Here is a 55444-nt window from a genome sequence, read left to right as displayed (position 1 = left end):
TCGGCGGCCAGTCGACCGGCGATCCGCTCTATCAGGCGGTCAGCGACGGACGGCGGCAGGCGGGCATGGACCATTGGTTGCCGCTGTTCGAGGAACGGCTCGCGACGCTGTTCGACCATATCGACCCCGCGACCCCGGTGCTGCGCGGCCACCGCACCGAAGCGACCGCCGAGACGCGCTTCGCCGCGATCGCCGATTACCATGCGAACCGCGTCGCCGCCGAACGCGAGTCGCCCGGCAGCTATCGTCCGCTCGCGCCCGAAACGCTCTATCTGACCGAAGAAGAATGGGCGGGAGCGACCAAAACGCGCCCGATCCATATCGTCACCCCGTTCGATGTCCCGCCCGCCGCGACGGTCGTCGATCTCGAAACCTTCGCCGCGCGCGACTTCACCCCAGAACGCACCGCCGACCTCAACGTATACGACAAGGTCGCCGACCACCTGAGCGATGAGCGGCGCAAGGGACGGCGCACGATCATCGCCAGCTATTCGGGCGGCGCGCGCGATCGCCTGTCGGGACTGCTGCGCGACCATGGGGTAACCTCGCTTGCCCCCGCCGACAGCTGGCAGGATGCGCTCGGCACCGCATCGGCCGAAAGCGGCGGCGCGACCGCGATGGTCGTCCTCCCGCTCGATCATGGCTTCGCGAGCGACGCGATCAGCCTGCTCACCGAACAGGACATCCTCGGCGAGCGCCTCGTCCGGCGCCAGAAGCGCCGCAAGAGCGCCGACGCCTTCCTCGCCGAACTCGCGACGCTCAGCGTCGGCGACCTCGTCGTCCATCTCGACCACGGCATCGGCCGTTACGAGGGGCTGACCCAGATCCCGGTCGGGAGCAGCCCGCACGATTGCGTCGCGCTCACCTATTCGGGCGGCGACAAGCTCTATGTCCCCGTCGAGAATCTCGACGTCCTCTCGCGCTACGGCGGCGAAAGCGAGGGCGTCGGCCTCGACAAGCTCGGCGGCGAAGCCTGGCAGCGCCGCAAGGCGCGGATGAAGGAGCGTATCCGCGAGATCGCGGGCGAACTGCTCGCGACCGCGGCGCAGCGCGCGCTGCGCTCGGGCGAGTTGCTGGCGCAGGACGCCGCCTACCCCGCCTTCGCCGACCGCTTCCCCTATCAGGAAACCGACGACCAGGATCGCGCGATCGGCGATGTGCTCGCCGACCTCGCCTCGGGCCGCCCGATGGACCGGCTGGTGTGCGGCGACGTGGGTTTCGGGAAGACCGAGGTCGCGCTGCGCGCCGCCTTTGTCGCGGCGATGGCGGGGGTGCAGGTCGCGGTGGTGGTGCCGACGACGCTGCTCGCGCGCCAGCATTACACCAACTTTGTCGAGCGCTTCAAAGGCTTCCCGATCAACATCGGCCGCCTGTCGCGGCTCGTCCCCGCGAGCGAGGCGCAAAAGACGCGCGACGGCCTGTCGAACGGGCAGATCGACATTGTCGTCGGCACCCATGCGGTGATCGCCAAATCGGTCGAGTTCAAGAATCTCGGCCTCGTCATCGTCGACGAGGAGCAGCGCTTCGGCGTCGTCCACAAGGAACGGTTGAAGCAGCTCAAGACCGACGTTCACGTCCTGACCCTGACCGCCACCCCGATCCCCCGCACACTGCAGATGGCGATGTCGGGCCTCCGCGAACTCAGCGTGATCCAGACGCCGCCGGTCGACCGCCTCGCGGTGCGGACTTACGTGGCGCCGTGGGATCCGGTTGTCATCCGCGAGGCGCTGCTGCGCGAGCATGACCGCGGCGGGCAGAGCTTCTTCGTCACGCCGCGGATCAAGGACCTTCCCGATATCGAGGAATTCCTGCGCACGCGCGTGCCCGAAATCAAATATGTCGTCGCGCACGGCCAGATGGCGCCGGGTGAGGTCGAGGAGCGGATGAGCGCCTTCTATGACCGCAAATATGACGTCCTCGTCTCGACCACCATCGTCGAAAGCGGGCTCGATATCCCGAACGCGAACACGCTGATCGTCCACCGCGCCGACCGCTTCGGCCTTGCGCAGCTCTACCAGCTACGCGGTCGCGTCGGCCGGTCGAAGACGCGCGCTTATGCCTATCTTACCACGCTCGAGGGCGGCGCGATTACCGACACGGCGGAGAAGCGGCTCAAGCTGCTCGGTGATCTCGATACGCTGGGTGCCGGCTTCCAGCTCGCGAGCCACGACCTCGACATTCGCGGCGCGGGCAATCTCGTCGGCGACGAGCAGTCGGGGCATATCCGCGAGGTCGGCTTCGAACTTTACCAGTCGATGCTCGAAGAGGCGATCCTCGTCGCCAAGGCCGAAGGCGCCGGAAAGCTGCCGCCGCGCGAAGCCTTGTCGCCGGTGATCACCGTCGACGCGCCGATCCTGATCCCCGAGGATTATGTCCCCGACCTGCCGCTGCGCATGGCGCTCTACCGCCGCCTCAACGATGCGCAGGATCGCCCGGCGCTCGACGCCTTCGCCGCCGAGATGATCGACCGTTTCGGCCCGCTGCCGCCCGAGACGGCCAACCTCGTCCAGCTGATGGAGATCAAGGCGAATGCCAAGCTCGCGGGCATTGCGAAGCTCGACGTCGGCACCAAGGGCGCGCTTGTCAGCTTCCACGGCGACCAGTTCGCGAACGTCCCCGGCCTGATCGCCTATGTCGAACGGCTGAAAGGCCGCGCGCGCATCCGTCCCGACAACAAGCTGTCGATCAGCGGCGACTGGATGAGCACCGGCGCGCGCCTCAACGGTGCGCTGCAATTGTCGAAGGGATTGGGCAAACTGGCGAAGCAGGCCGGCTAGCTGCCGCGCTCTCCACGTCCTGCGCGCGGCGGACCTCCGAGACTTGCCCCATCCCCTCCCCGTCCCTAAATCCCCTTGTATGACCACCCCGCCGATCACCGAACTCACCACGCGCGCGCGCGATGTGTTCCGGCTGGTCGTCGACGCCTATCTCGAGACCGGACAGCCGGTGGGTTCGCGCACGCTGTCGAAGCTCGCGGCGCTCAACCTCTCACCCGCGTCGATCCGCAACGTGATGCAGGACCTTGAGGAATATGGCCTGCTGGCGAGCCCGCACACCAGCGCAGGGCGGCTGCCGACCGAACAGGGGCTCCGCCTCTTCGTCGATGGCATGATGCAGGTTGCCGAACCTTCGGCCGAGGACCGTGCGCAGATCGAGGCGAGCCTATCCGACGCCGGGCCGATCGAAAGCGCGCTCGCGCAGGCGACCTCGGCGCTGTCGGGGCTGTCGGCATGCGCAGGCCTGGTCCTCGTCCCCAAGCATGAGCGCGTATTAAAGCAGCTCGCTTTCGTCCCGCTGTCGGCGAACCAGTCGCTCGTCGTGCTCGTCGCGGGCGACGGCGCGGTCGAGAATCGCGTCATCGACATTCCGCCGGGGCTCAACCCTTCGGCGCTCGTCGAGGCGGGCAATTACATCAGCGCGACGCTCAGCGGCCTGACGTTGACCGAAGCGATGGCGCGCGTGCGGCGCGAGATCGAGGCCGAGCGCATCGCGATCGACCGCGCCGCGCAGGATCTGGTGTCGCGCGGGCTCGCCATCTGGTCGTCGGACGGCGCCGACCGCCCGGTGCTGATCGTGCGCGGTCAGGCGAACCTGCTCGACGAGAGCGCGGTCGGCGATCTCGACCGCGTGCGGCAATTGCTCGACGAACTCGAAACCAAACAGGAAATTGCCGGGCTGCTCGACAGCGCGCGCGAGGGCGCCGCGACGCGGATTTTCATCGGGTCGGAGAATAAATTATTCTCGCTTTCGGGCTCGTCCGTGATAGCGGCTCCGTATCGCGGATCGGACGGGCGCGTGGTGGGCGTGGTCGGGGTCATCGGCCCCACACGCTTGAACTATGCCCGCATCGTTCCCATGGTGGATTTCACCGCACAATCGCTCTCCAGACTGATACGATAGGTTTATGACGAACATTGAAAACGACACGCCGGTCGACGACGGCGCGAACCCCGAAGTTGAAGCCGCCGAGGCCGCAGCACTCGGCGAGAATGAAGAGCTGGCACAGCTCGCCGAACAGGTCGCCGCGCTCCAGCAGGATCTTCTCTATGCGCGCGCCGAGACGCAGAATGTCACGCGCCGCAAGGACAAGGAAATCGCCGACGCGCACGCCTATGCCGCGACCAAGTTCGCGCGGGACATCTTGTCGGTCGCCGACAACCTTGGCCGGGCGCTCGCCGCACTCAGCGACGAACAGCGCGCCGACGAAGGCATCAAGCCGCTGATCACCGGCCTCGAGGCGACCGAACGCGAATTGCTCAGCGTTTTCGAACGCAACGGCATCACGCGCATCGCCGCAATCGGCCTGCCGCTTGACCCGAACCAGCATCAGGCGATGCTCGAAATCCCGAGCGACAAGACGCCGGGCACGATCGTGCAGGAAATGCAGGCGGGCTATATGCTCAAGGACCGGCTGCTGCGCCCCGCGATGGTGGGCGTCGCCAAGGCGGGGTAACCGCCGCAGCGATATCGCAGACAAAAAGAAACCCCGGTGAAAGCCGGGGTTTCTTTTGTCGCTTGTCCGTCGGTCAGGCCGCCTTGCGCAGCTTTGCGAGCTTCTTCAGCACCATCTCGCGCTTCAGCCGCGACAGATGGTCGATGAAGAGGATGCCCTCCAGATGGTCGTGCTCGTGCTGGATGCACGTCGCCATCAGCCCGGTCATGCGTTCCTGATGATGCTTGCCGTCCTCGTCCTGCCAGTCGACGGTGACCTCGGCGGGGCGCGTCACATCGGCATATTGTTCGGGGACCGACAGGCAGCCTTCCTGATAGACGCTATGCTCCTCGCTCTCGTCCGAGAAGACGGGGTTGATGAAGACGCGAGGCTCGCGGATCACCTTCTTGCCCTCTTCGTCGTCGGGATCGGGTTCCTGCAGGTCGATGACGAGGATGCGCTTCGGCACGCCGACCTGGATCGCCGCCAGCCCGATACCGGGAGCGTCATACATCGTCTCGAACATGTCGGCGACCAGCGTCTTGAGCTCGGCGTCGAACTTTTCGACGGGCTTCGAAATCACGCGCAGCCGGGGGTCCGGGGTCTCTATGATAGGGAGTAAGGCCATGGCGTGCAGGTATGAACTCGAATGCCCGACGTCAACCCACCGGTCGCCGTGCCCGCAGCGCCTGCGCCAGCGTCCCTTCGTCGAGATAATCGAGCTCGCCGCCGACGGGCAGGCCATGCGCCAGCTGAGTCAGCCGCACCGGATAGCTCTCCAGCCGCTCGGCCAGATAATGCGCGGTCGTCTGCCCTTCGAGGGTCGCGTTCATCGCGAGCACGACCTCGTCGATCCCGCCCGCAGCGACACGCGCCACGAGGGCCTCGATGCTGAGATCCTGCGGGCGAATTCCTTCAAGCGCCGACAGCCGCCCGCCGAGCACATGATATTTTCCCGGAAACAGTCGCGACTTGTCGAGCGCCCAGAGGTCGGACACCTCCTCGACGACGCACAGGCTCCGCGCGTCGCGGCGCGGGTCGGCGCAGATCGCGCACGGATCCTGCGTGTCGACATTGCCGCAGATGCTGCAGGTGACCAGCCGTTCGGACACGGTCTGAAGCGCCGCAAGCAAGGGCGCAAAGCTGCTCTCGCGCTTCTTCATCAGGTGCAGCACAGCGCGCCGTGCCGAGCGCGGGCCGAGGCCCGGCAGGCGGGCGAGTTGCTGGACGAGCGCTTCAATCTCTTGCGATGCCATGACGGATCGTCTTAAGCGGCGCGCGAGAAATGACAATGCGCATCGCCTTTATGGGAACGCCGCCCTTTGCGGTACCGACGCTCGCCGCGCTCCACGCGGCGGGGCACGAAATCGTGGCCGTCTATACGCAGCCGCCGCGCCCGGCGCAGCGCGGCAAGAAATTGCAGAAGAGCCCGGTACAGGTATGGGCCGAGGAACATGGCCTTCCCGTGCGCACGCCGAAGAGCCTGCGGAACGAAGAGGCGCAGGCCGAGTTCGCGGCGCTCGACGTCGATATCGCGGTGGTCGCGGCCTATGGCCTGATCCTGCCGCAAGCGATCCTCGATGCCCCCCGCGAAGGATGCCTCAACGTCCATGGCTCGATTCTGCCGCGCTGGCGCGGCGCCGCGCCGGTGCAGCGCGCGATCCTCGCGGGCGATGGCGAAACGGGCGTGACGATCATGCAGATGGACGCGGGGCTCGATACCGGCGCGATGCGGCTAATCGAAACGACGCCCGCCGCGCGCAAGAGTGCGGGCGTGCTGACCCACGAACTCGCCGAAATGGGCGCATTAATGATGCGGCGCGTGCTGAGCGACCTCCACGCCTTTCCGCCCATGCCGCAGCCCGATGAAGGCGTCACCTATGCCGCCAAGATCGACAAGAGCGAAGCGCGGCTCGACTTCCTGACCAGCGCGGTGCAGGTCGAGCGGCAAATACGCGCGTTCAACCCGGTGCCGGGCGCCTTCTTCGAACTCGAAGGCGAGCGTTACAAGATCCTCGCCGCCGACGTCGTCCATCCGTCGGATACGGTCGCGGGCGCCGCGCCGGGTGTCACGCTCGACGATAGCTTGGCGATCGCCTGCAACCCCGCTGCGATCCGCGCAACGCGCGTCCAGCGAGCCGGGAAGCCGCCGATGGACGCCGCCGAACTCCTCCGCGGGCGGGCGATTCCGGCGGGCACGCGGCTCGCATGACCCGTTTCGCGCTCACGATCGAATATGACGGCCGCCCGTTCATGGGCTGGCAGCGGCAGGCGCACGGCCCCAGCGTCCAGCAGGCGATCGAGGAAGCGATCCATCGTTTCACCGCCGAGGAAGTGCAGGTATTCAGCGCCGGACGCACCGACGCGGGCGTTCATGCGATCGCGATGCGCGCGCATGTCGATATCGAAAAGCCGCTGACCCCGTTCAAGCTGACCGAGGCGCTCAACGCCCAGCTTCGTCCCGCGCCGGTCGCGGTGGTCGCGTGCGAGATCGTCCCCGACGACTGGCATGCGCGTTTTGCCTGTATCGGCCGGTCGTACGAATATCGCATCGTCAACCGCCGCGCGCCGCTGACGTGGGATAAGGGCCTGTCCTGGCAGGTCGCCCGCCCGCTCGATGCCGATGCGATGCATGCAGCGGCGCAGCAGTTGATCGGGCTGCACGATTTCACAACCTTCCGCTCGGCGCATTGCCAGTCGCAAAGCCCGGTGAAGACACTCGATAAATTGTCAGTCAGCCGCCACGGCGAGGAGTTAATCGTCGAAGCCGCGGCGCGCAGTTTCCTCCACCATCAGGTGCGCTCGATGGTCGGCTGTCTCGCGCTGGTGGGTTATGGCAAATGGTCGGCGCGCGACCTAAAGGCTGCGCTCGATGCCGCCGACCGCAATGCGCTGGGGCTGAACGCACCGCCCGACGGGCTCTATTTCGTGAGCGCGACCTATCCCTGAATCGAAAAGGGCGGCCCTACCAGACCGCCCTTTCCTTCATCGCAGTGGACGCGATTACACCTTTTCGGCGTAGTAAAGCGGCGCATGCTCGTTGAGGATCTGGAGGATCTTCGCTTGCGCCGTCTTTTCGTCGCTTTCTTCCATCGCGCCGAGTTCGCGCGCGAGGCGGCTCGACGCCGCTTCGAAGATCTGGCGCTCCGAATAGCTCTGCTCGGGCTGGTCGTCGGCGCGGAACAGGTCGCGGGTCACTTCGGCGATCGACACGAGGTCACCCGAGTTGATCTTCGCTTCATATTCCTGCGCGCGGCGCGACCACATGGTGCGCTTCACTTTGGGCTTGGTGGTCAGGACCTGCAGCGCTTCCTTCAGCGTCTTGTCCGACGACAGCTTGCGCATGCCCACGCCTTCGGCCTTGTTCGTCGGCACGCGAAGCGTCATTTTTTCCTTTTCGAAGCGCAGGACATACAGTTCGAGCTGCATTCCGGCGATCTCCGACCGCTGCAACTCGATGACGCGCCCCACGCCATGTTTGGGATAAACGACATAATCACCGACTTCGAACAAGAGCGTGTTCACGGACATGCAAATTCCTTTTCTTGTGCCTTGACCCCGATCTGAAAGTGCGACAACACCGGCGCATCCCGCCCTCTCGCGGAGGGGGATTTGCATTCGGGCGGCGCTAGCCAGTCAGAGTGACAAGGGATATGGCTCCATCGGAACGCCGGAAAGCGCCCCAGCCCAGTGACGGGAAGAGGCAGAGTGTCGGCGCGTTGATATTTATTATAACAGATTCGCAACAAAATTGCCACCCCTGCGCGGAAATCCGCGGCTGGGCGCCTTGACGCGTTCCAAACGACGTTTCACGCTGGGACAAAAGCAAGATGGGGATGACGATATGAAGGATCAAGTCTGGTGGATTACCGGAGCTTCGTCGGGAATCGGCGCGGCATTGGCGCGGGCGCTGGCCGCACGCGGGGCGAAGCTGGTCCTCTCGGGCCGCAACGTCGCGGCGCTCGAAGCCGTCGCAGCCGACTGCGCCACCGAGACGCTTATCCTGCCGTTCGAGGCGACCGATTATGATGCCCTCCCCGCGATTGCCGATCGGGCATGGGGCTGGCAGGGGCGTATCGACGGGCTCGTCAACAACGCCGGCATCTCGCAGCGCAGCCTTGCGATCGAAACCGATTTCGCAGTTTATCAACAAATCATCGCGGTAGACCTGCTCGCCCCGATCGCGCTTACACAGGCGTTGCTGCCGCGCATGGTAGGTGCGGGCGGCGGCCAGATTATCGCCATATCGAGCGTTGCGGGCATCGCCGGCGTGCCGCTGCGCAGCGCCTATTCGGCGGCGAAGCACGGCATCATCGGCTATCACGACGCGGTGCGCGCCGAAAATGAGCATCTCGGACTGAAAGTGCTCGTCGTCGCGCCCGGATCGGTGCGCACCAATGTCAGCCGCAACGCGCTGAACGCCGACGGCAGCGTGCGCGGGGAAAGCGACGCTGCGATCGACAATGGCCTGTCGCCCGACGACGCGGCGGCGCAGATGCTCGCCGCGGTCGATGCCGGGACACGCGAACTCGTGGTCGCAGAGGGTGCCGAAGCGGCGATCGCCACGCTACGCCGCAACGACCCCGACGCCCTGTTCGACCGGATGAGCGCGATGGTGCAGGCAGGCTATGCACAGCAGATGAAGGTGTCGGCGGCATGACCTGACCCCGTCGGTCTGCGCTATTTCACCTCCGCAGTCACCACGACCGGCAGCGCCTTGTCGGGATCGCTCGCGATGTAGGCAGGGTTGAAGCGCTCGAGCCATTTCTCGGACTCGACCAGCCACTCGATGTGCAATTCCTCGTACGGCAGGTTGTGCGTCCCCTTGGGCTGTTCGACGTAACGGAAGTCGGTCCCTTCCTTCTTGCCAGCGCCCTTCAGCCGCGACACCAGCGCCCGTGACTGTTCGATCGGAATACGCTCGTCTCGCACCCCCGCAACGATCAGGATCGGCGACCATGGGGTATCGGTATGGCGCGCCGAGGATATTGCCGATAGGTCGTCGGCAGTCGCCTGGTAACTGGCGCCGAAACTGCCGAAGGTGCTGATGTCGAACTGCTTCATCATCGGAAAATCATAGACCCCGGCCCCGGCGATGGCGCATTTCCACACCCCGGGATCGCGCTGCGCCCCGCGCGCGCTGGCATAGCCGCCATAGGACCACCCCATGACGCAGGCGCGATTCTTGTCGACCAGCCCCTGCCCCGCAAACCAGCTCACCGCGTCGTTCAGATCGGCCTGCATCCGATTGCCATAGCCGTTGGGTTTGCGCCCTTCGAGGACAAAATCCTTTCCATATCCGCCCGAGCCGCGATAATTGGGCTGGATCACGACATAGCCCAGCTCGGCGATCGCCTGATGCCAGGGAAAAACGCCGAACTCCTCCTGATCGCGGACACCGAAGGGGCCGCCATGCGGCATGACAACGACGGGAAGTCCGGCGCGATGCTTGCGGTGGCGTGGATAGGTGACCACGGCAGGGATTTCCATGCCGTCGGACGCCTTGTAGCGGATCGTTTCGGTCGGATTCAGTTCAGCGTCGTGCAGGACGGGGTGAAACCAGCCGAGCAACCGCAAGCTCCCCGTCTCGGTATCGTACAGATAATAGCCACCGGGTGCGTTGGGCTTCGCGATGAACAGGATCAGCCGGGTGTAATCCTTGTTCGCGGAGCGAATCCGGCTGTTGCCCTCGCCGAAGTCTTCATCGAAGAATTTCTGTATCTCTGCCAGCCGGGGATCGAGCCATTTCACCCGCTCGCGCGTGTCGGTGTAATTGACGCCCAGCAGGGCATCGCCGCTCCAATTCTCGATCGGCCCATCGACATCGTGGCCCGGCACTTCGAAGATCGGTTTCCCCGCGATCTCCATCGTCTGCATATTGACCTTGTAGATTTTGCGGAACCCGTCCTTGTTGCTGCTGACGACCGCCATGTCGGGTTCTTTGAGGAAGATGTCGGGGACTATCTGGCTGCCGGTGAAGGTCGGGTCCTTTTCGTTCACGACGGTCTTCAGCGTCGCGCGGTCGTCCGGCCGGTACATGACGCGCAGCTTGCCATTGTCATCATCGCCGGTGGTGGCACGGATCGTCCCCGCCCCATCGGCAATCCATTGGCTGACAAAGACATTGGGACGCATCACCGATTTGAACTCGCCGGTACGAACCATGACATTGATGACCTCGGGCCGGAATTCGCGCTGCTGGTTCCGAAAGGCGCCGCGCTGGATCATCACCGTCTCCGCCGCATGATCGACATGCACGATGTTGCCGCCATCGACGGTCGTGCCCTCCCACGCCAGGGGCGTCAACTTGCCGCTTTCCAGATCATAGGCCACCAGGCGTCGCAACTCGGCGCGCTGTCCGAAGATATTCTCGCGCGACAGCACGGTGAACACGACGGTCCGGTTCCCCACCCAGCGCCAGCTGCCGACGGTGCGATCGCCCGTTTCCCGATACTCCTCGGCCCGGACAAAGAATGTCGGTTTGGTCCCCGGCGTACCGAGGTCGATGACGCCCAGATTGTCGACACCGTTAACGCTCATCATCACGGCAATTTTGCTGCCGTCGGGCGAGAGCTGCGGATCGCGCATGAAGGGGCGTTTACCAAAGGCTGCAGTCGCAACGCGGCCCTTCTGTACCGCCGCGACGACCTCCCCCGGTGCCGCCTGAGCCGGCGCCGAAACCAGCAGAACGCCGGACAAAATTCCACAAACCATCCAATTTCGGATCATCATCGCCTCCCCCAATCCGACGCGCCGACAAGGCGCCGAAAATGTCCCCGGTCAGGCCGATGCCTACCCGATGGACAGCCTATGGCTGCGGCAGGGCGATAGCAATATCGCGTATCCGAGGTTCGCGACGGACGGCGTCGGGACACGAAAAAGCCCCGCCGGATCGTTCCGGCGGGGCTTTCTTTCGCCCGCAGGCGGTGCGGCCTAAGCCGCGCCGTGCGCCAGAGCCGCGAGGAGCAGGATCGCCACGATGTTGGTGATCTTGATCATCGGGTTGACCGCCGGACCCGCGGTGTCCTTGTACGGGTCGCCGACGGTGTCGCCGGTCACCGCGGCCTTGTGAGCCTCGCTGCCCTTGCCGCCGTGGTTGCCGTCTTCGATATACTTCTTCGCATTGTCCCATGCGCCGCCGCCCGAGGTCATCGAGATGGCGACGAACAGCCCGCCGACGATCACGCCGAGCAGGAGCGCACCGAGCGCCTCCAACGCCGCAGCCGGACCCGCGACACCGCGGATCACGAAATAGACGACGATCGGCGCGAGCACCGGCAGCAGCGAGGGAATGATCATTTCCTTGATCGCCGCCTTGGTCACCAGATCGACCGTGCGCGCGTAATCGGGCTTCGATTCATGCGTCATGATGCCCGGGTTGTTCTTGAACTGGTCGCGAACATCCTTGACCACCTCGCCCGCCGCGCGGCCAACGGCGGTCATGCCCATCGCACCGAAAAGGTACGGCAAGAGCGCGCCGAGCAGGAGCCCGACGATGACGTAGGGCGACGACAGCGAGAAGGTCAGCGGCGCGTCGATACCGAGCTTCGCCGAATATTCGGCAATGTCGGCGGTGTAGGTGCCGAACAGCACCAGCGCTGCGAGACCCGCCGAACCGATGGCATAGCCCTTGGTCACCGCCTTGGTCGTGTTGCCCACCGCGTCGAGCAGGTCGGTCTTTTCACGAACCGAATCGTCGAGACCCGCCATTTCGGCAATGCCGCCGGCATTGTCGGTGACCGGGCCATAAGCGTCGAGCGCGACGACCATGCCCGCGAGCGCGAGCATCGCGGTGGCGCCGAATGCGATGCCGATGATGCCGGCAGTCTGGTAGGCAACGATGATGCCGACGCAGATGACGAGCGTTGGCAGTGCGGTCGATTCAAGACTGATGGCGAGGCCCTGGATCACGTTGGTGCCATGGCCCGTTTCCGATGCCTTGGCGATGCTGCGCACCGGGCGATAGTTGGTACCGGTGTAATATTCGGTGATCCAGATGATCAGCCCGGTGATGACGAGGCCGAGCAGCGAGCAGAAGAACAGGTCTTCGCCGTTGAACTCGGTACCGGTGATATTCGTGCTCATGTCGCCGAGCGCATATTGGGTCGAGAACCAGATCGCCGGGATCGAGAGGACCGCGGTGACGAGGAAGCCCTTGTACATCGCGCCCATGACATTCTTCGACGAGCCGAGGCGCACGAAATAGGTGCCGATGATCGAGGTGACGATGCACACGCCGCCCATCAGCAGCGGCAGCGTCATCAGCGGCACGAGCTGGTCGCCCGCGCCCTTGAGCAGCAGCGCGATCAGCACCATCGTGGCACCGACGGTGACGACATAGGTTTCGAACAGGTCGGCGGCCATGCCGGCGCAATCGCCGACATTATCACCGACGTTATCGGCGATAACCGCGGGGTTGCGCGGATCGTCCTCGGGGATTCCGGCCTCAACCTTACCGACAAGGTCGGCGCCCACGTCGGCGGCCTTGGTGAAGATACCGCCGCCAAGGCGCGCGAAGATCGAGATCAGCGAGGCGCCGAAGGCGAGCGCGACAAGCGCATCGACGACCGTGCGGTCCTCACCGCCGACGGTGTAGCCGCCGGGTCCGACAAGGTACCAGAAGAAGACCGAGATCGCGAGCAAAGCGAGGCCCGCCACCAGCATGCCGGTGATCGCGCCGGCGCGAAACGCCATGGTCAGGCCCGACTGCAGCCCGGTCTGCGCCGCCGCCGCGGTGCGGACGTTGGCTTTCACAGAGATGTTCATGCCGACGAATCCGGCGACGCCCGACAGGACAGCGCCGATGACGAAGCCCGTCGCCGAGATCGGGCCGAGGAACAGGCCGACAAGAATGGCGACGACGACGCCGACGATGGCAATGGTGCGATATTGGCGGCCGAGATAGGCCTTGGCGCCTTCCTGGATGGCGGCGGCAATTTCCTGCATCTTTTCGTTACCCGCCGATGCGCTGAGCACCTGCCGCGAGGTAATAAATCCATAGAGTACGGCCACCAGGCCGCACGCTATCGCGATCAAAACCGGATTCATGCGTGTTGCTTCCTTCCCCATGAGAAGGGCGACGCAGAAGATAGCAGTCGAGCACGTCCGACTTATTGATGCCGGTTCGCTCTCTCCCCTGATGCGACCGCCCCAAATTTGGACGCCGAGTTATGGGAAGAAAGAAAGCCAAGGGCAACCCCGGTTATTCGGCACTTTTCCGTGATTTCAGCGCAGCGCCGGCCGCGCCGGTTCCGGTGTCCGTGCCGCGCGCCGCCTCCAGCGCCTTTCGCGCCTCGTCGGCGGATTCGGTGTCGGGATCAAGTTCGAGGGTGCGCTCGAGCAGTTCGACGGCGCGCGCGATATCGCGGTCGATGCCCTTGCCGGTCTGATAGGCGCGTGCCAGCGAAAAGCAGCTTTCGGGCTCCCCCATCGTGCAGGCCCGGTCGAACAATTCCAGCGCCCGGCCGCGATCGCGGCGGGCGCCACGCCCGTCGTTCACCATCAGCGCAAGATTGCCGCACGCCGACTTGTCATCGGCCCGGCAACTTTGCTCGAACAGCGCAATCGCCCTTTTATAGTCGCGCGGCATGCCAAGTCCGTCGCGGTGCAGGACACCCAGATTGTAACAGGCATGTTCGTCTCCGGCTTTGCAGGACCGCTCGAACAGTTTGGCAGCGCGGCGCTGGCTCGGCGCGCGCCCCTTTCCGAGCGAATAGGATGCGCCGAGGTTCGAGCATCCCGAGACATCGCCCATATCGCAAGCCTGCCGGAACAACATGGCGGCGCGTTTGGAATCCTTGGGAACGCCCTCGCCGCCGATATGGGCAAGACCGAGGTTCGAGCAGGACGTTGCCTCGCCGCCGTGGCAGGCAAAGGCATAATAGGCAGCCGCGCGTTCGTGCGAGAGGATAACGCCGCTCCCCCGGCTATAGGCATAGCCGGTCATGGCGCACCCGGTCATATCGCCCAGCTGGCAAGCGCGCGCGAAATACGGCGTGGCAAGCGCATCGTCGCGGGGAACGCCATCGCCTTCGTGATGGAAATAGGCGAGCCGGGTACAGGCTTCCGCATTGCCCGCCTCGCAATCGGCAGCGGCAACCGCGCGATCGTCGGACGCATCATCTTCGTCGGACGCTGCGGGCGGCGCTTCGTCCGGATCGACCGTCTGCGTGCGTGCGGGCTCTACCGGCGGCCCCGGCTCCGCCCGCGCGGGACTAGCCAGACCGGCAAGTACGGCAAGGCAGATCACCACCATCGTTCGGGGAACATAGCGCCGGATCATTCGGTCGATCATCGCCGCATCTGTGCCTGCCATCCAGCAGAATATAAAGAGAATTTTCTGCCGCGCCGCCTCCGTCGGATCGGCGGAGAAAACGCCACCGCCGCAAATCTGCGATCAGTGCATGAAGCCGAGACTGGCTGGCAGCGCGATCCGCTGCGCGCGATGCGTCAACATGATCCCCTCGCCCACACCGGCATGTCCGAGCGGGGTGACGGCGATATTCAGCCCAGTCGCAATCTCGCGGATCGCCCCGGCTTTGCCCGGATCGGCGGCGAACAGCAGTTGGTAATCGTCGCCCGCAGTCGCCGCCGCGAGCCGCGTGTCGAGCACGTCGGGGCGCACCGCGAGCAACGCCGCCGACAGCGGGATCGCCTCCAGCATGATGCCCAGCTCGCACCCGCTGGCCTCCGCCATGCGCTGCGCGTCGATCAGCAGGCCGTCGGATACATCCATCATCGCATGGACATGCGGCGCGACCGCCTGGCCAAAGGTCAGCTGCGGCTGCGGCCGCTTGTAGGCGGAAAGGCAGGTCTCGTTCGGATCGACCTGTCCCAATCGCATCGCAAGACCCAGCCCCGCATTGCCGATCGTGCCCGTGACCCATAGCTGGTCGCCCGGCCGTGCGCCGCTACGCGTCGGCGCCCCGCCCGGTGGCGCGCGGCCGATCGCGGTCAGCCCGAAGCTGCGCGGCGCCCCCGCGGGCGCACGCACCGTATCGCCGCCGAGCAGGATGACGCCGAACCGCCGCAGCACAAGGTCGAGTCCCTCGGCAAAGGCGGCGTCCCATTGTTCGTCGCCGAGGCTGTAGCCGACGAGTACGCCGACCGGCGCCGCTCCCTTCGCCGCGAGGTCGGACAGGTTCACCGCGACGAGTTTCCACGCGACATCCTGCGGCGTGTCATCGGGAAGGAAATGAATGCCCTCGACGATCATGTCGTGGGTAAGGACCAGCCCCTCCCACTCCGCCGCATCGTCGGCAAGCCCGCGCGCGGCGGGGTCGGTCGCAATGCTGCGCAGACGGGCGATGAAATCGGCTTCGCTCATACGCAAATCGTAGCGAATACCGTTACGGTATAAAAGATACCGAACCGGGCGCCCCTATAATGGTGGGGGGCCAGAGCGCATTTGCGCAACGGTTGGACCTACTTCCGCACGTCCTTGCCGATCGCGTCGAGCAGGCCATTCGCGAACCCGGCCTCGCGCGCATCGAAAAACGCCTTGGCGACATCGACATATTCGCTGACCACCGCGCCAATGGGCACGTCACTGCGCGCCATCAGTTCGTAAGAACCGGCGCGCAGGATCGCCTTCATCGTGCGGTCGAGCCGGTCCATCGACCAGCCGCTCGCGAGCCGCGCGACGATCGCCGCGTCGATCTCTTCCGCGCGCGCGAGCGTGCCCTTTACAATGTCGTCGAAGAAGGCGGTGTCGGCGTCGGCATATTCCGCATCCTCGATCGTCGCGCCGATACGGTGCTGATGGAATTCGTGGATCAGCTTGGCGACGGGCGTCGCCTCCATCTCGTGCTGATAAAGCGCCTGGACGGCGGCGAGGCGGGCGGCGGAGCGGGACTGGGTGCGTTTGTTCATGACGTTTCTACTTTAGACGGTTCTGGACGCTGAGCGCGTGCGCGGGAAGCCCCTCGGCGCCGGCGAGCGCTACCGCCGCCGGACCGATGGCGGCAAGGCTCGCTTCATCGAGTGCAAGGAAGCTGGTGCGCTTCATGAAGTCGGTGACCGACAGCCCGCTCGAAAAGCGCGCGCGGCGCCCGGTGGGGAGGACGTGGTTCGGACCCGCGACATAATCGCCTATGGCTTCAGGCGTCTGGCGGCCGAGGAAAACCGAACCCGCGTGGCGCACCTTGGCGAACAGCGCGTCGGCTTCGGCCGGATCGACGGCGAGTTCGAGATGTTCGGGCGCGAGCCGGTCGCACAAGGGGATCGCGGTGGCCAGCGTCGGCACGACGATCACTGCGCCATTGTCGGCCCAGCTCGCCTGCATCGTCGGCGCGGTGCTCAGCGTCGGGATGACATGCGCCACCGCGGCGGCAACCGCATCGGCGAAATCGCCGTCGTCGGTGAACAGGATCGACTGGCTGGTCGGGTCATGTTCGGCCTGGCTCAGGAGGTCTGCGGCGATGACGTGCGGTTCGTTCTGCGCATCGGCGACGACGACGATCTCGCTCGGCCCCGCCACCATGTCGATGCCGACGACACCGTAAAGCTGGCGCTTCGCTTCGGCGACCCACGCATTGCCCGGACCGGTGACGACATCGACCGGTGCGATCCTGTCCGTACCATAGGCCAGCGCCGCGACCGCCTGCGCGCCGCCGACGCGCCAGATTTCGTCGACCCCACCGATATGCGCCGCGGCCATCACGACCGGGTTGGTCTCACCCCCCGGCGTCGGGGTCATCATCACGATGCGCTCGACCCCCGCGACCTTCGCGGGAAGGATGTTCATCAGCACGGACGAAGGATAGGCTGCGCGCCCGCCCGGCACATACACGCCCGCCGCATCGACCGCGCTCCAACGCGCCCCAAGCCGCGCGCCGGTGGCGTCGCGATAATCGCGGTTCTCGGGAAGCTGCGCCGCATGATAGGCTCGGATACGATCGGCGGCGAGGTTCAGCGCATCGCGCAGATCGGGCGCCAGCGCTTCATAGGCCGCCGCGCATTCTTCCTTCGAAATGCTCCAGCCGCTCGCGTCCAAATCGAAGCGGTCGAACTTCGCGGTATAGTCGGCGAGCGCGGCGTCGCCCTCGGCCTTCACCCGCGCGATGATCGCCGCGACGTCGGCCGATACGTCGGACGCGCTCTCGCGCCGATCATTGACCAGCGCGTCGAACTCGGCCGCAAAGCCGGGTTCGGAAGCATCAAGCCGCCGCATCGCCCACCGCCTGCCGGAATTTTTCCACGAGCGCCGGCACCTCGGCCGAGCGCAGCTTGAACGCGGCGCGGTTGACGATCAGCCGCGCCGACACCTCGCTGATGATGGTCTGCTCGGCGAGCGCATTTTCGACGAGCGTGCGCCCCGTCGAGACAAGGTCGACGATGTGCGAGGCGAGCCCGAGCTTCGGCGCAATCTCCATCGCGCCGTTGAGCTTGATGCACTCGGCCTGGATACCCTGCGCCTCGAACCAGCGGCGCGTGGTTCCGGGATATTTGGTTGCGACGCGAATGTGGCTTTCGCCGAGTCCCGGTGGCGCGCTGCCCTCCGGCCCCGCGAGCGACAGGCGGCAATGGCCGATACCGAGGTCGACGGGCGCATAAAGCTCCGAATAATCGAACTCGTCGACGACGTCCGAACCGACGATGCCGAGCTGCGCCGCGCCATGCGCGACAAAGGTCGCGACGTCGAAGGCGCGGACGCGGATCAGCGAGATATGCGGCTGATTTGTCCCAAAAACTAACGCCCTGCTTTTCTTGTCGAAAAACTCGTCGGACGGCTCTATCCCGACGCGCGCAAGCAAGGGCAGCGCCTCGTCGAGGATGCGCCCTTTCGGGATGGCAAAGATGATCGGTTCGGGCATAAGCTTGCGCGCCCATAAGCGGCGAGAGGAAAAAGGGCAATGAGCGAGCGCTACGAGTTCGTCGACATGGCCGAAACGGGTCCAAAGGCCGTTCGCACCGCCTTTGCCAATCAGGTCGCCTATTGCCGCCATAATGATGCGCGGGTCACCGCGCGCGTCGTCGCCGCACTCGCCACGCTGCTCGACAAGCCCGCAAGCGAATTTGCGCGCCGCATCGCCGCATGGGCAGGGCCCCCGCTCGCCGATGCGCTGCCGCTGCGCGCCGCCGGCGGCATCCATGCGCTGCACCTGTCGGGCGCCGCCGACGAACTTGCGCCGATCTATGCCGACGCCGAGGATATCAACGACACCGCGATCGTTGCGGGTGCTGTCCATCGCCACGAGGCGGCGCTCCTCCCTTGGCTCGACGGGCCGCCGCAGACCAACGAGGCGGGGCGCTCATCGAACTTCATCGCGGCGATGCTCTGGCTCGCCGACCAGGGTCTGCCGCCGCATTTCGATTGCCTCGAGATCGGTTCGAGCGCGGGGATCAACCTGATGATCGACCGCTATCATTATGACCTTGGCGGCGTGCATGTCGGCCCGCAGCCGGGCGCGATGGCCTTCGCGCCCGAATGGCGCGGTGACCATCCACCCATACACGATATTGGCTTTACCGGGTTGAAGGGGTGCGACGTCGCGCCCGTCGACCTGACCGACCCGGCGCAGGCGCTGCGGCTGAAAGCCTATATCTGGCCCGAACATCATATCCGCTTTGCGCGCATGGAAGCGGCGATCGCCGCGGCGACCGAGGAACCGCCGCAACTTATCCGCGCCAACGCCGCCGATTTCGTCGAGGCCGAACTTGCGCGGCCGCAGGCGGATGGGACGACGCGGGTGCTGATGCACTCGATCGTCTGGCAATATGTCCCCGCCGACCAGCAGGCGCGGGTCACCGCAGCGATGGAAGCCGCGGGCGCGCGCGCGACTGCCGAAAAACCGCTCGCATGGATCGCGCTCGAAGCCAATCGCACCGTGCACCATCACGAGCTGGTCGTGCGTTACTGGCCGGACGGCGATGCGCCGCGGATGCTGGGCCGCGCCCATGCCCATGGCGCGTGGGTCGAATGGCTGGGTTCTCAACCACAATGACGCCCGTTCGCCCAACCGGAGATCGATCGATGCGCCCCCCCATCGCCCTTTACGCAATCGCCGCATTTCTTTGCTCATCGCAGCAGGCTTCGGCGGCGCCGACCGCGCCCGACGTGCCGTGGAGCGCTCCAGCAACAACCGTCGTCATGGCCGAGGAGCGCCGGTTCACCAGTGGCGGCGCCGAGCTTTCGGGAACGCTTTACCTGCCGCGCAGCAGCAAGCCGGTGGCCGCGATCGTGGTCACGCACAGCGCATCCTCGCCGCTCGGCAGCGCGTCGCTCTACGATCATCTGAAAACGGTGCTGCCCGCGTTGGGGATTGCCGTTTTCACCTATGACCGGCGCGGCTCGGGACGGTCGGGGACAAAAGACGCGGGGGGAAATTTCACGATCCTCGCCGACGACGCGATCGCCGCGGTCCAAAGCCTGAAGGCGGATCGCCGCATCGACCCCAAGCGCATCGGCACATGGGGATTGAGCCAGGGTGGATGGATTTCGCCGCTCGCCGCGTCGCGCAGCGCCGATATCGCGTTCGTGATTTCGGTATCCGCGCCCGTCGTCACCGCCGACGTCCAGATGATCTTCTCATCGACCAATCATCTGCGGGCCAATGGCTATTCGCAGGCCGATATCGACCAGATGGTCGCAACGCGGAAGGCGGTCGACGACTATATGCGAGGCACGGCGGGCAAGGACGCGGCCCAGCGGATGATCGACGGCGCCAAGACCAAGCCCTGGTTCAAATATCTCTATATGGGCGAGACGGTGCGCGACCGGGAGGTTTCGGGATGGCGTAAGGAGATCGAGAATGATCCGCTGACCAACCTCACGGCGGTCACCGTACCGATGCTCGTCCTCTACGGTACGAACGACGCGGTCGTTCCCGTCACCAGTTCGGTCGAGCGCCTGAAAACCGTGGCCGCGCGGATGCCCAGGCTGAAGGTCCATGTCGTTACGGGCGCCGATCACGCGATGCAGATATCGGCCGACGAAAAGGTTGCGCTCGACCCGAAATATGACGGGACCGAGCAGGCCGACTCACCTGAATATCTGGCCGTACTTGCAAGCTGGCTCGGCGCCCGGGGACTGGTGACGGACTGACCGGTCCGCAGGCCGGCCGAGCGATTACAGCCGTGCCTCCAGCCGCGCGAGAAGCTGCTGCACGGGGGTGACGGCGGGCGCTTCCCACCCCGCTTCGATCTTCGCGATGCGTTCGAACAAGCGTTCGCTGGCGGCGACGATACGGCGAACCGACTCTTCGAAACCCGCGCATACATCCCAGTCAGCGGCAACCGGTGCACCGATCCGCGCCGCGCTGTCGTTCGGCCCCGCGCCGGGGTCGCCCGCGAACATCGCGCGGCGGTGGAGCAGCCAGGCGATGATGTGCATCAGCCGCGTCGTCGTCTTCAGCGATTCGCACGCGAGGCCGATCTGCGACAGCGCATCGCCGGCAAGCGCGCCGAGATCGCGCTGCGCGGCAAAGGCTGCGTGCGCCTCGTCGGCGAGCAGCATTGCCTCGACATAGAGATTTTCGACCTGTGCCCGCTGCACGGGGATGTCGATTGCCGCCATGTTTGTTCGCCCACCGACCATGAAGACGGGGATGCCATGTCCCGGGCCAGCTCGGCAATGGCAGTAACCATGAAATCTGCGGGTCTGGTCGTCCCGTTTTGATTCAGGCGCATAGCGAGGGGAAGCGGGCCGGTGCGGCCGACTTGGTCGCGTCAGGCGATGATGTCAGGGAGCAGCTGGTCCTCGCACCAGGCAATCTCGTCGCGCAGGCGCAGCTTGCGCTTTTTGAGCCGCGCGAGCTGCAGCTGGTCGGGAACCGCCGCCGTGCCAAGCGCGATGATCGCCGCGTCGAGATCGCGGTGCTCGACGCGAAGCAGTTCCAGGCGCTGGGTAATTTCCTCCGGGTTCACACGGCCTCCCTGCCACGTTCACCACTGGTCCGCAACGGGGACCGCTTGGCCGAATCGCCACGACATTGCGGCCGTTTCATGATTTACTTCGTCCTGCCCATCGAGTCGAAAAGGAGAATGCCAATGAGCACGTCGCACCTTTCCACCCTGAAGTCCCGCCACGCGGACCTCGATGTGAAAATTGCGAATGAAGAGCGTCGCCCCGCCCCCGATACCGGTGTGCTTGCCCAGCTCAAAAAGCAGAAACTGAAACTCAAGGAAGAGATGCTCGCGATCGCCTGATCGCCAGCGCTATCGCCCCGCTGATGCCACCCTGTTCAAGGACGCATCAGCGCCGGCGATAGAAGGGGCCTTTTTCGAGGCCCGTGCGCCGCAGATGCGGCGGCAAATCGGAAGGCGAAACCACCTGACGGCGAACGGCCTGCGGATCGACCGGACGGTCGAACGCGATCCCGAACTTGCCCTCGCCCGCCCAGATAACGCGGCCTGCAACCGGGCCGACATTGCGCAGGTCGATTTGGACCGCTTCGCCCTGTGCGACATTTACGCTCGCTTCGGCAAGCATCCCGCCGGGCGACAGGTTGCGCACGCGCACCGTGACCGGGTTCGCGCCGGGCAGGATCAGGCTGGCCTGCAGGAACAGGCTGTCGCGATCGGCACCGCGTGACAGTGCCGCGACTTCCTCGTCCACCGATGCCGGTCGTTGCGAATCCATTTGCGCCCCATTCCTCAAGTCATTGAGGCGGCGAATCTAGGACCCGGTCGTTGCGGAATCGTAAATAGGGCGCCGCGGCGCCACACGATCAATCTTCGCGCGAAATCCGTTCGTTGCGCTCATGACGCTCCTGCGCTTCCAGCGTCATCGTCGCGATCGGGCGCGCCTGCAGGCGTGCGAGCGAAATCGGCTCACCGGTCACCGCGCAATAGCCATATTCGCCCTCGTCGATGCGGCGGATCGCCGAATCGATCTTGGCGATCAACTTGCGCTGGCGATCGCGGGTGCGAAGTTCGATGGCCCAGTCGGTTTCACTCGACGCGCGGTCGGCGAGGTCGGGTTCGCGCAGCGGGCCGTCCTGAAGATGCGCCAGCGTCGATTCAGATTCGGAGAGGATCGATTTTTTCCAGGCGAGGAGCAGACCGCGGAAATAATCCTGCTGCCGCTCGTTCATAAACTCTTCGTCGTCGCTGGGGACGTAATCCGAATCGAGATTGGATTTGGCTTCGCGAAGCGCGTCAGCGCCAACGTCGGCAATCTTGGTCGGCATGAGGGGCTCTCGCGTCCTTTCCTGTCACCCCGCGAACCGCCATGCGGTGCGGGGAGAGGCGCGCCTATAACCAGCCGCTCGCGACGATACAAGCGCCGAAGCAGCGGATAACGACGACCCGTGAAGCGGGGATGAACCGGCGCGACCGCAAGCGCGATTCTGCAACCCGATCGCGATCGGGCGACGCGCCTCGCGGTGCGGCGATTTAGGTCCGAAGGTTAACCAATCGCATAGAATTGTTGCAGAATCCGTTCTGTTTTGGGACAGATACTGTGATTTTTGTTGATTCCGCGTCCCATTTCCCGCTCTCGGACAGGCAAACGCGGTTAACGCAATTGCCGCGTTCACAAAGCTTTGGCCTTTTCGGTTATAGCGAAGGTGAAATCGGGTGTCGGTCGGTGGCGCTTTGCACCTGCAACGGGAAAGAAAGAGAAACCTATGTCTATCCGAATGGCCCTTGCCAAGCTTTGCGCCTGCACCTGCGGCGGCGCAATCATCGGTAGCGGCGCGATGCAGATCGCCGACGTTCCGAAGGCGCGCGCGCAGACAGTCCAATCGTGCAAGCCCTGCGTCGGCAAGAAGGTCGTGCGCAAGCGCCATGCGGCGCGCAAGCCGGTCAAGCGCGTGCGCCGCGTCGTCACGACGAAGCGCGTGATTCGCACTGCGACCCCGCAGCAGCAGGTCGTCACGCAGACGATCCCCCTGCCCCCGATCCCCTACGCACCTTTCCCGCAGACGGGTTTTCAGGGCGGCAGCAGCGGCGGCGGCGTGACCGTCGTCGGCGGCGGCTTTGGCGGCGGTTTCGGCGGCGGCTTTTTTGGCGGCTTCTTTGGCGGCAGCAGCAGCGGCGGCGGTAGCGGCGGTGTCGTGATCACGACCACCACGACGACGAGCGGCGGCAGCAGCGACGGCTTCCCGCCCGCCCCGCCCACCTCGAGCGGCGACCCCGAACCCCCGGATCCGCCGCCGCCGTCGTCGAGCGGCAGCACGACGACGACCACGACCACGACATCGACGTCGTCGGGCAACGTCTCGACCACCAGTACCAGTTCGGGCAACGTCAGCACGACCTCGTCGGGCAATGTGTCGACGACCTCGACCAGCTCGGGCAATGTGAGCACCACGACCTCGACCACCAGTTCGTCGTCGAGCAGCAGCTCGTCGTCGAGCTCCTCGTCGTCCTCGTCTTCGTCGAGCTCGTCGTCGTCGGGCGGCAGCTCATCGAAGGGCAGCTCGGGATGGGGCAGCTCGTCGAAGGGCAGTTCGGGCTGGGGTGGCTCGTCGCGCGGCGGCAGTTCGAGCAGTTCGTCCTCGTCGTCGAGTTCCTCGTCTTCGTCGAGCAGCTCTTCGAGTGGCGGTACCTCGTCGGGCGCGACCGGTAGCACCAGCAGCTTCGGTTCGACCGGCAGCTCCAGCTCCTCATCCTCGTCGAGCAGCTCGTCGTCGAGTTCGTCGTCGTCATCGAGCTCGGGCGGCAGCACGAGCAGCTCATCGGGCGATCCGACCCCTGTTCCGGCACCGCCGATGATGCTATTGTTCGGCGCAGCAGCAGCCGCGCTCGTCGCGCGCCGCCGCGCGGCGAACCGCAACGACGACGACGCCAACGCGGCCTAACAGAGATCCACTGGCGGTTTGGGGGGCTAACCCGGACCACCGAACTAAGGGCCGCCTTTCGGGGCGGCCCTTTTTTACGCCGGAAGGACACGCCGAGCGCGCCAACCGGACTCTGTCGCAATGGCCAAAGCGGCACGACGGACTTGCGCGGCGCGGGCGGCAACGCCATAGCGCCGCCATGCACGATATCCGCCTGATCCGGGAAAATCCCGAAGCGTTCGACGCCGGCCTCGCGCGCCGCGGCCTCGACCCCCTGTCCGCCCGGATCGTGGCGGCCGATGCGTCGCTGCGCGCATTGCAGACCGAGATCCAGGGGTCGCTCGCGCGCCGCAACGAGGCATCGAAGCTGATCGGCCAGGCAATGGCGCAGGGCGACAAGGACAAGGCCGAGGCGCTGAAGGCCGAGGTCGCCGAGCTCAAGACCGCGCTTCCCGCCAAGGAAGACGCCGAACGCGAACAGCTTGCCGCGCTGCAAGACCTGCTTTCCGCGCTACCGAATATCCCTGCCACCGATGTTCCGGAGGGCGAGGATGAAGAGGGCAATGTCGAAATTTCACGCTGGGGCACGCCGCGCAGCTTCGACTTCGCGCCGCAGGAACATGCCGACTTCGCCCCCGCGCTCGGCCTCGATTTCGAGACCGCGGCCAAGATGTCGGGCGCGCGCTTCGCCTTCCTGAAGGGACAGATGGCGCGGCTCGAACGTGCACTCGGCCAGTTCATGATCGACAGGCAGACGATCGACGCGGGCTATACCGAGTGCGCGACGCCGCTGATGGTGCGCGACGAGGCGGCTTACGGAACGACGCAGCTCCCGAAATTCCGCGAGGATTTGTTCCAGACCACCGACGGCCGCTGGCTGATCTCGACCTCCGAGATGAGCCTGACCAACGCGGTGCGCGAGGAAATCCTGCCCGAGGCAGACCTCCCGATCCGCATGACCGCGCTCACTCCCTGCTTCCGCTCCGAAGCCGGGTCGGCGGGGCGCGACACGCGTGGCTATATCCGCCAGCACCAGTTCTGGAAGGTCGAGCTCGTCTCGATCGTCCGCCCCGAAGACAGCGACGCGGAGCTCGAAAGAAAGACGCGCGCGGCCGAAACAATCCTCGAAGCGCTCGAACTGCCGTATCGCAAGATGCTGCTGTGCAGCGGCGACATGGGCTTTGCGGCGCGCAAGACCTATGACCTCGAAGTCTGGCTGCCGGGACAAAATGCCTATCGCGAGATTTCGAGCTGTTCGAACTGCGGCGATTTCCAGGCGCGACGCATGAACACCCGCTTCCGCCGCGAGGATGTGAAGGGCAACGAGTTCGTCCACACGCTCAACGGCTCGGGCCTTGCGGTCGGGCGCACGCTCGTCGCGATCCTCGAAAATTACCAGCAGGCCGACGGCAGCGTAGATATTCCCGCGGTGCTTCTGCCCTATATGGGCGGGATCACGAAACTGGAGCCGATCGCCTGATGCGCATCCTCCTCACCAACGACGACGGCTATCACGCACCCGGCATGGCGGTGCTCGAAGCGATCGCGCGCCAGCTTTCGGACGATATCTGGGTCTGTGCGCCCGCCGAGGAGCAGTCGGGCGCCGGCCACTCACTCACCCTGTCGCGCCCGGTACGTATCCGCCAGCACGAGGAACGGCGCTGGTCGTGCAGCGGCACGCCGACCGATTCGGTGATGATGGCGATCGGCAAGCTGATGCCCGAAAAACCCGACCTGATCCTGTCGGGCGTCAACCGCGGCGCCAACCTCGGCGACGACATCACCTATTCGGGCACCGTCTCGGCGGCGATCGAGGGCGCGTTGGCCGGCATCCCCGCGATCGCACTGAGCCAAGTTTACGCCAAGGAAGGCATGGGCGACAGCGTACCGTTCGAGGCGGCCGAAGTCTGGGGCGCCAAGGTACTGCGCCCGCTGCTCGACATGGAGATGGCGCCGCGCACGCTGATCAACATCAACTTCCCCGCGATCCCCGCGGCCGAAGTCCGCGGCATCCGCGTCACCCGCCAGGGCTTCCACGATTATGGCCGCGGCTCGATCGTCGAGGGCACCGACCCGCGCGGTTACCGCTATTACTGGTTCGGCCTCCACGGCATCGAACACAGCCTCGCGCACGACAGCGACCTCGAGGCGATCGACGACAATTATATCTCGGTCACCCCGCTCCAGCTCGACCTGACCCACGACGCCTCGCTCGCCGCGCTACGCGGCGCCTATGGCGGCTAGCGTTCCGCGCGCGGCTTTGGCACAAGGGCCGCGATGAGCAAGCGGCCGAACCCCAAGCTCCATATCCAGAGCGGCTTCCACCTGCTGAAGCGCGCGAGCAAATGGCCGATCTGGGCCGACGTCATCACGCGGCTCAGCGTCGCCTTCTTCCTGATCGCGATCGTCGTGCTCGTTCACTGGATCGACCGCGCGGGGCTGAAGGACAGCCACGACGGCCACATCAGCTTCCTCGACGTCGTCTATTTCACGATGATCTCGGTCACCACGACCGGCTTTGGCGACATCGCGCCGGTGTCCGACCGCTCGCGATTGATCGAGGCGGTAATCGTCACCCCGATCCGCATCATGGTGCTCTTCATCTTTGTCGGCACCGCCTATAATTTCGTCCTCAAGCGCACATGGGAAAAATGGCGTATGGCCCGTATCCAGGCAAAGCTCACCAACCATATCGTCGTGCTCGGCTATGGCATCAGCGGCAGCGAGGCGGTCAAGGAGCTGATAGCGCGGGGCACCGACCCCTCGTGCATCGTCGTGATCGATCAGGCACGGAACCGTATCAACGCCGCTGAGGCGGCGGGTTGTAACGTTCTCGAAGGCGATGCGTCGAACGACGATACGCTGGTCGACGTCCGCATTGCCGAGGCGCAATCGGTGCTGGTCTCGGCGGGCCGCGACGATACCTCTATCCTCATGGTACTCACCGTCCGCCACCTCGCTCCGCACGTCCCGATCAGCGTCGTCATCCGTGCAAAGGACAATGAGTTGCTCGCACGGCAAGCCGGCGCCAGCAATGTCATTAACCCGGTCAGCTTCACCGGCCTGCTGCTCGCGGGGTCGGCGCAAGGCGCGCATGTCGCCGACTACATGGCCGATCTCGCCGCGGTCGGCGGCAAGGTGCAGCTACGCGAGCGTCCGGTCAGCGGCGAGGAAATCGGCAGCAGCCTCGACCGGCTGGCCAGCGGCGGGCGCGGACTGCGTATCTATCGCGGCGGCAAGCCCTACGGCTTTTGGGAGGCCGAAACGAACAAGCTCGAACCCGGCGACATGATCGTCGAGGTTATCCAGTGCGAGGCGTGCGAAGCCGACTAGCCGCGCCAGTAGAGCCAGCCGGCCCACAGCCAGCCGACGATCAATAGCATGCCGCCGATCGGCGTCACTGCGCCCAGCCAGCGCGGCCCCCCGAGCGCCATCGCATAGAGGGTAACCGCGAACAGCGCTGCGCCGGCCAGCAGCATGATCGCCGGCCCGCGGGCCGAGCCCATGATGGCGAAAGCCGCGACCGCATGAACAAGCTGGTACAGCCCGCCGGTGCGAAGCCATTCGGCCTCTTGCGGCCCCGACGCGCCATGCGCCCCGAACGCGCCCGCCGCCACCGCCATCGCCGCCGAAACCGCTGCAAACGCCCCGATCGCCATCACCTTTGTCCTTTCGTCCGAACCGCGCGCTCCATGCCCGCACGCGCCGCGCGTGACAAGCGCCGCGAAATCGACTATGGGCGCCGCCAATCATGACAGTCAAAACGCTCCCCACCCAGCCGAAGGTCGGCATGGTCTCGCTCGGCTGCCCCAAGGCGCTCGTCGATAGCGAACGGATTCTGACCAAGCTTCGTGCCGACGGCTATGGCCTGTCGCCCGACTATGCGGGCGCCGATGTCGTGCTCGTCAACACCTGCGGCTTCCTCGACTCGGCGAAGGAAGAAAGCCTCGAGGCGATCGGCGAGGCGATGGCCGAGAACGGCCGCGTGATCGTCACCGGCTGCATGGGCAACGAGGCCGAAGTCATCCGCGCGCGCTTCCCCAACGTGCTCGCAGTCACCGGTGCGCATCAGTACGAACAGGTCGTCGACGCCGTCCACGACGCCGCGCCGCCGACGCAGGGTCCGTTCATCGACCTCGTTCCCGAGGGCGGGCTGAAGCTGACGCCGCGCCACTACAGCTATCTCAAGATTTCCGAGGGTTGCAACCACAGCTGCTCCTTCTGCATCATCCCCGATCTGCGTGGTAAACTCGTCAGCCGCCGCATCGACGCAGTGCTGCGCGAGGCTGAAAAGCTTGTTGCCGCGGGCACCAAGGAACTGCTGGTGATCAGCCAGGACACCTCGGCGTACGGCGTCGATATCCGGCACGACCCGCGCCAGTGGCACGGCCGCGAGGTGCGCGCGCATATGACCGACCTCGCGCGCGAACTCGGCCAACTCCGCACCAGCGAAGGCCGCGCCCCGTGGACCCGCCTCCACTATGTCTACCCCTATCCGCACGTCGATGCGGTGATCCCGCTGATGGCCGAAGGCCTGCTGACGCCTTACCTCGACATTCCCTTCCAGCACGCGAGCCCGAGCGTCCTCAAGCGCATGAAGCGTCCCGCGAATGAAGCGAAGGTGCTCGAACGGCTGAAGAGCTGGCGCGCTATCGCCCCCGACATCTCGATCCGCTCGAGCTTCGTCGTCGGCTTCCCCGGCGAGACCGAAGAGGATTTCCAGTATCTGCTCGACTGGCTCGACGAAGCACAGCTCGACCGCGTCGGCGCCTTCCGCTTCGAACCCGTCGCGGGCGCGCAGGCGAATGCGCTCGACAATCCGGTGCCCGAAGAGGTCAAGGAAGAGCGCTACCAGCGCATCATGGACAAGACCGCCGCGATCAGCGCAGCGAAGCTGGAGGCCAAGATCGGCCGTACGCTCCCCGTCATCATCGACGAGGTCGGCGAAGCGGACGAGGACGGCAGCATCGGTGCGACCGGTCGTTCACAGGCCGACGCGCCCGAAATCGACGGCCATGTCTACCTTCGCGACGTCGCGGCGAACCTCAAAGCCGGCGATATCGTCGATGTCGCGATCGAGGACGCCGACGAGCATGACCTGTTCGGGGTGGTTGCGAGCTAAGGCATAATATTGGAACGGTATTTACTGTTCGATGTTAGGTAAAAGACATCGAACAGGGGCTGTACCATGCGCGCCAAGGCATTTGCTGCACTGCTATTGACGGGGTCGCTCGCCGCCTGCGACCGCCAGACCGACGTCGAACCGCCGCCGCGCGCGACCGACGAAGCGCCTTCGCCGACGCAGAAATCGCTGATCGCGGTTCCGATCAACGCCAACACCGCCTCGCTCAAGCAGGCGCTCGAACGCGCGGTTCCGAAAACGCTGTGGACAATCAACCGCCACGAGCGCGCGTGCGTGAAGCCGCAGCAGGTCAAAGTCTTCGGCAAGAAGGTCAAGGTCACGCCGCCGATTGCCTGCACGATCGTCGGACAGGTCACGCGCGGGCCGCTGCGGCTGCGCGGCGAAGGCGCCGAAATCGTCGTCGATGTCCCGCTGAACGCTCGGATCGCCGCGCGCGACGTCGGCGGGGTGCTGAAAGGCGAAACCGCGACCGGCGCCGCAATGGCGCACGCCCGCATCCGCATCGAACTCACGCCCGACTGGCACACGCGAGGGAAGGCGCGCATCACCTACGGCTGGACCAACGCGCCGGGGATCGACTTCCTCGGCAAACGGATCACCTTCACCGACGAGGCCGATGCGAAGCTGAAACCCATGATCGCGGGCGTCGAGCGTGAGGTGACGCGCGAGATCGCGAAACTCGACATACGAAAGCAGGCCGCCGATGTCTGGCGGCAAAGCTTTACCTCGCTCGAACTCAATCGCGAAAACCCGCCCGTATGGATGCGCGTCACGCCGCAGCGTATCCTCTATGGCGGCTATCGGATCGACGGCCAGCGGATGAACCTGAACCTCGGGCTGGAGGCAGTCACCGAAACCTTCGTTTCGGGGCGCCCGACCGATCCCGCGCCGACCCCGTTGCCGCGCCTCGTCCGGGAAATCCCCAAACCGCATCTCGACGTCCGCGTGCCGGTGATCGCCGATTATGCGCAGCTTCAGCCCGTCGTCGATCGTGCGCTTGTCAAACGGTCGAAGCGGCCGTTTGTATTGCCGAAACTCGGTCCAATGATGGTGACCTTCGGCAAATCGACCATTTATGGCGCCGAGGGCGGCCGGATCGCGATCGGGGTCGACGTCGATGCGAAGCTGGAAATGCGATCGGGCGAACCCACGCACGGCCGCATCTGGATGACCGCAATCCCTGCGAACAAGCCCGGATCGGCCGAAGTCCATTTCACCGACCTCATCATCAATGGCGATACCGACGGCGTGGGCGGTGATTTGCTCATCCTGCTAGGCCGCAGCGAAGGATTCGCCCCGCTAATCGCCGACGCGCTGACGCAGAATTTCACGAAGGATCTGGACGAACTGCAAGGCAAGATACGCCGCGCGGTCGACCAGCGGCGCGAGGGCGCCTTCGTGATCCGCACCCGTGTCGACAGTTTCGAAACGGGCGAGATCAAGGCCTATGGCAACGGCCTCTATCTCCCCGTGCGATTGGTCGGCGGAGCGAGCGTCGACTATCGGCCGGCGAAATGATCAGAACAGGCGCGTAATCCCGTAGAAAGCCGCCGCGACGACCGCGCTCGCCGGGATGGTGATGAACCACGCTGCAACGACATTGCCCGCGACGCCCCAGCGTACCGCGCTCGCGCGGCGGGCGACACCCGCGCCGATAATGCTGCCCGTGATCGTGTGCGTCGTCGACACCGGGATGCCGAGCAGGCTGGCAGTGAAGACCATGATCGAGCCGCCCGTCGAGGCCGCAAAGCCCTGGTGATGCGACAGCTTGGTGATGCGGCCGCCCATCGTCTCGATGATCTTCCACCCGCCCGACAGCGTACCAAGCGCGATGGCGACATAGCAGCTGAACGCGACCCAGTGCGGGATATGGAATTCGCCGCCGAGATAGCCGGTCGAATAGAGGAGGACGGTGATGATCCCCATCGTCTTTTGCGCATCATTCAGCCCGTGGCTGATCGAATAGGCGGCCGACGACAGGAGATGGAGGCGGCGGAAGGTCGTTTCGGCAAATTTCGCCGTCGCGCGGCGGAGCGCCCAGCTGCTGAGCAGCATCACGAGCATCGCGAGCATCATGCCGAGCAAGGGCGACAGGAAGATCGCGATGACGGTCTTGTTGAGCCCCGTCCATTCGATCCCCTCGAACCCGGCGTGCGCAACCCCCGCGCCCACGATCCCGCCGACGAGCGCATGGCTCGACGAGGAGGGAATGCCCTTCAGCCAAGTCACGACATTCCAGAACATCGCACCTACGAGTGCGCCGAACACCACCGCAGGGGTCACGAGGTCCTTGTCGATGATCCCCTTGCCGATCGTCTCCGCAACCTTGTGCAGTTCGGGAAAGATGATCGACAGGAAATAGGCCGCGAAGTTGAAGAAGGCGGCGAACAGGACTGCCTGCACCGGCCGCAGCAGCCGCGTCGCGACGACGGTCGCGATGCTGTTCGCGGCATCGTGCAGGCCGTTGAGGAAGTCGAACGCCAGCGCGAGGAGGACGAGGCCGACGAGGAGAGGGAATGCGAGTTCGTGCATGGTGGACGCCCCCGCTTATGCGTGGTCGATGACCAGGCCGTCGATTTCGTTCGCGACATCCTCGAAGCTGTCGGTGACGCGTTCGAGATGGCGGAAGAGTTCGCGCGTGATCAGGAAGCGGGTCGGGTTCGATTCGCCATGCTCGCGGAACAGACGCTTCAGGCCGGCGGCGTGGATCTCGTCGGCATGGCCCTCCATCCGCACCAGCCGCTCGGTCAGCTCGTGGAGCCGCGGGCCGTTGGCGCCGATGTTGCGGAGCAGCGGCAGCGCCTCTGCCGTCAGTCGCGCGGCGTCGACGATGATGCCGGCGATGTCGCGCATTTCGGGTTCGAATTCGGTGACATCGTACAGGTCGACCGCGCCCGCGGTCTTCTGCATCTCGTCGATCGCATCGTCCATCGAGGCGATCAGGTCGGTGATCGCGCTGCGGTCGAACGGGGTCAGGAAGGTGCGGCGGACGGTCTGGAGGACTTCGCGGGTGATCGCATCGGCGTCATGCTCGCGCTCGATGATTTCCTGGACATGGTCGGCCATGCCCTCGCCGCCCTGCAACATGCGCGACAAGGCGTTCGCCCCGGCGACGAGCGTCGCGGCGTGGCTTTCGAACAATTCAAAGAAATTTCCCTGTCGCGGCAGCAAACGCTGAAACCATGCGAACATCCAGCTAACCCCTGTCTTGTCTGCTACATTTTCGACGACCCCGCGCGGCTGGGCGACGGCGCGGAAACCGCCATCGCCGAACGAGCGGATCAACGCCTGCAAATCGGGTTCCTCGACCGCCGACGCAGCGTCGCGGAACGAGAACCATTTGCGGTCGCGTTCGTCCATTTCCTTCCAGTCTTCGAGCTCGTTCGTCACCGCGAGCGGGAAGACTTCGACATTATACATGATCGACGCGCCGTTAGCGCGGCGCTTGCGATATTCATAGCTGCCGATCGGCGTCGGGCAGACTGCACCGATCACGCCCGCCTCTTCCTCGGCTTCGACCGCGGCGGCGGCGTGGCGCGTCATGCCGGTCAACGGATTGCCCTTTGGCACTACCCAGCGCTTCGTCTCGCGCGATGTGATCAGCAGGATTTCGGTCGGCCCGTCCTGCGCGGGACCACCGAATCGATAGGGAAGGACGGCGATCTGACGCATGAGGCTTTCATCCTTTCCGCTGGATTCCGGGCGCGCGAGCCCATGGGTGACAAAGTGGTTACGCCCCTATGACAATAATGTGACAGCGACAAGGACGCTTCATCGCCGCCGCACTTTCCGTAAACGTCAATTCGATTGCAAAATGAAACGCGGTGCGTAATCTACCCATCAAACATAGTCGGGAGACAGGATGATGGCAGGCACGGCGACGATGGAACGCCCCGCAGATACGAAAGCTGCACCGGTCGATCAGGATGTGCTGATCGTCGGCGCGGGCATTTCCGGAATCGGCATGGCGGTGCATCTCCAGATGAATTGCCCCGACCGTAGCTTCGCGCTCGTCGAGCGTCGCGAACAGCTTGGCGGCACGTGGGACCTCTTCCGCTATCCCGGTATCCGGTCGGACAGCGACATGCACACGCTGGGGTTCGTGTTCGAGCCGTGGAAGCATGAAAAGTCGATCGCGGACGGGCCGTCGATCCTCGAATATCTCAACCGCATCGTCGACGAACGCCATATCCGCGAGCGCATCCGTCTCGACAGCAAGGTCGTCGGTGCCGATTGGGACAGCGCCGCTGCGCGCTGGACGGTGACGATGGAGGACAGCAAGGGCGCGACCTCGACCACGACCGCGCGCTGGCTCTATCTCGGCTCGGGCTATTATGATTACGACGAGCCCTTCGACGCGCAGTTTTCAGGTCGCGAGGATTTCCAGGGCCAGATCATCCATCCGCAATTCTGGCCGAAGGATCTCGACTACAAGGACAAGAAGGTCGTCGTGATCGGATCGGGCGCAACTGCGGTGACGATCGTCCCGTCGATGAAGGAAGCCGCGCACGTCACGATGCTGCAGCGCACGCCGACCTGGTATTTCATCCGTCCGGCGAAGGATGGCTTCGCGAATTTCCTGCGCAAATTCCTGCCCGAAGAGCTTGCTTACAAGATTACGCGCTTCAAGAATGTCCGGCTGCAGGACCTCGCCTTCCGCCGTGCACGCGAGAAGCCCGAGAAGGTCAAGGAATTCCTGACCAAGAAGCTGCAGGCGAGCCTTGGCGACCGCTACGACGCCGAAGCCTTCACCCCGCCCTATAATCCGTGGGATCAGCGCCTGTGCCTCGTCCCCGACGCCGATTTTTTCGAAGCGATGAAGGCCGACAAGGCGGCGGTGGTGACCGATCATATCGAGAAGTTCGACGCGACGGGCATCCAGCTCAAATCGGGCAAGCACCTCGACGCCGACATCATCGTCACCGCAACGGGCCTGAAGCTCGCGGTCGCGGGCAAGATCCCGGTGCGCGTCGACGGCGCGCCCGTCGATTGGCACGATCATTTCTATTACAAGGCGTGCATGTTCTCGAACGTGCCGAACTTCTCGGCGGTGTTCGGTTATCTCAACGCGAGCTGGACGCTGCGCGCCGACATCGTGTCCGAATATGTCTGCCGCGTGCTGAACCATATGCGCGATAGCGGAACGACGGTCGCCACCCCCGTTCTCGCCGATCCGTCGAGCCTCGAAGAGGAAAATGTCTTCGACTTCTCGTCGGGTTATATCCAGCGTTCGCTGCACATCATGCCGAAGAGCACGGTCGCGCTGCCCTGGCGGCTCAGCCAGAATTATGTCCAGGACCGGGTCGACATGCGCACCGGCGCGATCGCCGACGGGGTGCTGACCTTTACCAATGCGCAAGCGAAAGCGGCAGCGGCTCCGGCGGAGCTCGAAGCCGCGGAGTAAACCTCAATCAACGTGTTCGGGCTTGCCCTTGGTCGAGCCCTTGGCGAAATCTTCGAGCTGCTTTTCGGTCATGCTCTCGGCCATCTCTTTCGATGCGCCTTTGAGTTTCGACTTGGGCGTATCGCCGCGCTTGGCGCTGAGTGCGGCGCCGGCGGCTTTCTGCTGGGCTTTCGATTTGGCTGGCATGGCGTTTCTCCTTGCCCGCCCCGCTAGCCATTAACGATCGTACCGCCGTTGGGATGCAGCACCTGACCCGACATATAGCTGCTATCGTCGCACGCGAGGAACAGGAAGCAGGGCGCGACCTCATTGGGTTCGCCCGGCCGCTTCATCGGGGTGCTTTCGCCGAAGGTCGCGACCTTTTTCGCCGGTGCACCGCCGCGCGGATTGAGCGGGGTCCAGATCGGCCCCGGCGCCACCGCGTTCACGCGGACGCCCTTGCTCACCAGATTTTCGCTGAGCGAGCGAGTGAATGCCGTGATCGCGCCCTTGGTGGCGCTGTAATCGAGCAGGCCCTTTGACCCCTGATACATGGTGACGCTGGTGCAATTGACGATCGCCGCGCCCTTTTTCAGATGCGGCAGCGCCGCCTGAACCAGGTAGAACATGCCGAAAATGTTGGTCGCGAAAGTCTGCTGCAGCTGTTCTGCGCTGATATCGCGAATATCCTCCGCCGGATGTTGTTCGCCGGCATTGTTCACGAGGATGTCGAGGCGGCCAAACTTTCCGACGGTTTGCGCAACGATCTTTTCCCCCGCCTTCGCCTTGCCGACATCGGCCTTGATCGCGATCGCACGCCGTCCCTCGGCCTCGACGATCGCGGCGGTTTCGACGGCGTCGGCGCGGTTCTCGAGATAGACGATCGCGATATCGGCGCCTTCGCGCGCGAACAGCGCGCACACCGCACGGCCGATCCCGCTGTCGCCGCCGGTGACGATCGCAACCTTGCCGTCGAGGCGTCCCGACCCCGGATAATGCGGCTGCCATTTGGGGGCGCGGTCGAGATCGGCTTCGCAGTCGGATGGCGGATCCGCGATCGTCTTGCTCGACCCCACGGCGCGGCGGAGCTTCGCCGCAGCGTTCCGCTTGCCCTTCTTTTCCTTCGCGGTTTCGCCGACCTTGCCGGCTTTAGGCTGCTTCGCCATGACCTTATCCTTGCGCTTAGTTGATCGGGAGGAAGTCGCGCGCATATTCGTCCTTCAATGCGCGGACGAGCGCGCCGGTCACGGGCACGTTGATCTTGTAGCTGCCCTCGGCAAAGGCGCCGACTTCATAAGGCGCGATCGCAATCGTCATCCGATCGAGATAGCGCCCGTCGGTGGACCCGAGCCAAACCGTCTGCGCCGAAGCGGGCGGGCATTTGGCGAAGACACTGTCGGACGCCTCGTCGGCGACGATGCCTTTGGCCGCCTTTGCGCGCTTGATGCCGGCGCAGAAGTTATCCTTGATCGCGGCGTCGAACGCCTCCCCGCTCGTGAACAGGTCGAGCGGTTTGAGCTGCTTGCGCCGGTTGCGATCCCATAGCAGCGTGTCGAAGGTCGTCATGCCGTGCGCGCCGCCCGTATAGGTTCCGATCTCCGCCGACAGGCTGAGAAAGCGCGGTGTACTCGTCACCCGTTGCCACGCCTGCAAATGGCTATGCGCACGATAGGGAAATCCGCCCTTCTCTGCCGCCGCCTTGTCGCGCTGCGCCGCGGCGATCAGCGCGTCGCGTTTCGTCGCGCGATCGCCGTCGAGCCATGCCGCCAGTTCGGGAATCGCCGCCGCGTCGCGCGGATAGGAGTAGGCGAACTCGATCAGCTCATTGCTTTCCTTGACGTTGGAAGCGGGAGCATTTTTCGAGGCGATGTCGGCGGGTCCGTCCGGCGGTGCGCCCGGGACGGCGGCCGCTGCGGCTTTCTCCGCCGGCGTCGGCTTGTCTTCGGAACAGCCCGCCAACAGCAAGGCGGCGGCAAAGATCGGAATGGCGGTGCGCCGGGAATTTGAAGTCGTCATGCAGGCATAACGCCGGGAATCGACAAAATATCCCAAGCGGCCTAGCACGGCCGCATGACCGACTATTCCGACCTGATCCAGCCCGACAAGGGACAGGATGCGCGCACGATCCATCTCGTCGACAAGCAGGGCTATGACGCTTGGCTGAAGGGCCGCAGCGCACGCGAACGCGCGCACCTCGCCGCGGTCGGCTTCAAACCCGATGCGTTCGTCCACGCGATCCTGCCCGGCGACGATCCCGAAAAATGGGCCGTCGTCACGACGGTCGCCAAGGTTGACAGCCTGTCGGCCTGGTGCCTCGCCAAGCTGGGCCAGATCCTGCCCGAAGGCCGCTACCGCCTCGAAGGCCAGCAGCCCGGCAAGGCATTGTTCGGCTGGATGAGCGCGCAATATCGTTTCGACACCTATAAATCGAACCCGCCGACCAAAGGCCCGCGCGTCCTCTTGACCAGCGACGTCGGCGCGATCGCGCCATTGGTCGCCGAAATGCGTGCGGTCGCGCTCGTCCGCGACCTCGTCAACACGCCCGCCGCCGACATGGGACCTGCAGCGATCGAGAAAGCTGCCGAACGCATCGCCAAGGCGCATGGCGGCAAGCTCACCGTTACCAAGGGCGAGGCGCTCGAACAGGGCTATCCGATGATCCACGCCGTCGGCCGCGCCGCCGCGAAGCATCATGCGCCGCGCCTGATCGAGATCGAGTGGGGCAAGGATGACCACCCCCGCGTCGCGCTGGTCGGCAAGGGGATCAGCTTCGACAGCGGCGGGCTCGACATCAAGCCCGCGGCGGGCATGCGGCTGATGAAGAAGGATATGGGCGGCGCCGCACATGTCCTCGCGCTCGCCGAACTGGTGATGGCGAGCGGGCTGCCCGTCCGCCTCCACTGCCTCGTCGCCGCGGCCGAAAACGCCATCTCGGCCGACGCCTTCCGCCCCGGCGACGTGCTCAAAAGCCGCCTGGGCCTGACGGTCGAGATCGGCAACACCGACGCCGAGGGGCGGCTGGTGCTCGGCGACGCGTTCGCAAAAGCCGGCGAAGACAAGCCCGAACTCATCGTCGATTTCGCGACACTGACGGGCGCCGCGCGCGTCGCGCTCGGTCCCGACCTGCCGCCGCTCTTTGCCAACGACGACGCGCTCGCCGACGCGATGCTGGCGGGCGGGATCGATCGCGACGACCCGCTGTGGCGAATGCCGCTGTGGGATGGTTATGCCGACCTGCTCGAAACCGACATCGCCGACTTGGGCAATGCGGGCAGTTCGCCCTTCGCGGGGACGATCACCGCGGCGCTGTTCCTGAAGCGTTTCGTACCCGAGGGCACCTCATGGGCGCATGTCGACACCTTCGCATGGCGCCCCGCGGCCAAGCACGGACGTCCGAAAGGCGGTGCCGCATTGGGATTGCGCGCGGCATGGGCGATGCTCCAGTCGCGCTACGACCGGCGCGGGAAAAACTGAACATTCTTGATAAAGCGGGGCCTGCTGGTCTAATGGCGCGCGATTGTCCGCGGCGCGCGGATGTCGGGTTTACACAGGACGGCAAGTGACAGCAAAAAGCGGTGAAAATTCAGGGGCCAATCGCGTGCGCATGGGGCGTCCCGGCGTCGTCGGCGCGGGCCGCGATCGCTTTGGCCTGACGGGTACGTCGCAGGCGTTCGACCCGCGCGTCGTCGCGATCCGCCCCGACCTTGCCGATATCGCCGTCGCCGGAACACATTTCGCACCGCATTATGCCGCACCGATGATGCGCAGCGGCGTGCTGCCCGCCGCATCGCTGCGCGCATCGCCGTCGGTCGACGCTGACCAGACGAGCGAATTGCTGTTCGGCGAAGGCTTTGCGCTGCTCGACCTCACCGGCGGCTGGGCGTGGGGTTATTGCCTCGCCGACCATTATGTCGGCTATCTCGCCGCCGAGGCGCTCGCCGCGCCGATCGCCCCGACCCACCGCGTCGCGATGATCGAAGCGATGCTCCACAGCGCGCCCGACGCCGCGAGCGGCGGCCCTGCCGTCCTGCCGCGTGGTGCGCTGGTGATGGGCGAACCTGAGGGCGAATGGCTCGCGACCTCGCACGGCTATCTTCCGCTCGCCGCGCTGACCGAAGTCGGGACAGAAGGTGACGATCCCGCAGCGCTTGCCGAGGAGATGATTGGAACGCCCTATGCGTGGGGCGGCCGCACCGCGAAAGGCATCGATTGTTCGGGCCTCGTCCAGCTTGCCTGGGCCGGGGCCGGCATCCAGCTGCCGCGCGACAGCGACCTTCAGCTTGCGTCGCTCGGTGCCGACAAGGATGTCGATCCGGCAGCGCTCGCGCGCGGCGACCTCGTCTTCTTCCCCGGCCATGTCGGCATCATGGCCGACGACCGCAACATCATCCATGCCAGCCGACGATGGATGGCGGTGAAGGCCGAGCCGCTGGCCGACGTCATCGCGCGTTCGGCTGCAAAGGATCATGATCCGCCGGTGAGCGGATATAAAAGACTGCGATAAGATATGACAAAGACGGTTTTCATCGACGGCGCGGCGGGTACGACGGGCCTCGAAATCGCCGAGCGCCTTGCGGGGCGGAACGAATTCACGCTGGTCACGCTCGACGATGCGCGCCGCAAGGACGCTGCGGCGCGGCGCGAAGCGTTGAACGATGCCGATTTCGTGATCCTATGCCTGCCCGACGATGCGGCGCGCGAAGCGGTCGCGATGATCGGCAACGAACGCACGCGCGTCATCGACGCATCGACCGCGCATCGCGTCGCGCCGGGCTGGGTCTATGGCTTCCCCGAAGTCAGCGGGCACGATGCCGTTGCCGCCGCCTCGCGCGTGTCGAACCCCGGCTGCTATTCGACGGGCTTTATCGCGCTGCTCGCGCCGCTCGTGCAGGCGGGCCTGCTTCCTGCCGATTGGCCCTATATCTGCCACGCGGTCAGCGGCTATTCGGGCGGCGGCAAGGCGCTGATCGAACGCTTCGAAGCGGATACCGACATCGCATGGCGCGGCTATGCGCTCGCGCTCGGCCACAAGCATGTGCCCGAGATGCAGGCGCGGTGCGGCCTGTCGATCGGCCCGCTCTTTTCGCCCGCAGTGATCGCCGCACACCGCGGGATGGTGGTCGAGGTTCCGTTGCCGCTGAATGCCATGCCCACCGCCGCATCGCCCGACGCGCTGCGCGCGGCGCTCGCCGATTTTTACGCTGCGAGTCCGATCGTGGTCATGGGTGAGGCACCGGCGGACGGCGAAATGCTGCTGCGCGCGTCGGATACGGGCGACGATCGGATCGAACTCTTCGTCTTTGCCAATGGCGATGCCAGCCAGGCGCGCCTCGTCGCGCGGCTCGACAATCTGGGCAAGGGCGCCAGCGGCGCCTGCGTCCAGAACCTCAACATCATGGCGGGGTTGCCCGAAACGGCGGGATTGCGGCTGTAACGCCTAGTGCACCGTGTCGAGGACGTCTTCGACCGCCAGATAGGTGATCAGCCGTTCGATCTGGCGCCAGCGGGCGAAATGGACGTGATTGCCGAGCACGCGATATTGCTCGGCGCGCGCAGCAGCCGCGAAACCCGCTTCCTCGCCATGCATGTTGATCAGCGCATGGGCATCCTCGACCGCAGCGCGATCGGTCAGAAAAGGGGCTGGCAGGTGCATCGAATTCCTGGTCCGTTATGTGGACGGTCGTCTTACGCCCCGCCCCTCACCGCGCCGTTCCCAACCGTAATGAACAACCGGGTAAGGTTAATCGGAATGCGTCCGCGGTTAACCTTGTCGCGCGCGTGCAACCCCCTTTGACGCCGCGCTTGGCCCGTGTAGACAGGGTGCCATGCGCAAGATCCTGAAATATGCCCTGCTCGCCCTGCTGCTGCTGCTGATCGCCGGCGGCATCACCTTCTACATCATGTCGCGCCCCGACGTAGCGCGCTTCTCGACCGCCGAACTCAGCGGCCGGGTACCCGTCATGGCTTCGCAGCGCACCGAGAACTTCCCGACGGTCAACGTGCCCGAAGCGACGAACTGGCCCGCCGGACAGGCGCCGCGTGCCGCGCAGGGCCTCGCCGTCGCACGGTTCGCCGAAGGGCTCGACCACCCGCGCACCATCCTCGTCCTGCCGAACGGCGACGTACTGGTCGCGGAATCGCAGAGCCCGCCGCGCAAGGACGGCGGCGTGCAGGGCGCGGTGATGAAGAATCTGATGGGCAAGGGCGGCGCGGGCCGCAAGCCGTCGGCGAACCGTATCACGCTGCTTCGCGACGCTGATGGCGACGGCAAGGCCGAGGTGAAGACCGCCTATATCAGGGGGCTCAATTCGCCCTATGGCATGGCGCTGGTCGGCTCGACGCTCTATGTCGCCAACACCGACGCATTGCTCGCTTTCCCCTATGTGGCGGGAGAGACGAAGATGACCGGCAAGGGCGCGAAGATCGTCGACCTGCCGGCGAAGGGAACCAACCGCCACTGGACCAAGAGCCTCGCCGCCGCACCCAATGGCTGGCTCTATATCGGCGTCGGCGCCGATTCCAATATCGGCGAAGCGGGGATGAACCGCGAATTCCGCCGAGCCAGCGTGCTCGAGGTGCGGCCCGAGAATAAATATATGCGCACCTTTGCCGCCGGAATCCGCAACCCCGTCGGGCTCGGCTTCTACCCCGGCACCGACCGGCTGTGGACCGTGGTGAATGAGCGCGACATGCTCGGCAGCGACCTCGTCCCCGACTATCTGACCGACATCACCGAAGGCGATTTCTACGGCTGGCCCTGGTATTATTGGGGTGGCTACATCGACCCGCGCGTCGAACCCGAGGCCGAGGATCGACGGCAATATGTCAAGCGCCCCGAATATGGACTCGGCGCCCACACCGCGCCGCTCGGCATGACCTTCACGCAGGGCCTCGACCTCGGCGAGCGCTTCGCCAACGGCGTGCTCGTCGCGCGCCACGGGTCGTGGAACCGCGAACCCGTCACCGGCTATGACGTGGTGTTCGTCAAGTTCGGCGCGAACGGCAAGCCCGCCGACGCGCTGCCGGTCACTGTGCTCGACCAGTTCCTCGGCAAGGACGGCAAGACCACCCGCGGCCGCCCGGCCGATGTGAAAGTTGCAAAGGATGGCAGCGCGCTGGTTGCCGACGACACCGGCGGGGTGATCTGGCGGGTCGCGAAGGCCGGATAAGAAAAGGCCCCGCAATCGCGGGGCCTTTTTCGTTTCAGGCTTGAGCGGTCGTCAGACCCGCATCGGCATAAGCACATAGAGCGCCGGACTCTTTTCGCTTTCGCGGATCAGCGTCGGCGCGTTCGCGTCGGCGAGGTGGAGTTCGACGCTGTCGCCGTCGACCTGGCCGAGGATATCACTGAGATAGCGGGCGTTGAACCCGATCTCCATCGTGTCGCTGTCATAGGCGGCGGCGACCTCTTCGGCGGCGGTGCCGTTTTCGGGGCTGGTGACCGACAGCGTGATGCGGTCCTTGTCGAGCCCGACCTTGACCGCGCGGGTCTTTTCGCTGGCGATCGTCGAGACGCGGTCGACGCCCTGATAGAGGCTCTTCGGATCGACCTTGAGCAGCTTGTCGTTCGCGGTCGGGATGACGCGGCTGTAGTCGGGGAAGGTGCCGTCGATCAGCTTCGAAGTCAGGATCGCATTGCCGAGCTGGAAGCGGACCTTCGACGCCGACAGGCTGATTTCGACATTGCCTTCGGCCTCGTCGAGCAGCTTGCGGATTTCGGTGACGCATTTGCGCGGCACGATGACGTCGGGCATCGACGACGCGCCATCGGGGCGCGTGACGGTGTAGCGCGCAAGGCGGTGGCCGTCGGTCGCCGCAGCCTTGAGCACCGGACCCGACGCATCCTCGGCGACATGCAGGAAGATGCCGTTGAGATAATAGCGCGTTTCCTCGGTCGAGATCGCGAAGCGCGTCTTGTCGATGATCTGGATCAGCTCGGCGACGGGCAGTTCGAAATTGGTCGGCAGGTCACCTTCGGCGATCACCGGGAAATCGTCGCGCGGCAGCGTCGGCAGGTTGAAGTTCGAGCGGCCGGCCTTGACCTGCATCTTGCCTTCGGCGGCGGCGAGGCTGACTTCGGATCCCTCGGGCAACTTGCGCGCGATTTCGAACAAAGTGTGCGCCGACACGGTGGTGGTGCCCGGCGTCTCGACCTTGGCCGCGATCGTTTCGACGACCTGCAAGTCGAGGTCGGTCGCCATCAGCTTGAGCTGGCCCGACGCATCGGCTTCGATCAGCACGTTCGAGAGGATCGGGATGGTATTGCGCCGTTCGACCACCGACTGGACGTGGCCGAGGCTCTTCAACAACACTGCGCGTTCGATCGTCGCTTTCATTCTAATCCGCCATCCTGCGTGCTTCTCGGGAAAAGTCCCTGAGGGACAGACCATCGGAGGCGATTCGCGCCCCGATTCTGGCCCCTGAAAATGTCCACCTTCCTTAACGCACGGGACGATGCGTGCAAGCCATGCTTGCAAAGCATCCCCAATCGCGCAAACGAGGGCCGATGCGGCGCTGGGCCTCCCTTTTCCTGATAGCGGCGGCGATGCCCGTCACGGTGCTGGCCGCCGGCCCGACCGCGCTCGGCATTTTCGACGGCTGGGGTGCGTTCCGCGATCCCGCAAGCCCGCGTTGCTACGCCCTCGCCGCGCCGTCGGCGACGATCGGCACGCCGCAGGTCAAAGCCTATGCCAGCATCGGATATTGGCCCAAGTCGCGCATACGCGGGCAATTCTATGTCCGCCTGTCGAAAGCGCGCGCACCCGATCGTGAGCTGCGCCTGACGATCGGCAGCCGCCGTTTCATCCTGACCGGCAATGGCGCACACGGCTGGGCCAGTGGCCCGCGGATGGATGCTGCGATCGTCGCCGCAATGCGGTCGGCGCCGAGCATGAGCGTCGAAAGCGGTACCACCGCTGGCGGCGCGATCGCCGACACCTATCGCCTGCGCGGCGCCGCGACCGCGATCGACGCGGCGGCGCTGGGGTGCGCGAAGCTGCGGTGAGGCCGTTTTGGGACACGGCGGAAAACTGCGCAACTTCATTCGCAAATCGCATTCCGCCGCGCGCGTTGCGGGGCGCGGAAGAGCGTCTGTAGCGGTCAGGAGGAAAGCTGTGTCGCACATCATCGCCCGGCAGGCTAGACCGGCGCCATATTGTAGGACAGCCATTTCGGAACGGACGGACGCATGAAGACAATCGGCCTGATCGGCGGTTTGAGCTGGGAAAGCTCGGCGCAATATTACCGGCTGCTCAACGAAGGCGTGCGCGCGCGGCTGGGTGGGCTGCATTCGGCGCGCGTCTTGTTGTTGTCGCTCGATTTCGCACCCATCGCCGAATTGCAGGCGAGCGGCGACTGGGACGTGCTCGACGGACAGATGGCGGATGCCGCGCGATCGCTGACGGCGGGCGGCGCCGACCTGCTCCTGATCTGCGCGAATACGATGCACCTCTGCGCCGAGGCGGTAGAGGACGCGACGCCGGTGCCGCTGCTCCACATCGCCGACCCCGCCATCGCCGCGGTCAAGGCCGCGGGCTTTTCGCGCGTCGGGCTGCTCGGCACCGCCTTCACGATGGAAAAGCCCTTCTATACCGAGCGCATGGCCGCGGCGGGAATCGAGGCCCGAATCCCCGGCGACGCCGATCGCGCGATCGTCCACAGGATCATCTACGACGAGCTGGTGCAGGGCGTGATCCGCGACGCGTCGCGCGCCGAATATCGGCGGATCATCGCCGCGCTGGTCGCCGACGGCGCCGAGGCCATCGTCCTCGGCTGCACCGAAATCATGCTGCTCGTCGGCGAAGCCGATAGCGCGGTGCCGCTGTTCGACACGCTGGCGTTGCACGTCGAGGCGGCGGTCGAGGCCGCGCTCGCCTAGCCGCGGGCGAGCTTCGTCAGTTCGGCCGCGAGGAAATCGAGGACGAGGCGCACACGCGGGACGTGGCGCAGGCGTTCGTGGGTGAGCAGCCAGAGTCCCGTCGTGTCCTCGGTCTTGGGCGGGATGCAGCGGATCAGGTCGGGTTCGCGGTCGGCGATGAAGGCGGGCAGGATGGTGAGGCCCATGCCCGAACGCACCCCCGCGAGCAGCCCCGAGCCCGAGTCATATTGCATCACAACAGATTCCTCGAGCCCGTGCTGGCGCAGCCATGCCTGATAGGGTTCCCAGACGCCGCCGCCACCGCCGATGAAGGGATGCGTCGCAAGCTCGGCGCGGCCGTGCGGGATGCCGTGGAGATCGGCATAGGCGCGGCTGCAATAGACGGTCCAAGGATTGTCGGCGATGCGCCGCCCGACGAGACCCGCGCCCGCGGGCTGCTTGCTGCTGCGGATTGCGATGTCCGCGGCGCCGGCGGCGAGATCGCGCGGCTCGTCCGACGTGTCGAGATGGATATGGATTCCGGGATGCGCGGCGCGCAGGTCGCGCAGGATCGGCGGCAGGACGGTAACCGCGAAGATTTCCATCGTCGTCAGGCTGACCGTGCCACCCGCATCGCGCGACCGCGCGCCCGCCGCGTCGCCGAAGCGGTCGGCGGCATCGCGCACCGCAACCGCGCTCGCCACCATCGCCTCGCCCACCGGGGTCAGCGCATAACCCGCCTGCCGCCGCTCGAACAGGTTGAGGCCGGTCGCCTCCTCGAGCGCGGCGATGCGCCGCGCGACGGTCGTCTGGCTGACGCGCATCGCCTGCGCCGCCGACAGCGTGCTGCCGGTCTCGGCAACGGCCAGAAAGGCCTTCAGGTCGTTCCAATCATACATGCGGTCTTGTGCGACATAATCGCCCCGTCCTCATTCTGCAATTTTGCAGAATGGCCGCGCAACATCGTTGCTCCTTTCGCTCCCGGCGATCGATTAACTCTGTCCTACCGGCTTCCTCCCCTCCTCCCCAGCCGGCCGATGGAGACTCAAGATGCAAAAGCTTCTGATCCTCGCCGCCCTCGCTGCCGTATCGATCGGCCAGCCCGTATCGGCGCAAACCGCCCCCGCGAACCCGAGCGTCGCGGTGGCGCACAAAGACCTCGACCTGCGGACCGCGGCCGGCACCAAGGCGCTCGACCGCCGCATCTGGCGCGCCGTCGTCGAGGTATGCGGCACCGCGCCCGATTTCGACATCGCGGGCAAGAATGACGTGCGGCAATGCCGCCGCGACACAAAGCGCGTCGCCTCCGCACAAGCCGATGTCGTCGTCGCCGATGCGACGCGTGACGCGCCGATCCGGGTCAGCTCGATCCGCAACTGACCGGCGGACCCAAGTTGCAGGGCCCGTCAAAGCCGGGGCCATGATTCGGGCACGATCATGGTCCCGGCTTTTCTTGTGGATTATGTGCCGTCCCACGCCCCTCCCCGGTGGCGTCGAGCCGGACTTCCGCGGCTTTGGTGTGGGAAGCTGCCACACCCAATATTCGTCATCCCCGCGAAAGCGGGGACCCAGAGCGTGCGTAAGCTGATCCCACACTGGGTTCCCGCTTTCGCGGGAATGACGAAGTTATAAGAACCGAAACGTCCGCTTCCGGTCGACAGCTGCCCATAAGATGCCCACGCTACCCCCGCGCGTCGAACGCCATCCGCGCCCTCGCGACCTTTTCCAGATTGGCCTCCGCCCACACCCACACGCCGCAAAAGGCCTCGCCGAGGCTGTGGCCGAGGTCGGTCAGGCAATATTCGACCTTCGGCGGCACCACGGGGTGCACCGTCCGCACGAGCAGCCCGTCGCGCTCCATCTGACGCAGCGTCTGCGTCAGCATTTTCTGGCTGATGCCGGGAACGCGCCGTCCCAATTCGGTGAATCGGCAGGTGCCGTGATCCTCCAGCTCTTCGAGAACGAGCAGCGTCCATTTGTCGGCGACTCGGCCGATCAGTTCGTTGACGAGCGTTTCGACGCGCGGATCGACCGGCGCATTCGGATCATAGGATATTTTTTCGGGCGTGGGCATGGCGGAAAATCCAAATCTCTCTTTCCGGTAACTATGGCACTTTTGGGTGCCTACTTCCTTTTGGAGAGTATAGGGATATTCAGGCCTCCTCACCACCCCGAAGGAGGCCATCCATGAAAACCACAGGCAACACCATCCTCGTCACCGGCGGCGGTTCGGGCATCGGACTCGCGCTCGCACAGCGGTGGCACGACGCGGACAACACGGTGATCATAACCGGGCGCAATGCCGACAAACTGGCGGCCGCCACCATCGGCCGCGCGAACATGCACGCGGTGTCGCTCGACGTCACCGACCCCGACGCGATCGCGGCCTTTGCCGTCGCGGTCGTCGCGCGCTTTCCTTCGCTCAATGTCCTCGTCAACAACGCCGGCATCATGAATGCCGAGGATGCGAGCACCAAGCGCGACCTGACGCAGGCGGAAGCGACTGTTGTCACCAACATCCTCGGCCCGATCCGACTGACCGACGCGCTGGTCGACCATCTGGCGGCGCAGGCGGACAGCGCGATCGTCAACGTCACGTCGGGGCTCGCCTTCGTGCCTTTCCCCAAGGCACCGACCTACTCGGCGACCAAGGCCGCGATGCACAGCTATTCGGTCGCGCTGCGCATCCAGCTCGAAGGCAAGGTCGAGGTTATCGAGTTGGCGCCGCCCGCGGTGCGTACCGACCTGACCCCCGGCCAGTCGACGCGCGAGGGCTATATGCCGCTCGACGAGTTCGCCGACGAGGTAATGGCGCTGTTCGCGGTGGAGCCGACGCCCGAGGAGATCCTGGTGCAGAACGTCATGCCGCTGCGCAATGCCGAGGCGAACGGGACGGTGCCACAGGTGCTGGCGATGCTGAAGTCGCTGTAACGGGCAGGAAAGGGCCGTTTGCCGCCGGGGCTGGCGCAAACGGCGCTTTGCCACTATATGGCCGCGCATCATGCAGATTCCCGGCCATATCGACCCCGTCACGACGGGCACCGTTCCCTTGCGCGGCGGCAACCGCATCGACCTTGTCGGGCTGACGCGCGACGCGATCGGCGGCGTGCTGGTCGAGGCGGGTCTCGACGCCAAGGGCGCGAAGCTGCGTGCCAAGCAAATCTGGCACTGGATCTATCACCGCGGGGTCACCGATTTCGAGGCGATGACCGACATCGCCAAGACGATGCGTCCCTGGCTGACCGACCGTTTCATCATCGGTCGCCCGACGGTGCGCGAGGCGCAGGTGTCGAACGACGGCACGCGCAAATGGCTGCTCGCCGCCGCAGACGGCCAGGAATATGAGATGGTCTTCATCCCCGACGCCGATCGGGGAACCTTGTGCGTGTCGAGCCAGGTCGGCTGCACATTGAACTGCCGTTTCTGCCACACCGGCACGATGCGCCTCGTCCGCAATCTCGGCGCGGGCGAGATCGTCGGGCAGGTGCTGCTCGCGCGTGACGCGCTCGGCGAATGGCCCAAGGGAACCATGGCGGGCTTCGGCGCCGATCCGGAGGACGAAGATTATGACGACGAGGCGGGACACTATACCGCCGACGGCCGGATGCTCACCAACATCGTGATGATGGGCATGGGCGAACCGCTGTATAATTTCGACGAGGTCAAGGGCGCGCTCAAGATCGTGATGGACGGCGACGGGCTCGCACTGTCGAAGCGCCGGATTACGCTGTCGACGAGCGGCGTCGTCCCGATGATGGCGCGCGCCGGCGAAGAGATCGGCGTCAACCTCGCGGTGTCGCTGCACGCGGTTTCGAAGGAAATCCGCGACGAGATCGTGCCGCTCAACCGCAAATATGGCATCGAGGAACTGCTGCAGGCGTGCGCCGACTATCCGGGCGCGAACAATGCGCGGCGCATCACCTTCGAATATGTGATGCTCAAGGACAAGAATGACAGCGATGAGGATGCGCGCGAGCTCGTCCGGCTGATCAAGCAATACAAACTGCCCGCGAAGGTCAATCTGATCCCCTTCAACCCCTGGCCCGGCGCACCTTATGAATGCTCGTCGCCCGAGCGCGTGCGCGCATTCAGCAGCCTGATCTTCAAGGCGGGGATTTCGGCGCCGGTGCGTACGCCGCGCGGGCGCGACATCATGGCCGCGTGCGGGCAGCTCAAGAGCGCAGCGACCAAGCCGACTCGCGCCGAACTCGACCGGATCGCCGAAGAAAAACAGGCCGCGCTGGGATAAGCCCGCTGCGCTGCAAGGCGTCGATCCGGCGCGTGATCATCCGATCATATCGTCGATTTTCCGCCAATGTCGCGGAATTGCGAACGCATACCTATTCTATACTGTGTGGTAAAAATAACACAGGTAAGAAAATTGTCACATTCTGAACGATCCATTCATTGCAGCGACAGGCGCGAACCCCATTTACGAGGCGGGCCGCGACCCAAAGGGCACGGTTCCGGATTAAGCAGAAGGAAAAGAACATGAAGAAATTCGCAGTTGCAGCCGCTCTCCTGACGGCCATCGTTGCAACCCCCGCCATGGCACAGGGCGAAGGCCGCGTCGAAGTTCGCGGCGGCTATGTCACGGGCAGCGGCCTCGACGACGCCACGCTTGGCGCCGCGGCCGGCTATGATTTCGACCTCGGCTCGACGGCATTCGCTGGCGCCGAAATCGCAGGCGACAAGGTGCTGATCGACGGCGCCAAGGTCCAGTTCTCGTCGGGTGCCCGCCTCGGTGCCAAGGTCGGCGCCAACGGCAAGGCCTATGTCAACGGCGGCTACACCTTCGGCCAGATCGACGATCCCTATGTCGGTGCCGGTTACCAGCACAAGCTGGGCCAGAACCTGTACGCCAAGGCCGAATATCGCCACCAGTTCATCGAGAACTTCAGCGACTTCGACACCTTCGCAGTCGGCGTCGGCTTCGCTTTCTGATTTTTCGGACAGCGATGAAACAGGAAGGGGCGGCCTCGCGGTCGCCCCTTTTCTTTTGTGCGCGATCCGGCCACGGTAAGCCGATGACGGCATGGGCTTATATCGGCGCGGCGCTCGCCGAAATCGCAGGCTGCTTCGCTTTCTGGGCGTGGCTGCGCATGGACAAGCCGGTGTGGTGGCTCGCCCCCGGAATGGCGTCGCTGGCGCTGTTCGCTTACCTGCTCACGCTCGTCGACGCCGAACATGCCGGGCGCACATATGCGGCCTATGGCGGCGTTTATATCGTGGCGGCGCTGGTGTGGCTGTGGGCGGTCGAGGGTATCAAGCCCGACCGCTGGGACCTGATCGGCGCAGCCGTGTGCCTCGGCGGTGCGGCGATCATATTGTTCGGGCCGCGCGCGAGCTAGCCCGTATTCGGCAACGCCTGCTCGACCAGCGGCGCCAGCCCCTCGGCGACGACCTTCACCCCCTTGGCGTTGGGATGGAGATTATCGGCGAGCATCAGCGCCTTGTCGGTGACGACATTGTCGAGGATGAACGGATAGAAGCTCGCCTCATATTTCGACGCGAGTTCGGGATAGATGGGGTTGAACTTGCCCGCATAGTCGCTGCCGAGATTGGGCGCCGCCATCATGCCCGTGAGCAATACCGGGATTTCGCGTTTTTTGAGTTCGGCAAGCATCGCATCGAGATTGGCGCGCGTCTGGTCGGGACCGATACCGCGTAACATGTCGTTGCCGCCGAGCCCGAGCACGACGAGCGCGGGCTTCGCCTTTGCGTTGTCGAGCACATAGGTCAGCCGCTGGCGCCCCGCGGCGGTCGTGTCGCCCGAAACGCCCGCATTCTGGACGCGCGCAACGACACCGTCGTCGGCGAGCGCGGCCTGCAGTTGCGGCGCAAGCCCTTCCTTCGGTCCAAGCTGGTAGCCGGCATAGAGGCTGTCACCGAACGCAATGACGAGCGGCGCATCGGCGGGGACCGCGGGCGCCGCCTTCGCCGCGACCTTGTCGTTGGTCGAAGCCGGCGGGTTTTCCGCCGATCCGCATGCGGCGAGCGGTTGGCAAAGCGCGATTGCGCAACCATATATCAGGAAAGAGCGCCATCCGGCCGTTCTCATTTCAAAGGGTCCTCTCCTTGCCCGACGCCCAACGACAATCGCCGAACGTGGCGATCGCCGCCCATAATGTGACGCTCACGCTTGGAAGCGACAAGGCCCCGGTTGAAATTTTACGCGGCGTCGATCTCGAGGTCGAAGCCGGCACATCGGTCGCGCTGCTCGGCCCGTCGGGGTCGGGCAAAAGTTCGCTGATGGCGGTGCTAGCGGGGCTCGAGCGCGCCAATGGCGGCAGCATCAACGTCGCGGGGCTCAATTTTGCGACGCTGGACGAGGACGACCTCGCCCGCGCGCGCCGCGGCCGGATCGGCATCGTGCTCCAGGCCTTCCACCTGCTCCCGACGATGACCGCGCTCGAAAATGTCGCGGTGCCGCTCGAACTCGCCGGCCTCGCCGACCCCTTCGGCCGCGCCGCCGCCGAGCTCGAAGCCGTCGGCCTCGGCCACCGCCTCACCCATTATCCCGCACAGCTTTCGGGCGGCGAGCAGCAGCGCGTCGCGATCGCGCGCGCGATGGCAAGTTCGCCCGCGATCATCTTTGCCGACGAACCGACCGGCAACCTCGACACCGCGACCGGCCACGCGATCATCGACCTGATCTTTGCGCGCCGCGCCGCCCTCGGCGCGACGCTGCTGATCATCACGCACGATCCCGAACTCGCCGAGCATTGCGACCGCGTCGTCGTGATGCACGACGGCAAGATCGAAGAGCGGGTCGCTTAAATGCTGCCCCTCGCCACGCTCTGGCGGATCGCGCGACGCGACCTCGCGACGCGCATCCGCGGCCTGCGCCTGCTCGCGGTCTGCCTGTTCCTCGGCGTCGCGACGCTCGCGGCGATCGGCAGCCTGACAAGCGGCATCACCTCCGAACTCGAAGTGCGCGGGCAGACGATCCTTGGCGGCGACGTCGAATTCGGCCTGCCACAGCGTCAGGCAAGCGCCGACGAAATGGCGGGCTTCCGCCGCGTCGGCACACCATCGGCGACGATACGGATGCGCGCGATGGCCAATGCGCCGGGCGGCGACGCGCTGCTTTCCGAATTGAAGGCGGTCGACGCCGCCTACCCGCTCTATGGCACGATGCGGCTGGAAAGCGGCGCGCGCAAAGGCCCGCCGCCGCCGGGCGGCATCTGGATTGGCAAGGATCTGGCGTCGCGCCTCGACCTCAAGGTCGGCGGCGAGGTCAAGTTCGGCGACAAGATGTTCCGCATCGACGGCGTGATCGCCGAAGAACCCGACCGGCTCGGCGAAGGCTTCACCCTCGGCCCCGTCGCGATCATCGGTCTCGCCGACCTGCCCGCGACGCAGCTCGTCCAGCCGGGTAGCCTGTACGAAAGCAAATATCGCATCCGCCTGCCCGATAGCGCCAATCCCGAAGCGGTCGGCAAGGCACTGACCGCCGAATTTCCCGACGCCGGCTGGGACATCACCGACAGCAGCAACGGTGCTCCCGGCACGCGGCGCTTCATCGAGCGGATGGGGCAGTTCCTGTCGCTCGTCGGCCTCGCCGCGCTGGTGATCGCGGGCATCGGGGTCGGCAACGGCGTCGCGAGCTATCTCGCGGGCAAGCGTCCCGGCCTCGCGACGCTGAAGGTGCTCGGCGCCGACAGCGCCGCCGTACTGCGCATCTATGGCTTGCAGATTTTGGCGGTCGCGGCGGTGTCGATCCTCGCCGGGCTGGCCGTCGGCGCGATTGCGCCGCTCGCGATCAGCGCCATCGCTGGCGATGTGCTGCCGGTGCGGCCGGGGTTCGCGCTCTATCCGCTGCCGCTCGCCGTCAGCGCGGCCTATGGCCTGCTCATCGCCATCGCCTTTGCGCTCCCGCCGCTCGCGGCGACGAAGCACGTACCCGCGGCAGGCCTCTACCGCGCGACGGTCGACCGCGCGGCGCGGATCGACCGGCCGGCGCTGGCCGCCGTCGCCGCCGCCTTCCTCGCGATCGTTGCGCTCGCGGTCGGCACCGCGCGCGAGCCCTTGTTCGCTTTGGGCTTCATCGGCGCGGCGGTCGGCCTGTTGCTGATCCTCGTCGGGCTCGGCTGGCTGGTGCGCCGCACCGCGAGCCGCCTGCCGCGACCGAAACGTCCCTTGTTCCGCCTCGCGCTGGCGAACCTGCATCGGCCGGGCGCTGCGACGGGCGCGCTCGTCGTCGCGCTCGGGCTGGGCCTGACGCTCTTCGTCACGCTCGCCGCGATCCAGACGAGCATCACCGCCGAGATCACGCGCACCGTGCCGCAGCGGGCGCCGAGCTTTTTCGTGCTCGACGTCCCGCGCGACGCGGCGGCGCAATTCCGTTCGATGGTAATGGGCGCGGCCCCCGACGCACAGATCAACATGATCCCCGCGCTGCGCGGCAGCGTCACCGAATTTCGCGGGCAGCGCGTCGACGAACTTGCCGAACTGCCCGAGAACGCCTGGGTGCTGCGCGGCGACCGCGGGCTGACCTATAGCCCCGTCCTGCCGAACGGCAGTGAACTGGTGAGCGGAAAATGGTGGGCGGCCGATTACAAGGGCCCGCCGCTGGTCAGCGTCGAGGAGGAAGTCGCGGCGTCGCTGGGGCTGAAGATCGGCGATACGCTGTCGGTCAACGTGCTGGGGGTCGAGGTTCAGGCGAAAGTCGCATCGACGCGTACCGTGAGCTGGGACAATTTCGGGCTCAACTATGTGCTCGTCTTCTCGCCCGGCACCTTCGACGCCGCGCCGCACAATATGGTCGCGACCGTCGCGGTGGGGTCGCAAGCCGAAATCGAACTCGCGCGCAGCATCCCGCGCGCCTTTCCCTCGGCGTCGCTGATCGCCGTGCGCGACGTGGTGTCGCAGGTCACGACTTTGCTCACGCAGATGAGCCAGGCGATCGCCGCGGCGGCGAGCATCGCGATCCTTGCGGGCATTGCGGTGCTGATCGGCGCGATCGCCGCGAGCCGCGAGCGGCGCGTCTACGACAGCGTCATCCTGAAGCTGCTCGGCGCGACGCGCGGGCAGATATTGGGCGCACAAGCGATGGAATATGCCGTGCTCGCGGCGATCCTTGCGGTGCTCGCGCTCGGGCTCGGGCTGATCGCGGCGCGCTATGTCGTCGTCAGCCTGTTCGACTTCACCTTCGCGCCCGATCCGTTCATCGTCGGCGCGACGTTGGTCGGCGGCGCCGGGCTCGCCTTCCTGATCGGGATCGCGGGAAGCTGGCCGTTGCTGTCGGCGAAGCCCGCGCAGGCGCTCCGTAGCCTCTAGTTCAGGAGGCGGATGACCGCCGACACTGCCGCGACGCCGAGCACGACCGCGACCATCGCCTGCCAGATATGCGGCGGCACGCGGCCGAAGGCGCGTGCGCCGAAATAATTGCCGAACCACATCGGCGCGAACAGGATGACCGCCAGCAAGAAGAGGCGCCAGGTCGCGATCCCGACCCAAAGCGCGGCGAGCGTGCCGGCGATCGCGGTGCCGAAGAAGATGAGCAGCATCGACGCGCGCGCGACCTTGGGCTCCAGATGGCGGCGCAGGTAAAAGGGCACCACCGGCGGTCCCGGCATCGCGGCGAAGCCGGTGAGGATGCCCGACGATATGCCCGTGACGGCAACAGCCGTGCGTCCGGGTCTATGCCCCTCGGGCTGTTTGGGCAGCAGCACTGCAACGAAAGCGCCGACCGCGACGAGCGTGATCAGCAGCCGCGCGACGTCGGGCGTCGTCGCGTCAAGCGCGACCATGCCGACGGGCGTCGCCGCCATCGCAAGGAGCGCGATCGGCACCGCGGTCGCACGATCGGCGTCGGCCATGATGATACGAATGCCGACCGGCCCGATCAGCAGTTGCAACAGGATGCCAAGCACCACCGCCTCGCCGGGTGCGATGATCAGCCCGAGCAAGGGCACGAGGATGATCGCCATGCCGAAGCCGGTCAGCCCGCGCACATAGGCCGCACCAAAGGTCATCGCCGCCGCGCCGGCAACGGTGAGCGGCGCGAGGCCGACGAGGTTCTGGAGGCTGGTCATCGGGATGCGGCTTTCGGTGTGAGCGTGACCAGCCACGCGTCGGGCGGGGTGTTGAAGCGAAGCGGCAACAGGCTGGTCCCGAGCCCGGCGCCGACGAACACGCGCTGGCCCCTGTCGTCGATATCGCCGCACGCGAAGCGGTCGCCGTAACGCGAAACATAGGTCAAAGCACCAACGAAGGGGAAACGGATCTGGCCGCAATGCGTGTGGCCCGCGAAGACGGCGGCGACGGGGCGCGGCAGGCTCGGGACGATATCGGGGCTATGCGTCAGGAGCAGCGGCACGCCCGGTCCCAGCCTGTCCATCGCGGCGAGCGTCGCGGGGATATCGTCATGTCCCGAATAATCATCGTCGACCCCGCCGACGACCAGCGGGCCAAGCTTCACGGCTTCATTCTGCAGCACGCGCAAACCGCGCTTTTCAAGCTCGCCGCGCAGCGCGTCGGGCCTGAACCAATGGTCGTGATTACCCGGCGCGACGACGACACCCAATGGCGCGCGCAGGCCGCCGAGCGGCGCGACCACCTCGGCGGGCGTATAGATATGCGTCGCACCGCGCCTTTCGCTGACGAGGTCGCCCGCGATCAGAACGAGGTCGGGTTTCAACCGGTTGAGATCGCCGACGAGCCGCACGAGCCGCGCGGGCGGCATATCGGGGCCCGCGACGTGGATGTCCGACAGCAACAAGATCTTGAGCGGCCCCTGCCCCGCCGGCCAGCCGGCGACCTTGACGGTCGCCGTCCGGATCACCGGGTCGCGCGTCGCATTCCAATAGCCCTTCGCGAGAAGCGCCGCACCGGCGAGCACCAGCAACAACAGCCAGCGGCCCCATCGGCGCGGGCGACGCTTCTCCGCCGCGATCAACTG

At 65.5% G+C, this 55444-nt stretch carries 58 protein-coding genes (2 of these 58 only partly in view); 28 read left to right on the top strand and 30 right to left on the bottom strand.

The genetic code is table 11. From position 1 onward, the window contains the following. The 3 genes from mfd to grpE form a co-directional block, all read left to right on the top strand. Positions 1-2777: the 3' portion of a transcription-repair coupling factor gene (mfd, locus tag VGN62_RS15240; protein WP_327455371.1), read on the top strand. Its footprint begins 718 nt before the window's first position; only the last 2777 of its 3495 coding nucleotides appear in the window; the start codon falls outside the window, past its left edge; its stop codon occupies positions 2775-2777. A gap of 79 nt (positions 2778-2856) precedes the next feature. Next, a complete protein-coding gene (gene hrcA / locus VGN62_RS15235; RefSeq protein ID WP_327455369.1) occupies positions 2857-3900 on the top strand; it encodes a heat-inducible transcriptional repressor HrcA in 1044 nt (347 codons plus the stop codon). A 4-nt stretch (positions 3901-3904) separates the two neighbouring features. Continuing rightward, on the top strand, positions 3905-4453 hold the full coding sequence (grpE, locus tag VGN62_RS15230; protein ID WP_327455367.1) for a nucleotide exchange factor GrpE: 549 nt from the start codon (positions 3905-3907) through the stop codon (positions 4451-4453). Positions 4454-4526: 73 nt separating this feature from the next. Here the strand turns inward: grpE and def are convergent, their stop codons facing one another. Continuing rightward, positions 4527-5060 carry a peptide deformylase gene (gene def / locus VGN62_RS15225; RefSeq protein ID WP_327455365.1) on the bottom strand — a complete coding sequence of 178 codons (534 nt, stop codon included), beginning with the start codon at positions 5058-5060 and terminating at the stop codon, positions 4527-4529. A 31-nt stretch (positions 5061-5091) separates the two neighbouring features. Then, positions 5092-5688 (bottom strand): recombination mediator RecR, encoded by a 597-nt coding sequence (gene recR / locus VGN62_RS15220; RefSeq protein WP_327455363.1) that lies wholly within the window; start codon positions 5686-5688, stop codon positions 5092-5094. A 35-nt stretch (positions 5689-5723) separates the two neighbouring features. Here recR and fmt point away from each other — a divergent pair, with 35 nt between their 5' ends. Beyond that, on the top strand, positions 5724-6644 hold the full coding sequence (gene fmt / locus VGN62_RS15215) for a methionyl-tRNA formyltransferase (RefSeq protein ID WP_327455361.1): 921 nt from the start codon (positions 5724-5726) through the stop codon (positions 6642-6644). Next, complete coding sequence (gene truA / locus VGN62_RS15210) at positions 6641-7381, top strand: tRNA pseudouridine(38-40) synthase TruA (protein ID WP_327455359.1); 741 nt, start codon at positions 6641-6643, stop codon at positions 7379-7381. Before fmt ends, truA begins: the two co-directional genes overlap by 4 nt. A 54-nt stretch (positions 7382-7435) precedes the next feature. Here truA and VGN62_RS15205 read toward each other — a convergent pair whose 3' ends face one another. Further along, positions 7436-7963, bottom strand: a complete 528-nt coding sequence (locus tag VGN62_RS15205; protein ID WP_037511307.1) for a CarD family transcriptional regulator — start codon at positions 7961-7963, stop codon at positions 7436-7438. 313 nt (positions 7964-8276) lie between these two features. Between VGN62_RS15205 and VGN62_RS15200 the strand changes: the two genes are divergently transcribed. Beyond that, positions 8277-9092: an SDR family NAD(P)-dependent oxidoreductase gene (locus VGN62_RS15200; RefSeq protein ID WP_327455356.1), complete on the top strand. Its 816-nt coding sequence runs from the start codon at positions 8277-8279 to the stop codon at positions 9090-9092. 20 nt (positions 9093-9112) lie between these two features. On the opposite strand, the gene VGN62_RS15195 is transcribed toward VGN62_RS15200, so the two are convergent. The 7 genes from VGN62_RS15195 to hisG all read right to left on the bottom strand — a co-directional run bounded on the left by VGN62_RS15195 (position 9113) and on the right by hisG (position 18246). Then, positions 9113-11131 (bottom strand): alpha/beta hydrolase family protein, encoded by a 2019-nt coding sequence (locus tag VGN62_RS15195; protein ID WP_327455354.1) that lies wholly within the window; start codon positions 11129-11131, stop codon positions 9113-9115. A gap of 234 nt (positions 11132-11365) precedes the next feature. Then, positions 11366-13480 (bottom strand): sodium-translocating pyrophosphatase, encoded by a 2115-nt coding sequence (locus VGN62_RS15190; RefSeq protein ID WP_327455352.1) that lies wholly within the window; start codon positions 13478-13480, stop codon positions 11366-11368. A gap of 154 nt (positions 13481-13634) precedes the next feature. Further along, on the bottom strand, positions 13635-14726 hold the full coding sequence (locus VGN62_RS15185; RefSeq protein WP_327455350.1) for an SEL1-like repeat protein: 1092 nt from the start codon (positions 14724-14726) through the stop codon (positions 13635-13637). Positions 14727-14828: 102 nt separating this feature from the next. Next, entirely contained in the window at positions 14829-15758 is a 930-nt protein-coding gene (gene thiL / locus VGN62_RS15180) for a thiamine-phosphate kinase (protein ID WP_327455348.1), read from the bottom strand. A 98-nt stretch (positions 15759-15856) separates the two neighbouring features. Continuing rightward, positions 15857-16303: a transcription antitermination factor NusB gene (nusB, locus tag VGN62_RS15175; protein WP_327455346.1), complete on the bottom strand. Its 447-nt coding sequence runs from the start codon at positions 16301-16303 to the stop codon at positions 15857-15859. A 7-nt stretch (positions 16304-16310) separates the two neighbouring features. Continuing rightward, a complete protein-coding gene (gene hisD / locus VGN62_RS15170) occupies positions 16311-17603 on the bottom strand; it encodes a histidinol dehydrogenase (protein ID WP_327455344.1) in 1293 nt (430 codons plus the stop codon). Further along, a complete protein-coding gene (gene hisG, locus VGN62_RS15165; RefSeq protein ID WP_327455342.1) occupies positions 17590-18246 on the bottom strand; it encodes an ATP phosphoribosyltransferase in 657 nt (218 codons plus the stop codon). Before hisG ends, hisD begins: the two co-directional genes overlap by 14 nt. A 39-nt stretch (positions 18247-18285) precedes the next feature. Here hisG and VGN62_RS15160 point away from each other — a divergent pair, with 39 nt between their 5' ends. Both VGN62_RS15160 and VGN62_RS15155 read left to right on the top strand, forming a co-directional pair. Further along, positions 18286-19377 (top strand): DUF2332 domain-containing protein, encoded by a 1092-nt coding sequence (locus VGN62_RS15160; protein WP_327455340.1) that lies wholly within the window; start codon positions 18286-18288, stop codon positions 19375-19377. Between the two features lie 29 nt (positions 19378-19406). Beyond that, on the top strand, positions 19407-20477 hold the full coding sequence (locus VGN62_RS15155) for an alpha/beta hydrolase family protein (protein ID WP_327455338.1): 1071 nt from the start codon (positions 19407-19409) through the stop codon (positions 20475-20477). 24 nt (positions 20478-20501) lie between these two features. Here the strand turns inward: VGN62_RS15155 and VGN62_RS15150 are convergent, their stop codons facing one another. Together VGN62_RS15150 and VGN62_RS15145 are read right to left on the bottom strand one after the other, a co-directional pair. Beyond that, positions 20502-20948, bottom strand: coding sequence for a DUF1465 family protein (locus VGN62_RS15150; RefSeq protein ID WP_327455336.1), 447 nt, complete (start codon positions 20946-20948; stop codon positions 20502-20504). 152 nt (positions 20949-21100) lie between these two features. Beyond that, positions 21101-21298 (bottom strand): YdcH family protein, encoded by a 198-nt coding sequence (locus VGN62_RS15145; RefSeq protein ID WP_327455334.1) that lies wholly within the window; start codon positions 21296-21298, stop codon positions 21101-21103. A gap of 123 nt (positions 21299-21421) precedes the next feature. Between VGN62_RS15145 and VGN62_RS15140 the strand changes: the two genes are divergently transcribed. Further along, entirely contained in the window at positions 21422-21580 is a 159-nt protein-coding gene (locus VGN62_RS15140) for a DUF465 domain-containing protein (RefSeq protein ID WP_083435846.1), read from the top strand. A 46-nt stretch (positions 21581-21626) separates the two neighbouring features. Here the strand turns inward: VGN62_RS15140 and VGN62_RS15135 are convergent, their stop codons facing one another. The 4 genes from VGN62_RS15135 to VGN62_RS15120 form a co-directional block, all read right to left on the bottom strand. Beyond that, entirely contained in the window at positions 21627-22013 is a 387-nt protein-coding gene (locus tag VGN62_RS15135) for a PilZ domain-containing protein (RefSeq protein WP_327455330.1), read from the bottom strand. An 88-nt stretch (positions 22014-22101) separates the two neighbouring features. Then, positions 22102-22563 (bottom strand): RNA polymerase-binding protein DksA, encoded by a 462-nt coding sequence (dksA, locus tag VGN62_RS15130; RefSeq protein ID WP_039572520.1) that lies wholly within the window; start codon positions 22561-22563, stop codon positions 22102-22104. Positions 22564-22907: 344 nt separating this feature from the next. Further along, the gene (locus VGN62_RS15125) at positions 22908-23183 is read right to left on the bottom strand and encodes a hypothetical protein (protein ID WP_327455327.1); all 276 of its coding nucleotides are present in this window, start codon (positions 23181-23183) and stop codon (positions 22908-22910) included. Between the two features lie 123 nt (positions 23184-23306). Further along, positions 23307-24152: a hypothetical protein gene (locus VGN62_RS15120; protein ID WP_327455325.1), complete on the bottom strand. Its 846-nt coding sequence runs from the start codon at positions 24150-24152 to the stop codon at positions 23307-23309. 203 nt (positions 24153-24355) lie between these two features. On the opposite strand from VGN62_RS15120, the gene serS reads away from it, so the two are divergent. The 3 genes from serS to VGN62_RS15105 are packed head-to-tail and all read left to right on the top strand — an operon-like array spanning position 24356 to position 27489. Next, positions 24356-25636, top strand: a complete 1281-nt coding sequence (gene serS / locus VGN62_RS15115; RefSeq protein WP_327455323.1) for a serine--tRNA ligase — start codon at positions 24356-24358, stop codon at positions 25634-25636. Continuing rightward, on the top strand, positions 25636-26400 hold the full coding sequence (surE, locus tag VGN62_RS15110) for a 5'/3'-nucleotidase SurE (RefSeq protein ID WP_327455321.1): 765 nt from the start codon (positions 25636-25638) through the stop codon (positions 26398-26400). The genes serS and surE overlap by 1 nt, the downstream gene beginning before the upstream one ends. 33 nt (positions 26401-26433) lie before the next feature. Then, positions 26434-27489: a potassium channel family protein gene (locus tag VGN62_RS15105; RefSeq protein WP_327455319.1), complete on the top strand. Its 1056-nt coding sequence runs from the start codon at positions 26434-26436 to the stop codon at positions 27487-27489. On the opposite strand, the gene VGN62_RS15100 is transcribed toward VGN62_RS15105, so the two are convergent. Further along, positions 27486-27815 (bottom strand): DUF423 domain-containing protein, encoded by a 330-nt coding sequence (locus tag VGN62_RS15100; protein ID WP_327455317.1) that lies wholly within the window; start codon positions 27813-27815, stop codon positions 27486-27488. The genes VGN62_RS15105 and VGN62_RS15100 overlap by 4 nt on opposite strands. A 92-nt stretch (positions 27816-27907) precedes the next feature. Here VGN62_RS15100 and rimO point away from each other — a divergent pair, with 92 nt between their 5' ends. Both rimO and VGN62_RS15090 read left to right on the top strand, forming a co-directional pair. Beyond that, positions 27908-29278, top strand: coding sequence for a 30S ribosomal protein S12 methylthiotransferase RimO (gene rimO / locus VGN62_RS15095; RefSeq protein ID WP_327455315.1), 1371 nt, complete (start codon positions 27908-27910; stop codon positions 29276-29278). Positions 29279-29344: 66 nt separating this feature from the next. Further along, entirely contained in the window at positions 29345-30817 is a 1473-nt protein-coding gene (locus tag VGN62_RS15090; protein ID WP_327455313.1) for a DUF4403 family protein, read from the top strand. On the opposite strand, the gene VGN62_RS15085 is transcribed toward VGN62_RS15090, so the two are convergent. Both VGN62_RS15085 and VGN62_RS15080 read right to left on the bottom strand, forming a co-directional pair. Beyond that, positions 30818-31831, bottom strand: coding sequence for an inorganic phosphate transporter (locus VGN62_RS15085; RefSeq protein ID WP_327455312.1), 1014 nt, complete (start codon positions 31829-31831; stop codon positions 30818-30820). A 15-nt stretch (positions 31832-31846) separates the two neighbouring features. Next, positions 31847-32971, bottom strand: coding sequence for a DUF47 family protein (locus VGN62_RS15080; protein WP_327455309.1), 1125 nt, complete (start codon positions 32969-32971; stop codon positions 31847-31849). Positions 32972-33164: 193 nt separating this feature from the next. Here VGN62_RS15080 and VGN62_RS15075 point away from each other — a divergent pair, with 193 nt between their 5' ends. Then, complete coding sequence (locus tag VGN62_RS15075; RefSeq protein ID WP_327455612.1) at positions 33165-34703, top strand: NAD(P)/FAD-dependent oxidoreductase; 1539 nt, start codon at positions 33165-33167, stop codon at positions 34701-34703. A 3-nt stretch (positions 34704-34706) separates the two neighbouring features. Here VGN62_RS15075 and VGN62_RS15070 read toward each other — a convergent pair whose 3' ends face one another. The 3 genes from VGN62_RS15070 to VGN62_RS15060 are packed head-to-tail and all read right to left on the bottom strand — an operon-like array spanning position 34707 to position 36698. Then, on the bottom strand, positions 34707-34889 hold the full coding sequence (locus tag VGN62_RS15070; protein ID WP_037511241.1) for a DUF3008 family protein: 183 nt from the start codon (positions 34887-34889) through the stop codon (positions 34707-34709). A gap of 23 nt (positions 34890-34912) precedes the next feature. Continuing rightward, positions 34913-35848, bottom strand: coding sequence for an SDR family oxidoreductase (locus VGN62_RS15065; protein WP_327455307.1), 936 nt, complete (start codon positions 35846-35848; stop codon positions 34913-34915). 16 nt (positions 35849-35864) lie between these two features. After that, positions 35865-36698, bottom strand: a complete 834-nt coding sequence (locus VGN62_RS15060) for a DUF4163 domain-containing protein (RefSeq protein ID WP_327455305.1) — start codon at positions 36696-36698, stop codon at positions 35865-35867. A 54-nt stretch (positions 36699-36752) separates the two neighbouring features. Here VGN62_RS15060 and VGN62_RS15055 point away from each other — a divergent pair, with 54 nt between their 5' ends. The 3 genes from VGN62_RS15055 (at position 36753) to argC (ending at position 40116) form a co-directional block, all read left to right on the top strand. After that, complete coding sequence (locus tag VGN62_RS15055) at positions 36753-38156, top strand: leucyl aminopeptidase family protein (protein WP_327455303.1); 1404 nt, start codon at positions 36753-36755, stop codon at positions 38154-38156. 85 nt (positions 38157-38241) lie between these two features. After that, positions 38242-39186 carry a C40 family peptidase gene (locus VGN62_RS15050; RefSeq protein WP_327455301.1) on the top strand — a complete coding sequence of 315 codons (945 nt, stop codon included), beginning with the start codon at positions 38242-38244 and terminating at the stop codon, positions 39184-39186. A 3-nt stretch (positions 39187-39189) separates the two neighbouring features. Continuing rightward, on the top strand, positions 39190-40116 hold the full coding sequence (gene argC / locus VGN62_RS15045) for an N-acetyl-gamma-glutamyl-phosphate reductase (protein WP_327455299.1): 927 nt from the start codon (positions 39190-39192) through the stop codon (positions 40114-40116). A 3-nt stretch (positions 40117-40119) separates the two neighbouring features. Here argC and VGN62_RS15040 read toward each other — a convergent pair whose 3' ends face one another. After that, positions 40120-40335 (bottom strand): hypothetical protein, encoded by a 216-nt coding sequence (locus VGN62_RS15040; protein WP_327455298.1) that lies wholly within the window; start codon positions 40333-40335, stop codon positions 40120-40122. A 172-nt stretch (positions 40336-40507) separates the two neighbouring features. Between VGN62_RS15040 and VGN62_RS15035 the strand changes: the two genes are divergently transcribed. Then, positions 40508-41851, top strand: a complete 1344-nt coding sequence (locus tag VGN62_RS15035; RefSeq protein ID WP_327455295.1) for a sorbosone dehydrogenase family protein — start codon at positions 40508-40510, stop codon at positions 41849-41851. 51 nt (positions 41852-41902) lie between these two features. Here VGN62_RS15035 and dnaN read toward each other — a convergent pair whose 3' ends face one another. Continuing rightward, complete coding sequence (gene dnaN, locus VGN62_RS15030) at positions 41903-43018, bottom strand: DNA polymerase III subunit beta (RefSeq protein WP_327455293.1); 1116 nt, start codon at positions 43016-43018, stop codon at positions 41903-41905. Between the two features lie 170 nt (positions 43019-43188). Between dnaN and VGN62_RS15025 the strand changes: the two genes are divergently transcribed. Next, positions 43189-43686 (top strand): hypothetical protein, encoded by a 498-nt coding sequence (locus VGN62_RS15025; protein ID WP_327455291.1) that lies wholly within the window; start codon positions 43189-43191, stop codon positions 43684-43686. Positions 43687-43869: 183 nt separating this feature from the next. After that, positions 43870-44559 (top strand): aspartate/glutamate racemase family protein, encoded by a 690-nt coding sequence (locus VGN62_RS15020; RefSeq protein ID WP_327455289.1) that lies wholly within the window; start codon positions 43870-43872, stop codon positions 44557-44559. Here VGN62_RS15020 and VGN62_RS15015 read toward each other — a convergent pair. Next, the gene (locus VGN62_RS15015) at positions 44556-45437 is read right to left on the bottom strand and encodes a LysR family transcriptional regulator (RefSeq protein WP_327455287.1); all 882 of its coding nucleotides are present in this window, start codon (positions 45435-45437) and stop codon (positions 44556-44558) included. The genes VGN62_RS15020 and VGN62_RS15015 overlap by 4 nt on opposite strands. Before the next feature lie 151 nt (positions 45438-45588). Here VGN62_RS15015 and VGN62_RS15010 point away from each other — a divergent pair, with 151 nt between their 5' ends. Further along, entirely contained in the window at positions 45589-45918 is a 330-nt protein-coding gene (locus VGN62_RS15010) for a UrcA family protein (protein ID WP_327455285.1), read from the top strand. Positions 45919-46219: 301 nt separating this feature from the next. Here VGN62_RS15010 and VGN62_RS15005 read toward each other — a convergent pair whose 3' ends face one another. Further along, positions 46220-46612, bottom strand: a complete 393-nt coding sequence (locus VGN62_RS15005) for a helix-turn-helix domain-containing protein (RefSeq protein ID WP_327455282.1) — start codon at positions 46610-46612, stop codon at positions 46220-46222. A 113-nt stretch (positions 46613-46725) separates the two neighbouring features. Here VGN62_RS15005 and VGN62_RS15000 point away from each other — a divergent pair, with 113 nt between their 5' ends. The 4 genes from VGN62_RS15000 (at position 46726) to VGN62_RS14985 (ending at position 49889) form a co-directional block, all read left to right on the top strand. After that, positions 46726-47469: an SDR family oxidoreductase gene (locus tag VGN62_RS15000; protein ID WP_327455280.1), complete on the top strand. Its 744-nt coding sequence runs from the start codon at positions 46726-46728 to the stop codon at positions 47467-47469. A gap of 70 nt (positions 47470-47539) precedes the next feature. Then, complete coding sequence (gene rlmN / locus VGN62_RS14995; RefSeq protein WP_327455278.1) at positions 47540-48787, top strand: 23S rRNA (adenine(2503)-C(2))-methyltransferase RlmN; 1248 nt, start codon at positions 47540-47542, stop codon at positions 48785-48787. Between the two features lie 242 nt (positions 48788-49029). Then, entirely contained in the window at positions 49030-49482 is a 453-nt protein-coding gene (locus VGN62_RS14990) for a hypothetical protein (RefSeq protein ID WP_327455276.1), read from the top strand. Positions 49483-49565: 83 nt separating this feature from the next. Further along, positions 49566-49889: a YnfA family protein gene (locus VGN62_RS14985; protein ID WP_327455274.1), complete on the top strand. Its 324-nt coding sequence runs from the start codon at positions 49566-49568 to the stop codon at positions 49887-49889. Here the strand turns inward: VGN62_RS14985 and VGN62_RS14980 are convergent. Next, positions 49886-50599, bottom strand: coding sequence for an arylesterase (locus tag VGN62_RS14980; protein WP_327455272.1), 714 nt, complete (start codon positions 50597-50599; stop codon positions 49886-49888). The two genes, VGN62_RS14985 and VGN62_RS14980, sit on opposite strands and share 4 nt — an antisense overlap. Positions 50600-50646: 47 nt before the next feature. Between VGN62_RS14980 and VGN62_RS14975 the strand changes: the two genes are divergently transcribed. Both VGN62_RS14975 and VGN62_RS14970 read left to right on the top strand, forming a co-directional pair. Then, positions 50647-51318, top strand: a complete 672-nt coding sequence (locus tag VGN62_RS14975; protein WP_327455270.1) for an ABC transporter ATP-binding protein — start codon at positions 50647-50649, stop codon at positions 51316-51318. After that, entirely contained in the window at positions 51319-53820 is a 2502-nt protein-coding gene (locus VGN62_RS14970; RefSeq protein WP_327455268.1) for an ABC transporter permease, read from the top strand. It begins immediately after the preceding gene. Here VGN62_RS14970 and VGN62_RS14965 read toward each other — a convergent pair. The 3 genes in view from VGN62_RS14965 to thrS are tightly spaced (at most 53 nt apart) and all read right to left on the bottom strand, a layout consistent with a single transcriptional unit that may run on beyond the window. Beyond that, positions 53817-54578: a sulfite exporter TauE/SafE family protein gene (locus VGN62_RS14965; RefSeq protein ID WP_327455266.1), complete on the bottom strand. Its 762-nt coding sequence runs from the start codon at positions 54576-54578 to the stop codon at positions 53817-53819. The two genes, VGN62_RS14970 and VGN62_RS14965, sit on opposite strands and share 4 nt — an antisense overlap. Then, positions 54575-55384 carry a metallophosphoesterase gene (locus tag VGN62_RS14960; RefSeq protein WP_327455610.1) on the bottom strand — a complete coding sequence of 270 codons (810 nt, stop codon included), beginning with the start codon at positions 55382-55384 and terminating at the stop codon, positions 54575-54577. The genes VGN62_RS14965 and VGN62_RS14960 overlap by 4 nt, the downstream gene beginning before the upstream one ends. A gap of 53 nt (positions 55385-55437) precedes the next feature. Beyond that, positions 55438-55444, bottom strand: partial view of a threonine--tRNA ligase gene (thrS, locus tag VGN62_RS14955; protein ID WP_327455264.1) — the end only. 1997 nt of this gene lie beyond the right edge of the window; 7 of the gene's 2004 nt are visible here — the last part of the coding sequence; the start codon falls outside the window, past its right edge; the stop codon is at positions 55438-55440.

Origin of the sequence: Sphingopyxis sp., from assembly GCF_035998905.1 — a bacterium.
Classification (GTDB): domain Bacteria; phylum Pseudomonadota; class Alphaproteobacteria; order Sphingomonadales; family Sphingomonadaceae; genus Sphingopyxis.
Note: the sequence above shows the minus strand (reverse complement) of the source record. Positions and strands in the feature narration are given on the sequence as shown.

Excerpts from the sequence above, each read along its gene's own strand:
- VGN62_RS15085 (WP_327455312.1), bottom strand. The coding sequence starts at position 31,831 with ATGCACGAACTCGCATTCCCTCTCCTCGTCGGCCTCGTCCTCCTCGCG.
- VGN62_RS15090 (WP_327455313.1), top strand. The coding sequence starts at position 29,345 with ATGCGCGCCAAGGCATTTGCTGCACTGCTATTGACGGGGTCGCTCGCC.
- VGN62_RS15055 (WP_327455303.1), top strand. The coding sequence starts at position 36,753 with ATGACCGACTATTCCGACCTGATCCAGCCCGACAAGGGACAGGATGCG.
- VGN62_RS14965 (WP_327455266.1), bottom strand. The coding sequence starts at position 54,578 with ATGACCAGCCTCCAGAACCTCGTCGGCCTCGCGCCGCTCACCGTTGCC.
- VGN62_RS15070 (WP_037511241.1), bottom strand. The coding sequence starts at position 34,889 with ATGCCAGCCAAATCGAAAGCCCAGCAGAAAGCCGCCGGCGCCGCACTC.
- hisG (WP_327455342.1), bottom strand. The coding sequence starts at position 18,246 with ATGCCCGAACCGATCATCTTTGCCATCCCGAAAGGGCGCATCCTCGAC.
- VGN62_RS15060 (WP_327455305.1), bottom strand. The coding sequence starts at position 36,698 with ATGACGACTTCAAATTCCCGGCGCACCGCCATTCCGATCTTTGCCGCC.
- VGN62_RS14990 (WP_327455276.1), top strand. The coding sequence starts at position 49,030 with ATGAAGAAATTCGCAGTTGCAGCCGCTCTCCTGACGGCCATCGTTGCA.
- VGN62_RS15105 (WP_327455319.1), top strand. The coding sequence starts at position 26,434 with ATGAGCAAGCGGCCGAACCCCAAGCTCCATATCCAGAGCGGCTTCCAC.
- VGN62_RS15020 (WP_327455289.1), top strand. The coding sequence starts at position 43,870 with ATGAAGACAATCGGCCTGATCGGCGGTTTGAGCTGGGAAAGCTCGGCG.
- VGN62_RS15080 (WP_327455309.1), bottom strand. The coding sequence starts at position 32,971 with ATGCGTCAGATCGCCGTCCTTCCCTATCGATTCGGTGGTCCCGCGCAG.
- VGN62_RS15065 (WP_327455307.1), bottom strand. The coding sequence starts at position 35,848 with ATGGCGAAGCAGCCTAAAGCCGGCAAGGTCGGCGAAACCGCGAAGGAA.
- recR (WP_327455363.1), bottom strand. The coding sequence starts at position 5,688 with ATGGCATCGCAAGAGATTGAAGCGCTCGTCCAGCAACTCGCCCGCCTG.
- VGN62_RS15190 (WP_327455352.1), bottom strand. The coding sequence starts at position 13,480 with ATGAATCCGGTTTTGATCGCGATAGCGTGCGGCCTGGTGGCCGTACTC.
- fmt (WP_327455361.1), top strand. The coding sequence starts at position 5,724 with ATGCGCATCGCCTTTATGGGAACGCCGCCCTTTGCGGTACCGACGCTC.
- grpE (WP_327455367.1), top strand. The coding sequence starts at position 3,905 with ATGACGAACATTGAAAACGACACGCCGGTCGACGACGGCGCGAACCCC.
- def (WP_327455365.1), bottom strand. The coding sequence starts at position 5,060 with ATGGCCTTACTCCCTATCATAGAGACCCCGGACCCCCGGCTGCGCGTG.
- surE (WP_327455321.1), top strand. The coding sequence starts at position 25,636 with ATGCGCATCCTCCTCACCAACGACGACGGCTATCACGCACCCGGCATG.
- VGN62_RS14970 (WP_327455268.1), top strand. The coding sequence starts at position 51,319 with ATGCTGCCCCTCGCCACGCTCTGGCGGATCGCGCGACGCGACCTCGCG.
- VGN62_RS15025 (WP_327455291.1), top strand. The coding sequence starts at position 43,189 with ATGCGGCGCTGGGCCTCCCTTTTCCTGATAGCGGCGGCGATGCCCGTC.
- VGN62_RS15005 (WP_327455282.1), bottom strand. The coding sequence starts at position 46,612 with ATGCCCACGCCCGAAAAAATATCCTATGATCCGAATGCGCCGGTCGAT.
- hisD (WP_327455344.1), bottom strand. The coding sequence starts at position 17,603 with ATGCGGCGGCTTGATGCTTCCGAACCCGGCTTTGCGGCCGAGTTCGAC.
- VGN62_RS14985 (WP_327455274.1), top strand. The coding sequence starts at position 49,566 with ATGACGGCATGGGCTTATATCGGCGCGGCGCTCGCCGAAATCGCAGGC.
- dnaN (WP_327455293.1), bottom strand. The coding sequence starts at position 43,018 with ATGAAAGCGACGATCGAACGCGCAGTGTTGTTGAAGAGCCTCGGCCAC.
- rlmN (WP_327455278.1), top strand. The coding sequence starts at position 47,540 with ATGCAGATTCCCGGCCATATCGACCCCGTCACGACGGGCACCGTTCCC.
- VGN62_RS15185 (WP_327455350.1), bottom strand. The coding sequence starts at position 14,726 with ATGATCGACCGAATGATCCGGCGCTATGTTCCCCGAACGATGGTGGTG.
- serS (WP_327455323.1), top strand. The coding sequence starts at position 24,356 with ATGCACGATATCCGCCTGATCCGGGAAAATCCCGAAGCGTTCGACGCC.
- VGN62_RS15075 (WP_327455612.1), top strand. The coding sequence starts at position 33,165 with ATGGCAGGCACGGCGACGATGGAACGCCCCGCAGATACGAAAGCTGCA.
- VGN62_RS15000 (WP_327455280.1), top strand. The coding sequence starts at position 46,726 with ATGAAAACCACAGGCAACACCATCCTCGTCACCGGCGGCGGTTCGGGC.
- VGN62_RS15035 (WP_327455295.1), top strand. The coding sequence starts at position 40,508 with ATGCGCAAGATCCTGAAATATGCCCTGCTCGCCCTGCTGCTGCTGCTG.
- VGN62_RS15140 (WP_083435846.1), top strand. The coding sequence starts at position 21,422 with ATGAGCACGTCGCACCTTTCCACCCTGAAGTCCCGCCACGCGGACCTC.
- VGN62_RS15150 (WP_327455336.1), bottom strand. The coding sequence starts at position 20,948 with ATGGCGGCAATCGACATCCCCGTGCAGCGGGCACAGGTCGAAAATCTC.
- thiL (WP_327455348.1), bottom strand. The coding sequence starts at position 15,758 with ATGAGCGAAGCCGATTTCATCGCCCGTCTGCGCAGCATTGCGACCGAC.
- VGN62_RS14980 (WP_327455272.1), bottom strand. The coding sequence starts at position 50,599 with ATGAGAACGGCCGGATGGCGCTCTTTCCTGATATATGGTTGCGCAATC.
- rimO (WP_327455315.1), top strand. The coding sequence starts at position 27,908 with ATGACAGTCAAAACGCTCCCCACCCAGCCGAAGGTCGGCATGGTCTCG.
- VGN62_RS15010 (WP_327455285.1), top strand. The coding sequence starts at position 45,589 with ATGCAAAAGCTTCTGATCCTCGCCGCCCTCGCTGCCGTATCGATCGGC.
- VGN62_RS15135 (WP_327455330.1), bottom strand. The coding sequence starts at position 22,013 with ATGGATTCGCAACGACCGGCATCGGTGGACGAGGAAGTCGCGGCACTG.
- hrcA (WP_327455369.1), top strand. The coding sequence starts at position 2,857 with ATGACCACCCCGCCGATCACCGAACTCACCACGCGCGCGCGCGATGTG.
- nusB (WP_327455346.1), bottom strand. The coding sequence starts at position 16,303 with ATGAACAAACGCACCCAGTCCCGCTCCGCCGCCCGCCTCGCCGCCGTC.
- VGN62_RS15100 (WP_327455317.1), bottom strand. The coding sequence starts at position 27,815 with ATGGCGATCGGGGCGTTTGCAGCGGTTTCGGCGGCGATGGCGGTGGCG.
- VGN62_RS15200 (WP_327455356.1), top strand. The coding sequence starts at position 8,277 with ATGAAGGATCAAGTCTGGTGGATTACCGGAGCTTCGTCGGGAATCGGC.
- VGN62_RS15205 (WP_037511307.1), bottom strand. The coding sequence starts at position 7,963 with ATGTCCGTGAACACGCTCTTGTTCGAAGTCGGTGATTATGTCGTTTAT.
- VGN62_RS15040 (WP_327455298.1), bottom strand. The coding sequence starts at position 40,335 with ATGCACCTGCCAGCCCCTTTTCTGACCGATCGCGCTGCGGTCGAGGAT.
- argC (WP_327455299.1), top strand. The coding sequence starts at position 39,190 with ATGACAAAGACGGTTTTCATCGACGGCGCGGCGGGTACGACGGGCCTC.
- VGN62_RS15160 (WP_327455340.1), top strand. The coding sequence starts at position 18,286 with ATGAGCGAGCGCTACGAGTTCGTCGACATGGCCGAAACGGGTCCAAAG.
- truA (WP_327455359.1), top strand. The coding sequence starts at position 6,641 with ATGACCCGTTTCGCGCTCACGATCGAATATGACGGCCGCCCGTTCATG.
- VGN62_RS15155 (WP_327455338.1), top strand. The coding sequence starts at position 19,407 with ATGCGCCCCCCCATCGCCCTTTACGCAATCGCCGCATTTCTTTGCTCA.
- VGN62_RS15015 (WP_327455287.1), bottom strand. The coding sequence starts at position 45,437 with ATGTATGATTGGAACGACCTGAAGGCCTTTCTGGCCGTTGCCGAGACC.
- dksA (WP_039572520.1), bottom strand. The coding sequence starts at position 22,563 with ATGCCGACCAAGATTGCCGACGTTGGCGCTGACGCGCTTCGCGAAGCC.